Source organism: Streptomyces morookaense, assembly GCF_013030945.1.
In the GTDB taxonomy this organism is placed as follows: domain Bacteria; phylum Actinomycetota; class Actinomycetes; order Streptomycetales; family Streptomycetaceae; genus Streptomyces; species Streptomyces morookaensis.
Window position 1 is genome coordinate 1 of the sequence record NZ_JABBXF010000089.1, and the last position, 50,119, is coordinate 50,119.

The 50,119-nt window shown below is 70.7% G+C and carries 38 protein-coding genes, 2 tRNA genes and 1 pseudogene; 10 read left to right on the forward strand and 31 right to left on the reverse strand.

Annotation, left to right across the window (positions count from 1 at the left end; genetic code table 11):
* The 12 genes and pseudogenes from HG542_RS29030 to folC form a co-directional block, all read right to left on the reverse strand.
* Positions 1 to 984, reverse strand: a pseudogene (locus HG542_RS29030) (hypothetical protein); the annotation flags it as partial.
* 223 nt (positions 985 to 1,207) lie between these two features.
* Complete coding sequence (locus HG542_RS29035; RefSeq protein ID WP_171086602.1) at positions 1,208 to 1,987, reverse strand: TIGR03936 family radical SAM-associated protein; 780 nt, start codon at positions 1,985 to 1,987, stop codon at positions 1,208 to 1,210.
* Positions 1,988 to 2,225: 238 nt separating this feature from the next.
* Positions 2,226 to 4,148 carry a TIGR03960 family B12-binding radical SAM protein gene (locus tag HG542_RS29040; protein WP_171086668.1) on the reverse strand — a complete coding sequence of 641 codons (1,923 nt, stop codon included), beginning with the start codon at positions 4,146 to 4,148 and terminating at the stop codon, positions 2,226 to 2,228.
* Positions 4,149 to 4,219: 71 nt separating this feature from the next.
* Positions 4,220 to 5,740: a CYTH and CHAD domain-containing protein gene (locus HG542_RS29045; RefSeq protein ID WP_171086604.1), complete on the reverse strand. Its 1,521-nt coding sequence runs from the start codon at positions 5,738 to 5,740 to the stop codon at positions 4,220 to 4,222.
* A gap of 51 nt (positions 5,741 to 5,791) precedes the next feature.
* A complete protein-coding gene (gene rodA / locus HG542_RS29050) occupies positions 5,792 to 6,988 on the reverse strand; it encodes a rod shape-determining protein RodA (RefSeq protein WP_227723563.1) in 1,197 nt (398 codons plus the stop codon).
* A complete protein-coding gene (gene mrdA / locus HG542_RS29055) occupies positions 6,985 to 9,195 on the reverse strand; it encodes a penicillin-binding protein 2 (protein ID WP_171086673.1) in 2,211 nt (736 codons plus the stop codon). The genes rodA and mrdA overlap by 4 nt, the downstream gene beginning before the upstream one ends.
* 833 nt (positions 9,196 to 10,028) lie before the next feature.
* A complete protein-coding gene (gene mreD / locus HG542_RS29060) occupies positions 10,029 to 10,781 on the reverse strand; it encodes a rod shape-determining protein MreD (RefSeq protein WP_171086606.1) in 753 nt (250 codons plus the stop codon).
* A 2-nt stretch (positions 10,782 to 10,783) separates the two neighbouring features.
* Positions 10,784 to 11,728, reverse strand: a complete 945-nt coding sequence (gene mreC / locus HG542_RS29065; RefSeq protein ID WP_171086608.1) for a rod shape-determining protein MreC — start codon at positions 11,726 to 11,728, stop codon at positions 10,784 to 10,786.
* Positions 11,729 to 11,890: 162 nt separating this feature from the next.
* Complete coding sequence (locus tag HG542_RS29070) at positions 11,891 to 12,910, reverse strand: rod shape-determining protein (RefSeq protein ID WP_004950903.1); 1,020 nt, start codon at positions 12,908 to 12,910, stop codon at positions 11,891 to 11,893.
* Between the two features lie 296 nt (positions 12,911 to 13,206).
* Complete coding sequence (ndk, locus tag HG542_RS29075) at positions 13,207 to 13,620, reverse strand: nucleoside-diphosphate kinase (protein WP_171086611.1); 414 nt, start codon at positions 13,618 to 13,620, stop codon at positions 13,207 to 13,209.
* 231 nt (positions 13,621 to 13,851) lie between these two features.
* Positions 13,852 to 14,208: a DUF4233 domain-containing protein gene (locus tag HG542_RS29080; protein ID WP_171086612.1), complete on the reverse strand. Its 357-nt coding sequence runs from the start codon at positions 14,206 to 14,208 to the stop codon at positions 13,852 to 13,854.
* Between the two features lies 1 nt (position 14,209).
* A complete protein-coding gene (folC, locus tag HG542_RS29085; protein ID WP_171086614.1) occupies positions 14,210 to 15,748 on the reverse strand; it encodes a bifunctional tetrahydrofolate synthase/dihydrofolate synthase in 1,539 nt (512 codons plus the stop codon).
* Positions 15,749 to 15,849: 101 nt separating this feature from the next.
* Here folC and HG542_RS29090 point away from each other — a divergent pair, with 101 nt between their 5' ends.
* The 5 genes from HG542_RS29090 (at position 15,850) to HG542_RS29110 (ending at position 21,820) form a co-directional block, all read left to right on the forward strand.
* Positions 15,850 to 17,007 (forward strand): PAS domain-containing sensor histidine kinase, encoded by a 1,158-nt coding sequence (locus HG542_RS29090; protein WP_171086616.1) that lies wholly within the window; start codon positions 15,850 to 15,852, stop codon positions 17,005 to 17,007.
* Positions 17,004 to 17,690 (forward strand): response regulator transcription factor, encoded by a 687-nt coding sequence (locus tag HG542_RS29095; protein ID WP_171086619.1) that lies wholly within the window; start codon positions 17,004 to 17,006, stop codon positions 17,688 to 17,690. The genes HG542_RS29090 and HG542_RS29095 overlap by 4 nt, the downstream gene beginning before the upstream one ends.
* 225 nt (positions 17,691 to 17,915) lie before the next feature.
* Positions 17,916 to 19,043 carry a non-hydrolyzing UDP-N-acetylglucosamine 2-epimerase gene (gene wecB, locus HG542_RS29100; protein WP_171086620.1) on the forward strand — a complete coding sequence of 376 codons (1,128 nt, stop codon included), beginning with the start codon at positions 17,916 to 17,918 and terminating at the stop codon, positions 19,041 to 19,043.
* Between the two features lie 57 nt (positions 19,044 to 19,100).
* Entirely contained in the window at positions 19,101 to 20,465 is a 1,365-nt protein-coding gene (locus HG542_RS29105) for an XrtP-associated glycosyltransferase (protein WP_171086622.1), read from the forward strand.
* A 173-nt stretch (positions 20,466 to 20,638) separates the two neighbouring features.
* Complete coding sequence (locus tag HG542_RS29110; protein WP_171086674.1) at positions 20,639 to 21,820, forward strand: putative hexosyltransferase; 1,182 nt, start codon at positions 20,639 to 20,641, stop codon at positions 21,818 to 21,820.
* Positions 21,821 to 21,962: 142 nt separating this feature from the next.
* Here the strand turns inward: HG542_RS29110 and HG542_RS29115 are convergent, their stop codons facing one another.
* On the reverse strand, positions 21,963 to 24,584 hold the full coding sequence (locus tag HG542_RS29115; protein WP_171086629.1) for a valine--tRNA ligase: 2,622 nt from the start codon (positions 24,582 to 24,584) through the stop codon (positions 21,963 to 21,965).
* A 217-nt stretch (positions 24,585 to 24,801) separates the two neighbouring features.
* Here HG542_RS29115 and HG542_RS29120 point away from each other — a divergent pair, with 217 nt between their 5' ends.
* Both HG542_RS29120 and HG542_RS29125 read left to right on the forward strand, forming a co-directional pair.
* A complete protein-coding gene (locus HG542_RS29120) occupies positions 24,802 to 25,650 on the forward strand; it encodes a hypothetical protein (RefSeq protein WP_171086631.1) in 849 nt (282 codons plus the stop codon).
* A gap of 122 nt (positions 25,651 to 25,772) precedes the next feature.
* On the forward strand, positions 25,773 to 26,771 hold the full coding sequence (locus HG542_RS29125) for a hypothetical protein (protein ID WP_171086633.1): 999 nt from the start codon (positions 25,773 to 25,775) through the stop codon (positions 26,769 to 26,771).
* 62 nt (positions 26,772 to 26,833) lie between these two features.
* Here HG542_RS29125 and clpX read toward each other — a convergent pair whose 3' ends face one another.
* The 5 genes from clpX to HG542_RS29150 form a co-directional block, all read right to left on the reverse strand.
* Positions 26,834 to 28,123: an ATP-dependent Clp protease ATP-binding subunit ClpX gene (gene clpX / locus HG542_RS29130; protein WP_171086635.1), complete on the reverse strand. Its 1,290-nt coding sequence runs from the start codon at positions 28,121 to 28,123 to the stop codon at positions 26,834 to 26,836.
* Between the two features lie 162 nt (positions 28,124 to 28,285).
* A complete protein-coding gene (locus HG542_RS29135) occupies positions 28,286 to 28,966 on the reverse strand; it encodes an ATP-dependent Clp protease proteolytic subunit (protein WP_304414302.1) in 681 nt (226 codons plus the stop codon).
* Between the two features lie 55 nt (positions 28,967 to 29,021).
* Complete coding sequence (locus tag HG542_RS29140; RefSeq protein ID WP_171086676.1) at positions 29,022 to 29,627, reverse strand: ATP-dependent Clp protease proteolytic subunit; 606 nt, start codon at positions 29,625 to 29,627, stop codon at positions 29,022 to 29,024.
* Between the two features lie 300 nt (positions 29,628 to 29,927).
* Positions 29,928 to 31,286 carry a trigger factor gene (gene tig / locus HG542_RS29145; protein WP_171086639.1) on the reverse strand — a complete coding sequence of 453 codons (1,359 nt, stop codon included), beginning with the start codon at positions 31,284 to 31,286 and terminating at the stop codon, positions 29,928 to 29,930.
* Between the two features lie 136 nt (positions 31,287 to 31,422).
* Positions 31,423 to 31,499: transfer RNA gene (locus tag HG542_RS29150), tRNA-Pro, on the reverse strand.
* Between the two features lie 153 nt (positions 31,500 to 31,652).
* On the opposite strand from HG542_RS29150, the gene HG542_RS29155 reads away from it, so the two are divergent.
* Positions 31,653 to 31,723 (forward strand) — tRNA-Gly (locus tag HG542_RS29155).
* 66 nt (positions 31,724 to 31,789) lie between these two features.
* Here the strand turns inward: HG542_RS29155 and HG542_RS29160 are convergent.
* Positions 31,790 to 31,984 (reverse strand): hypothetical protein, encoded by a 195-nt coding sequence (locus HG542_RS29160; protein WP_171086641.1) that lies wholly within the window; start codon positions 31,982 to 31,984, stop codon positions 31,790 to 31,792.
* Between the two features lie 201 nt (positions 31,985 to 32,185).
* On the opposite strand from HG542_RS29160, the gene HG542_RS29165 reads away from it, so the two are divergent.
* The gene (locus HG542_RS29165) at positions 32,186 to 33,247 is read left to right on the forward strand and encodes an acyltransferase family protein (protein WP_171086643.1); all 1,062 of its coding nucleotides are present in this window, start codon (positions 32,186 to 32,188) and stop codon (positions 33,245 to 33,247) included.
* Positions 33,248 to 33,268: 21 nt separating this feature from the next.
* Here HG542_RS29165 and HG542_RS29170 read toward each other — a convergent pair whose 3' ends face one another.
* From HG542_RS29170 to HG542_RS29195, 6 genes are all read right to left on the reverse strand, one after another.
* On the reverse strand, positions 33,269 to 34,693 hold the full coding sequence (locus HG542_RS29170; RefSeq protein ID WP_171086645.1) for a DUF6177 family protein: 1,425 nt from the start codon (positions 34,691 to 34,693) through the stop codon (positions 33,269 to 33,271).
* Positions 34,693 to 38,697 (reverse strand): type VII secretion protein EccCa, encoded by a 4,005-nt coding sequence (gene eccCa / locus HG542_RS29175; RefSeq protein ID WP_171086647.1) that lies wholly within the window; start codon positions 38,695 to 38,697, stop codon positions 34,693 to 34,695. The genes HG542_RS29170 and eccCa overlap by 1 nt, the downstream gene beginning before the upstream one ends.
* A complete protein-coding gene (locus HG542_RS29180; RefSeq protein ID WP_171086649.1) occupies positions 38,694 to 39,839 on the reverse strand; it encodes a hypothetical protein in 1,146 nt (381 codons plus the stop codon). The genes eccCa and HG542_RS29180 overlap by 4 nt, the downstream gene beginning before the upstream one ends.
* Before the next feature lie 9 nt (positions 39,840 to 39,848).
* On the reverse strand, positions 39,849 to 41,183 hold the full coding sequence (gene eccD / locus HG542_RS29185; protein WP_176607108.1) for a type VII secretion integral membrane protein EccD: 1,335 nt from the start codon (positions 41,181 to 41,183) through the stop codon (positions 39,849 to 39,851).
* Positions 41,184 to 41,226: 43 nt separating this feature from the next.
* Positions 41,227 to 41,580, reverse strand: coding sequence for a hypothetical protein (locus HG542_RS29190; RefSeq protein WP_171086680.1), 354 nt, complete (start codon positions 41,578 to 41,580; stop codon positions 41,227 to 41,229).
* Positions 41,581 to 41,786: 206 nt separating this feature from the next.
* Positions 41,787 to 42,155, reverse strand: a complete 369-nt coding sequence (locus tag HG542_RS29195; protein WP_171086651.1) for a hypothetical protein — start codon at positions 42,153 to 42,155, stop codon at positions 41,787 to 41,789.
* A gap of 129 nt (positions 42,156 to 42,284) precedes the next feature.
* On the opposite strand from HG542_RS29195, the gene HG542_RS29200 reads away from it, so the two are divergent.
* Complete coding sequence (locus HG542_RS29200) at positions 42,285 to 42,971, forward strand: TetR/AcrR family transcriptional regulator (protein WP_171086653.1); 687 nt, start codon at positions 42,285 to 42,287, stop codon at positions 42,969 to 42,971.
* Between the two features lie 104 nt (positions 42,972 to 43,075).
* Here HG542_RS29200 and HG542_RS29205 read toward each other — a convergent pair whose 3' ends face one another.
* The 6 genes from HG542_RS29205 to HG542_RS29230 form a co-directional block, all read right to left on the reverse strand.
* Entirely contained in the window at positions 43,076 to 43,630 is a 555-nt protein-coding gene (locus HG542_RS29205; protein ID WP_171086656.1) for a Repetin, read from the reverse strand.
* A 137-nt stretch (positions 43,631 to 43,767) separates the two neighbouring features.
* Positions 43,768 to 44,907, reverse strand: a complete 1,140-nt coding sequence (locus HG542_RS29210; protein WP_171086658.1) for a DUF4132 domain-containing protein — start codon at positions 44,905 to 44,907, stop codon at positions 43,768 to 43,770.
* Between the two features lie 318 nt (positions 44,908 to 45,225).
* Positions 45,226 to 45,675 (reverse strand): hypothetical protein, encoded by a 450-nt coding sequence (locus HG542_RS29215; protein ID WP_171086660.1) that lies wholly within the window; start codon positions 45,673 to 45,675, stop codon positions 45,226 to 45,228.
* Positions 45,676 to 46,828: 1,153 nt separating this feature from the next.
* Complete coding sequence (locus HG542_RS29220) at positions 46,829 to 47,191, reverse strand: toxin-antitoxin system YwqK family antitoxin (protein ID WP_171086662.1); 363 nt, start codon at positions 47,189 to 47,191, stop codon at positions 46,829 to 46,831.
* Positions 47,192 to 47,196: 5 nt separating this feature from the next.
* Positions 47,197 to 49,671: a YwqJ-related putative deaminase gene (locus HG542_RS35860; protein WP_171086664.1), complete on the reverse strand. Its 2,475-nt coding sequence runs from the start codon at positions 49,669 to 49,671 to the stop codon at positions 47,197 to 47,199.
* Positions 49,668 to 50,048, reverse strand: a complete 381-nt coding sequence (locus HG542_RS29230) for a DUF6507 family protein (RefSeq protein WP_171086666.1) — start codon at positions 50,046 to 50,048, stop codon at positions 49,668 to 49,670. Before HG542_RS29230 ends, HG542_RS35860 begins: the two co-directional genes overlap by 4 nt.
* Positions 50,049 to 50,119 lie beyond the last annotated feature (71 nt).

Sequence of the window (50,119 nt, forward strand, 5' to 3'; positions counted from 1 at the left end):
GCCACGGACAGGCGCGGCGACGGGGGCCTCGACGACGGCCTCCTCCTGCTCCTCGACGGCCGGCTCGACGACCTCGGCCTGCACGGCGGCGGCCTCGGCACCCCGCGGGGCGCCGGCCGGCGCAGTGGCCCGGCGACGCGGGCGGCCCGCGGAGACGGACACGGCGGCGGGCTCGGCGACGACCTCGACCGGGGCCTCGGCCCCGACCTCGGCAACGACCTGCTCGGCGGCCTCGGACGCACCGGCCGGAGCAGTCGCCCGACGAGTGGCACGACGGCGCGTACGGGCGGGGGCCTCGGCGGCCTCGGCCTCCACGGCCTCCTCGGCACCCTGCGGGGCACCGGCCGGAGCGGTCGCCCGGCGCGTGGCCCGACGCCGCGGACGGGCGGGGGTCTCTTCGGCGGGCTCGGCAACGGGCTCGGCCGGGGCCTCTGCCACGGGCTCGGCAACAACCTGCTCGGCAGCCTCCGGCGCACCGGCCGGAGCGGTCGCCCGGCGGGTCGCCCGGCGCCGCGGACGGGCAGGGGTCTCTTCGGCAGACTCGGCCGTCACGGCCTCGACAGCCTCGGCCTCGGTCTCGGCCGGAGCAGCGGCCTTGCGCGTCGCACGACGGCGCGTACGGGCAGGCTCGGCGGCCTCGGCGGCCGGCTCGGCAGCAGCCGCACGGCGGCGCGTGCGAGCGGGCTTCTCCTCGGAAGCCGCAGAAGCCTCGGAGGCCTCAGCGGCCTCGGCGACTGCCGGCTCCGCCTCGGCGGTCTTGCGCGTCGTCCGCCGGCGCGTACGCGCCGGCTTCTCCTCCGCGGAGTCCGCGGGATCGGCCGCGGGGTCGGCGGCGGACGCCGTCGGCGCCCCGGCCGGCCGCGAGGCCACCCGGCGGCGCCGCGGGGGCAGCGTGTCGCTCGGCGACGCGGACGTCGTATCGGTAGCGGCGGCCTGGGCGCTGGAAGCGCCACCGGCCTCGGTGGGCTCAATGGATTCGAGCATGCGGGCGGTTCTCCCGTCACGCTCCCGGGCGCCGCGCCTGTTCCGGCCCGCCGGCCCGCGTGATGAGCGCGGAACCGCCGTCCGGGGCGCGGTCGCCGCACGGGAGCTGTCGTCTCGCTCGCCGGGGCCGAGTCTCGTCGGCACCGGCGAAAGTCTCCTGGTCAGTGCGCCTGCCGGACCGGGTGGCTCCCTGGTGGATCGGCGGCGCGTTCGACGGCCGTCCTTACGCGGAACCTTCCGGCACCTGCTGCGCGGCGCTCGGTCCGGCGGCCGTGGGTGGGGCGGCCGGGGCGGCGTCGCGGTCGGGCGCGAGCGGATCGGTCACCGTGCCGGACTCCTCATCGAGCAGCCCCTGCGCCAGCCTGGTCACCGCTGCGGGGACCGGCGGCGCCAGGTCGGCCACAGCGCGGAGACCGGACAGGACGTCGTCGGGTCGTACGGCGGGTGTCGCATGCCGAACAACCAGCCGCAGTATCGCACAGGCACCGTCACCGGGCCTATCGGCCGGAGCTTCGAGCGCCTCGAGTCGGGTCACCGCAGCACGGGCGTCGAAGGTCCGCAACCCGTTTTTGGTGCGCCGCTGGACCTCCACGCTCTCCGCCGCGAGGAAGGCCTCCACGGCGCGCCCGGCCTCGGCCGGCTCGACGCCGTCGAGCCGCAGTTCCCACACCGAGGCCTGCAGCCGGTCGGCGAAGGCGGAGGTGCGGGCCTCCACCGCGTCGACGATGTCGAGCCCGTCGGGCAGCGACTCGTCGAGCAGCTCGCGCAGGCGGGCGGGTTCGCGCACCTCGGCGAGCTGGATCTCCAGATACTCGGCCTCGCTGCCGGTACCCGTCGGGGCGGCGTTGGCGTACGACACCTTCGGGTGCGGGGTGAAGCCGGCCGAGTACGCCATGGGCACCTCGGCCCGGCGCAGCGCCCGCTCGAAGGCGCGCTGGAAGTCGCGGTGGCTGGTGAACCGGAGGCGGCCGCGCTTGGTGTAGCGCAGGCGGATGCGCTGCACCGCGGGTGCGGGCGGCGGGCCTTCGGGCTGTCGCTTGCCCAGTGTCTTCAGTCCTTCGTGAGTTGCGGTCGTACTGCTACCTAGAGTACGGGCTCGGCATGGCACCGGCCCCCGGCGGGTGCTTCCGCTGGGGGCCGGGCTGCATCGCGGGGCGGGTGGTACTTCACCACGGTCAGTGGCAGGAGCTTCGGCTCACCTCCGCGTCGGCGGAGACTGCCCCACGAGCCATCACGTTACGTTACTTGACCGACAACGGCAGCAACTTCTTGCCGGTCGGACCGATCTGGATCTCGGTCTGCATCTGCGGGCACACGCCACAGTCGAAGCAGGGGGTCCAGCGGCAGTCGTCGACCTCGGTCTCGTCGAGCGCGTCCTGCCAGTCCTCCCAGAGCCAGTCCTTGTCGAGACCGGAGTCCAGGTGGTCCCAGGGCAGGACCTCCTCGTACGTGCGCTCGCGGGTCGTGTACCAGTCGACGTCCACCCCCTGCGGGGGCAGCGTCTTCGCGGCGCACTCCATCCAGCGGTCGTACGAGAAGTGCTCGCGCCAGCCGTCGAAGCGGCCGCCCGACTCGTAGACGGCGCGGATGACCGCGCCGAGGCGGCGGTCGCCGCGGGAGAGCAGGCCCTCGACGATGCCGGGCTTGCCGTCGTGGTAGCGGAAGCCGATCGAGCGGCCGTACTTCTTGTCGCCGCGGATCTTGTCGCGCAGCTTCTCCAGGCGCGCGTCGGTCTCCTCGGCGGACAGCTGCGGCGCCCACTGGAACGGGGTGTGCGGCTTGGGCACGAAGCCGCCGATCGACACCGTGCAGCGGATGTCGTTGGACTTCGAGACCTCACGGCCCTTCTGGATGACGTTCATCGCCATGTCGGCGATCTGCAGCACGTCCTCGTCGGTCTCCGTCGGCAGGCCGCACATGAAGTACAGCTTCACCTGGCGCCAGCCGTTGCCGTACGCGGTCGCGACGGTCCGGATGAGGTCCTCTTCCGAGACCATCTTGTTGATGACCTTGCGCATGCGCTCGGAGCCGCCCTCGGGGGCGAAGGTCAGACCGGAGCGGCGGCCGTTGCGGGTCAGCTCGTTGGCGAGGTCGACGTTGAAGGCGTCCACGCGGGTCGACGGCAGGGAGAGGCCGATCTTGTCTTCCTCGTACCGGTCGGCCAGACCCTTGGCGATGTCGCCGATCTCGGTGTGGTCGGCCGAGGACAGCGACAGCAGGCCGACCTCCTCGAAGCCGGTCGCCTTGAGGCCCTTGTCGACCATCTCGCCGATGCCGGTGATGCTGCGCTCGCGCACCGGGCGGGTGATCATGCCGGCCTGGCAGAAGCGGCAGCCGCGGGTGCAGCCGCGGAAGATCTCGACGGACATCCGCTCGTGGACGGTCTCGGCGAGCGGGACGAGCGGCTGCTTCGGGTAGGGCCACTCGTCCAGGTCCATGACGGTGTGCTTGGACACACGCCACGGCACGCCGGAGCGGTTGGGCACGACGCGGCCGATACGGCCGTCGGCCAGGTACTCCACGTCGTAGAAGCGGGGGACGTACACGCCGCCCGTCCGCGCGAGACGGAACAGCAGCTCGTCGCGGCCGCCCGGGCGGCCCTCGCTCTTCCAGGCCCGGATGATCTCGGTGATCTCCAGGACGGCCTGCTCGCCGTCGCCGATGACGGCGCAGTCGATGAAGTCGGCGATCGGCTCGGGGTTGAACGCGGCGTGGCCGCCCGCCAGCACGATCGGGTCGTCGAGGCCGCGGTCCTTGGCCTCCAGCGGAATGCCGGAGAGGTCCAGGGCCGTGAGCATGTTCGTGTAGCCGAGCTCGGTCGAGAAGCTCAGGCCGAAGACGTCGAAGGCCTTGACCGGCCGGTGCGCGTCCACGGTGAACTGCGGCACGTCGTGCTCGCGCATCAGCGCTTCGAGGTCCGGCCACACGCTGTAGGTGCGCTCGGCGAGGACGCCCTCGCGCTCGTTGAGGACCTCGTAAAGAATCATGACGCCCTGGTTGGGCAGTCCGACCTCGTAGGCGTCGGGGTACATGAGCGCCCAGCGCACGTCGCACTCGTCCCAGGGCTTGACGGTGGAGTTGAGCTCTCCGCCGACGTACTGGATGGGCTTCTGGACGTGCGGAAGAAGCGCTTCCAGGCGCGGGAAGACCGACTCGACAGGCATCGCGATGTCTCTCATGAGCGGACAGGGGTGACCCTCAAGAGTAACGCGCCGCAGAAGTCGCCCCTGACGCGTCAGGCGAGCCCCGCCCGCCACCGCTTGTCCGACGCCTCGGCCCACAGGTCGGGCAGCTCGCGCTCGTCCTGCGCGGCCTGCTGCTCCTCGCGGCCGTACAGCAGCCCGAACGTGAACGTCGGCTCCCCGGCCTCCTGTGCCTCACCCGCTATCTCGCGCAGGGCGCCCCGGGCCATCACGCTGTCCTGGTGGTCGCCCAGGAGCGTCTGGACGGACTTCATCTGCCGCGCGAAGCGCCGGGCCGCTCCGCCCAGCGCCGGGGTGGCCGCCTCGGCGGCGTAGCGGGCGCGCTTGGCGGCCTTGCGGGCGTCGTGCAGGGCGGTGTCGCGGCCGGGCCCGGGACCCGTGGCGAGGGCCGCGTCGATGCGGGCTGCCAGCCGGCCGTAGTCGCCGAGGACGGCCTTGGCCAGGACGGGGCGTGCCGGGCGTGCGGCGGCCGGGCGCAGCGGCGGGTCGGCGAGGAGGGCGTCGAGCGCGTCGAGCAGGGCGAGGTAGCGCTTGCTGTCGAGCACCTCGGCCACCCGGCGCCGCGAGCCGGCGCGGCGGCCGCCGGACCAGGCGCGCAGCCGGGCGCGGACGGGACCGCGGACGAGGGCGCGCGGCACTTCGTCGAGGCGCTGCCGCAGCCGTTCGGTGAGGACTTCGCGGTCGCGGTCGGCGCCCAGTTCGGCGGCGAGCCACCGGAGTTCCCCGCCGAGCGGGTCCGTGGCCCGCCGGTCGAGGATTTTGCGGTACGAGCGGAAGGCGCCGCGCAGCCGCCTCGTCGCGACCCGCATCTGGTGGACGGCGTCCTCGGTGCCACGGCGGGCGCCGGGGTCCAGGGCGACGACGGCTTCGACCTGTTCGCGCAGGTAGTCCAGGACGTGGTCGCCGGCGGAGGTGCTGTCCCTGCCGGGCCTGTGCTCCGCGGCCGCCGGCCCGGTGCCGAGGGCGCGGGAGAGTTTGGAGGGGGCCTTCGAGCGGCGCAACCCGGCTTTGCGCAGGCGGGGTTCGAGCGCGTCGAAGAGGGCGGGGCCGGTGCCCTCGGCCAGCTCGACCTCGTATTCGGTCCACTCGGTGGTGGTCTCGCGATCCCGGAGCCGGACGGCGCGCACGCGGTCCTCGGTCGCCTCGGCGAGCAGCGTGCCGTGCTCGTCCAGCAGGTGCAGCACCCGGCGGCGGCTGGTGATGCGGACGAGCGGGGTGAGGGCCGAGTCGCGGGTGCGGGAGCGGACGAGCGCGGCGAGGGTGCGGGGGACGCGGGCGGAGAGGGGGGCGCGGATCTCGTCGCGGACCCCCTCGGCTACGGGGAGCTTGAGGTGCCAGCCCGCGTCGCTGCCGCCGGTGCGGCGGCGGAGGGTGATGCCCGCCGCGAGGAGCCGGCAGTCGGCGGTGTCGTAGTAGACGGCGTCCAGCTCCTGCGTGCCCCGGTCGGCGACGGTGCCGACGGGCGCGGCCCCGCCCAGGTCGGGGAACCGGGCCGGGCCCGTGTCGTCTCCGGCTTCGTACTTCCGCTCGATCTCTCGCACGGTGTCCGCCATAACGCGAAATCTAGTGCTCCGGAAGCCCGAACGGCAGTCCTCGTGGGTCCCCTATGCCGTCACCGGCCGCTGCGTCCGGATCGACTGGAGCAGGCCGACGGCGATCCAGGCGGCGAACATGGAGGAGCCGCCGTAGGAGACGAAGGGCAGCGGCAGGCCCGTCACGGGCATGATGCCGAGCGTCATGCCGATGTTCTCGAAGCTCTGGAAGGCGAACCAGGCGACGATCCCGGCGGCCACGATCGACCCGTAGAGGTCCCCGGCCTCGCGGGCGATCCGGCAGGCGCGCCAGAGCACGACACCGAGGAGCAGGATGACGGCGCCCGCGCCGATGAAGCCGAGCTCCTCCCCCGCCACGGTGAAGATGAAGTCGGTCTGCTGCTCGGGGACGAACCGGCCGGTCGTCTGGGAGCCGTGGAAGAGGCCGGAGCCGGTCAGGCCGCCCGAACCGATGGCGATCCGGGCCTGGTTGGTGTTGTAGCCGACGCCGGTGGGGTCGAGGGCGGGGTTGGCGAAGGCGGCGAAACGATTGATCTGGTAGGTGTCCAGGATCCCGAGCTGCCAGACGAGGAGACAGCCCGCGACGCCCGCGCCGAGCAGGCCGGCGAGCCAGCGCCGGGAGGCGCCGGAGGCGAGCAGCACGGCGAGCACGATCACCACGAGGACCATCACGGAGCCCAGGTCGGGCATCAGCAGGATGACCAGCGTGGGCAGGGCGGCCACGCCCAGCGCCCGGAGGACGGTGCGGCCGTCGGGGCGGCGCTGTTCGCCGGCGTCCACCTTGGCGGCCAGCAGCATCGCCATGCCCAGCGCGATGGTGATCTTGGTGAACTCGGAGGGCTGGACGGAGAATCCGCCGCCGAGCTGGATCCAGGACCGGGCGCCGTTGATGGTGGCGCCGAGCGGGGTGAGCACGGCGGCGGTGCAGAGCACCGAGATCGCGTAGAGCAGCGGGACGGCGCCGCGCAGCCGGTGGTGGCCGAGCCGGACGACGCCGAAGGCGAGGGCGAGCCCGATGCCGGTGTTGAGGATGTTGCGGAGCAGGAAGTACGAGGGGTCGCCGTGGGTGAGCTCGGTGCGGCCGCGGGTGGCGGAGTAGACGAGCAGGGTGCTGAGGCCGGAGAGGGCGAGGGCGGCGAGCAGCATCACCCAGTCCAGGCGGCGCAGGACCGAGTCGCGGGCGGTGAGCCGGGACCAGACGCCGCGACCGGATACGGGCCTGACCGGCGGGTGGCCCAGGAGGGTCACCGGTCCTCCTCTCTTCTGGCGGGCGAGGCGGGCGAGACGGACGGCCCGTCGGACGGGGCCGGGGAGCCGGAGGCCGGGGCGCCGGAAGAGGACGCGGAGGGCGACGGCGAGGGCGCGTCGATGTGCTGCGCCTCGATGCTGCCGTCCTTCTCGATCTTCGGGAGCCGGGCCTCGGGGTGCGGCAGGAGCGCCTTCTTCTCGTCGACCTTGCCCTGCCCGTCGACCCCGTAGAGGGCGTTGTAGATGTTGCGCACGGCGGGCCCGGAGGCGCCGGAGCCGGTGCCGCCCTGGGAGATCGTCATCACGACCGTGTAGTCGGAGGTGTAGGTGGCGAACCAGGAGGTGGTCTGCTTGCCGTAGACCTCGGCGGTGCCGGTCTTGGCGTGCATGGGGATCTGGTTCTGCGGCCAGCCCTGGAACCGCCAGGCCGCGGTGCCCTGGGTGGCCACGCCCGCGAGCGCGCCGTCGATCTGGTCGCGCAGCTTGGCGTCGAAGGGCAGCCGGCCGTGCGAGGTGGGCTTGATCTCGCGGACGTGCTTGCCGTCGGGGCTGACGATGGCCTTGCCGACGGTGGGGTTGTAGAGGGTGCCGCCGTTGCTGATGGCCGCGTAGATGGTGGCCATCTGGATGGGGGTGACGAGCGTGTCGCCCTGCCCGATCGAGTAGTTGACGGAGTCACCGGCGCGCATCCGCATGCCGGACTCGCAGTTCTCCTTGGCGATCTTCCCCGCGTAACTGTCGTCGTTCTTGCCCTGCTTGCACCAGGACTCCTGATTGGCCTCCCAGTACCGCTTCTTCCACTCGCGGTCCGGGACCCGGCCGCGGACCTCGCCCGGCAGGTCGATGCCGGTCTCCTTGCCCAGGCCGAACCGGTGGGCGGTCTTGTAGAACCAGTCCGCCGGGTGCTTGGGGTTGTTGCCGCCGTCCTTCTGCCACTGGCGGTAGGCCAGGTCGTAGAAGACGGTGTCGCAGGAGACCTCCAGGGCCTGGCCGAGGTCGATGGGGCCGTAGCCCTTGGACTCGTAGTTCTGGAAGACCTGGTTGCCGATGCTGTACGAGCTGGAGCAGTTGTAGTGGTCGGTGAAGGGGTTGCCGGCGGCGACGGCGGCGGTCGTGGAGATCACCTTGAAGATGGAGCCGGGGGCCGCCTGACCCTGGATGGCCCGGTTGAGCAGCGGGTAGTCGGAGTCCGGCCCGGTGAGCGCCTTGTAGTCCTTGGCGGAGATGCCGCCGACCCAGACGTTGGGGTCGTAGGTGGGGTTGGAGGCCATGGCGACCACGCGCCCGGTCTTCGACTCCATGACGATGACGGCACCGGCGTCGGCCTTGTAGGTGGTGCCGGTGTTGCGGTCGGTCTCCTTGCGGGCGTCCTTCATCGCCTGGTCCAGCTCGCGTTCCGCTATGGCCTGGACGCGGGCGTCGATGCTGGTGACGACGTTGGCGCCGGGCACGGCCTTGTCGCTCCTGGCCTTGCCGATGACGCGGCCGAGGTTGTCGACCTCGTAGCGGGTGACCCCGGCCTTGCCGCGCAGCTGGGAGTCGTACTGCCGCTCCAGGCCCGAGCGGCCGACCTGGTCGGAGCTCATCAGCGGGGTGCCGCTCTTCTTGGCCTCCTTGACCTCGTCGTCGGTGACGGGCGAGAGGTAGCCGAGGACCTGGGCCGTGTTGGAGCCGCCGGGGCCGCTGTAGCGGCGCACGGCGGTGGGTTCGGCGGTGATGCCGGGGAAGTCCTCGGCGCGCTCGCGGATCTGCAGGGCCTGCTGGGTGGTGGCCTGGTCGGTGACCGGGATGGGCTGGTACGGGGAACCGGCCCAGCAGGGCTTGGGCGTCTTGGCGTCGCACAGCCGGACCTTGGCGGCGACGTCCTCGGTCGGCATGCCCAGCACCCCGGCGAGGCGGGCGAGGACGGCCCTGCCCTTGTCCTTCATCCGCATCAGGTCGGTGCGGTTGGCGGAGACGACCAGGCGGGTCTCGTTGTCGGCGAGCGGCACGCCGCGGGCGTCGAGGATCGAGCCGCGGGTGGCGGGGGCGACGACCTGCTGGATGTGGTTGTTGGCGGCCTCGGCGGTGTACTGGTCCCCGTTGCGGATCTGCAGGTACCAGAGGCGGCCGCCGAGCGTGAGCAGCAGCGAGACGACGAGGATCTGAAGGATGATCAGCCGGATCGTGACCCGCGAAGCCCGCCCGCTCTCCGGCACCTTGGGCAGCTTGCTCACAGTGTCCCCTTGTTCGCTTCTCCGCCCGCGCGGCACAGAGGTGCGGGCATCACTGTCGACTGCAGCCCGGCGGCCGCACGTGCGTCGCTCACCGAGTCCCCTTGTTCGCTTCTCCGCCCGCGCGGCGCAGAGGTGCGGGCATCACCGTCGACCGCGGCCCGGCGGCCGCACGTGCGTCGCTCACCGAGTCCCCTTGTTCGCTTCTCCGCCCGCGCGGCGCAGAGGTGCGGGCATCACCGTCGACCGCGGCCCGGCGGCCGCACGTGCGTCGCTCACCGAGTCCCCTTGTTCGCTTCTCCGCCCGCGCGGCGCAGAGGTGCGGGCATCACCGTCGACCGCGGCCCGGCGGCCGCACGTGCGTCGCTCACCGAGTCCCCTTGTTCGCTTCTCCGCCCGCGCGGCGCAGAGGTGCGGGCATCACCGTCGACCGCGGCCCGGCGGCCGCACGTGCGTCGCTCACCGAGTCCCCTTGTTCGCTTCTCCGCCCGCGCGGCGCAGAGGTGCGGGCATCACCGTCGACCGCGGCCCGGCGGCCGCACGTGCGTCGCTCACCGAGTCCCCTTGTTCGCTTCTCCGCCCGCGCGGCGCAGAGGTGCGGGCATCACCGTCGACCGCGGCCCGGCGGCCGCACGTGCGTCGCTCACCGAGTCCCCTTGTTCGCTTCTCCGCCCGCGCGGCGCAGAGGTGCGGGCATCACCGTCGACCGCGGCCCGGCGGCCGCACGTGCGTCGCTCACCGAGTCCCCTTGTTCGCTTCTCCGCCCGCGCGGCACAGAGGTGCGGGCATCACCGTCGACTGCGGCCCGGCGGCCGCGCGTGCGTCGCTCACAGCCGCTTGACCCCCTTCATCCCCTTCACTCCCTTGATCCCCTTGACCCGCCCCGGTTTGCGCACCGAGGTCAGCATGCCGCCGCTGCGCCTGCCGCCGAGGCTGCCGCCCCGGCCGCCGCGGAAGGCGCTGCGCAGTCCGCCGCGGAAGCCGCCGGTGGAGACCCGGAAGCTGCCTCCGGACATCCGCCCGTATCCGCCGTCGGTCGCGGTCGCGGTGACGGGCGTGCCGTCACCGGTGAGCGCGTCGCCCGCGGTGCGCCGGGCCAGCGCCATGATCACCGGCACGGTGAAGGGGGCGAGGAGCAGGTCGTAGAGCGCGGCGGTGAACACCAGCCCGGTCAGGCCCACATGGCGGGCGGCGGTGTCCCCGACGAGGGCGCCGACGCCCGCGTAGAGCAGGGTGGAGACGACGGCCGCGCCCGCCACGACGACCATCGGCAGGGTGGCCGAACGGAGCTGTCCGCTCTCGGGCTTGGCGAGGCCGACGAGGTAGCCGACGACGCACAGCACGAGGGCGTAGCGGCCGGTGGCGTGGTCGGCGGGCGGCGCGAGGTCGGCGAGCAGGCCGGCGCCGAAGCCGACGAGGGCGCCGGCGGTGTGCCCGTAGACCAGGCCGAGCCCGACGACGACGAGGAGCAGCAGGTCGGGGACGGCTCCGGGCAGATGCAGCCGGGCGAAGACGCTCACCTGCACGACGAGCGCCACCATCACGAGCACCGTCGAGAGCAGGATCCGGTTGAGACGCATCGTCAGTCCTGGGGTCGGTCGCTCGGGGAGGCGGAGGGTGCGGGGGAAGCCGTGACGGTCACGGTGGGGGCGGGCTTGGGGGCTTCCGGCTTGGGCGGCAGGACGCTGTCGCGCGGGTCCTGGCGGGGCGGCTGGACGACGACGCCGACGAGGTCGAGCTTGCTGAAGCCGACGAAGGGGCGCACCTGGAGGGTGCGGGTCAGGCCGCCGCCGGAGGGCTCGACGCGGACGACCTCGCCGACGGGGACGCCGGGGACGAAGGGCCTGTCCCTGCTGGAGCCGAAGGTCACCAGGCGGTCGCCGCGGTGCACGGAGGCCTTGCCGTTGAGGAGTTCGACGCGCAGGGTGCTGTCGCCCTGGCCGTTGGCGAAGCCGAGTTCGCCGCTCTTCTCCATGCGGGTGCCGACGGTGAACTTGGGGTCGCTGGCGAGCAGCACGGTGGAGGTGGTGGGGGCGACGGTGGTGACACGGCCGACGAGGCCGTCGCCGTTGATGACGGTCATGTCGCGCCGGACGCCGTCGTTGCTGCCGATGTCGATGGTGACGGTCCAGGAGAAGCCCTGGGCCGCTCCTATGGCGATGACCTGGGCGCCCTTGATGCCGTACTGGCCGGCGCCCGCGGTCTTCAGCAGGCGGTCGAGGTCGCGGAGCCGGCCCTTGTTGCGGTCGTCGCCGGCGAGCCGCTGCTTGAGGGCGGTGTTCTCGCGCTCCAGGGCGGTGATGCGGCGGCTGCGGTCGCCTGAGTCCCGCACGGCGGCGAGGGCGTTGCCGACGGGGTCTACGGCGGCGGCGACCCCCTTCTCCACGGGGCCGAAGGCGGAGGCGGCGGCATGCCGGGCACCGTCGAGCGGGGACTGCTCACCGCCGCGGATGTCCACCGTGATCAGCGCGAACGCGATCGCGATCAACAGCACCAGCAGCAGCCGGCTCTCTCGTGTGTCCCTCACGTGCGGCGGCGTGCCCTTCTCGTCGGACCGTTCCGCTACGCGCACGGACGGTCATCGGAAGCGTTCTGCCTGTATATCAGGTTGTTTCCCGGCGGCGGAGGTGCGCCGGGCGCCGCGGTGACCGCCACCCGCCGCCGGACGGGCGGCGGGCGGACCCCTGCGTCACCGCCGGGGCTGGGCGTCCAGGACCTGCTGCAGTGCCTCGAACTCCTCGACGCACTTGCCGGAGCCGAGGGCGACCGAGTCCAGCGGGTCCTCCGCGATGTGGATCGGCATGCCCGTCTCGCGACGCAGCCGCTCGTCCAGGCCGCGCAGCAGGGCACCTCCGCCGGTAAGAACGATGCCGCGGTCCATGACGTCACCCGACAGCTCGGGCGGGCACTTGTCGAGCGTGGTCTTGACGGCGTCGACGATGGAGTTGACCGGCTCCTCGATGGCCTTGCGGACCTCGGCCGCCGAGATCACCACGGTCTTGGGCAGGCCGCTGACCAGGTCGCGGCCGCGGATCTCGGTGTGCTCGTCCTGCTCGAGGTCGTACGCCGAGCCGATGGTGATCTTGATCTGCTCGGCGGTGCGCTCGCCGAGGAGGAGGCTGTACTCCTTCTTGATGTGCTGGATGATCGCGTTGTCCAGCTCGTCGCCCGCGACCCGGATGGACTGGGCCGTGACGATGCCGCCGAGCGAGATGACCGCGACCTCGGTGGTGCCGCCGCCGATGTCGACGACCATGTTGCCGGTGGCCTCGTGGACGGGCAGGCCCGAGCCGATCGCCGCGGCCATCGGCTCCTCGATGATGTGCACCTGGCGGGCGCCGGCCTGGGTGGAGGCCTCGATCACGGCCCGGCGCTCGACCCCGGTGATGCCGGAGGGCACACAGACCACCACACGCGGACGGGCCATCCAGCGACGCTTGTGGATCTTGAGGATGAAATAGCGGAGCATCCGCTCGGTGATCTCGAAGTCGGCGATCACGCCGTCCTTGAGCGGACGGACGGCGACGATGTTCCCCGGGGTGCGGCCGATCATCTTCTTGGCCTCGGCGCCCACTGCGAGGATGCCGCCGGTGTTGGTGTTGATGGCGACGACAGACGGCTCGTTGAGGACGATCCCGCGGCCTCTGACGTACACCAGCGTGTTGGCGGTCCCGAGGTCGACAGCCATGTCACGGCCGATGAACGACATATTGTTCCCCATGAGGATACGTCTGGCCTTCCCAACTGGAGCGATTGCTTACTTGAGGTCGGCAGGTGGTGCGCTGCGGGCGCGGGAGCACTTCATCGTAGTCTCGCGCGGCGGTGGGGCGCGGCGCGAGGGTTCCTCCGCCATTGTCGGCAGAACACAAGCCCGCCCCCGTAATGGTGACGTCGTGTCGGAGTGAGAGGTTCCCTCGTTCGCTCCGCATATGCCAGGGGGCGACCGAGAATTAATCGGTCGCCCCTGATCAGAATGGGTACATCTCTGATCGGCCTGATCAGCTATCAGACGAGGCCGGGAAAGAAAATCTTGATTTCCCGCTCCGCGGACTCCTCGGAGTCCGAGGCGTGGATGAGGTTCTCGCGGGTGATGGTGCCGAAGTCGCCACGGATCGAGCCGGGGGCCGCCGCGATCGGGTCCGTCGGGCCGGCCAGGGCGCGGACGCCCTCGATCACGCGCTCGCCCTCGACGACCATGGCCACGACCGGACCGGAGGACATGAAGCCCATCAGCGGCTCGTAGAAGTCGCGGCCCTCGTGCTCGGCGTAGTGCTGCTCCAGAGTGGCGCGGTCGAGGGTGCGCAGCTCCAGCGCGCCGATCGTCCAGCCCGCCTTGCGCTCGATCCGGCCGATGATCTCGCCGATCAGGCCACGCCGGACGGCGTCGGGCTTGAGGAGGACGAGGGTGCGCTGGCTCATGGGGCGGCTCCTTGCGATCAGGTGTGGTTGCCGCAGAGGGTACAGGGGTACCCGGCACCGTCGGTACCGGGTCCCTGACGGGGTCGCCGGCCGGATCCCTGCGCTGGTCGGGCCGTGGGCAGCTGCGGGCCCGTCCATGGCCGGTCGCGCAGTTCCCCGCGCCCCTTCGGGGCGCGGTATCTGCGGTCGCAGTGCAACTGCGGGCCGTTCGGGGCGCGGGCCGACCGCAGGTCACGCCGTCTCCGGCGCCGCCTCCTCGCTCATGCGCGCGAAGCGCGCCTTCGCCTCGTCGATCTTGCGGCCGAAATGGACCGAGCACCACCACAGGCCGGCGAAGACGATGCCGAGGATGAACATCACCGGGACCACGAAACCGCTCGCGATCAATGCGGCCTGCAGGGCCCAGCCCAGCTGTATCCCGCCGGGCCGGGTGATCATTCCGCAGAGCAGCACGCTCAGCACCATCGTGGTCCCGCAGACCGCCCAGACCGTGGCCATGGACAGGCCCGGGTCCTTCATGGCCACCAGGCCGGCGAATCCGATGACGAAGAATTCACCGATCAGAGTGCTCGCGCACAGCGTCCGCATCTCACTTCCTTCCCAGGAGCAGCCGGGCCTCGCCGACCGTCATCACCGAGCCGGTCACCAGCACACCGGCGCCCGCGTACTCGTCCTCCTCCTCGGCGAGGGTGATCGCCGCCTCCAGGGCGTCGTCCAGGCGCGGCTCGACCTGCACCCGCTCGGCGCCGAAGACCTCCACCGCTATGGCGGCGAGCTCGTCGGCGTCCATGGCGCGCTGGGTGGAGTTGCAGGTGATGACGACCTCGGCGAAGACCGGCTCGAAGGCCTCCAGAAGGCCGCGCACGTCCTTGTCCGCGCTGGCGGCGACCACTCCGATGAGGCGGCTGAAGCCGAATGCCTCGCCCACCGCCTCGGCGGCTGCACGGGCACCCGCGGGGTTGTGCGCGGCGTCCAGCACCACGGTGGGGCTGCGGCGCACCACTTCGAGCCGGCCCGGCGAGGTGACCGAGGCGAAGGCCCGGCGCACGGTGTCGAGGTCGAGCGTGCGGGCGTGCTCCGAGCCGATGCCGAAGAACGCCTCGACCGCGGCCAGCGCGACGGCGGCGTTGTGCGCCTGGTGCGCACCGTAGAGCGGGAGGAAGACCTCCGGGTAGTCCCCGCCGAGGCCGCGCAGCGTCAGCAGCTGACCGCCGACGGCGACCTCGCGGCCGGTGACGCCGAACTCCATGCCCTCGCGGGCCACCGTGGCGTCGACCTCGACCGCGCGCTTGAGGAGCACCTGCGCCGCGTCCACCGGCTGCTGGGCGAGCACCACCGTGGCGTCGGGCTTGATGATCCCGCCCTTCTCCTGGGCGATCTCACCGGGCGTGGTGCCGAGCCGGTCGGTGTGGTCGAGGGCGATCGGGGTGACGACGGCGACCGTGCCGTCCACGACGTTCGTCGCGTCCCACGAGCCGCCCATGCCGACCTCGACGACCGCCACGTCCACCGGGGCGTCGGCGAAGGCCGCGTAGGCCATGCCGGTGAGCACCTCGAAGAAGGAGAGGCGGTGCTCCTCGCGCTCGTCGACCATCTGGATGTACGGCTGGATGTCGCGGTACGTCTCGATGAAACGCTCGGCCGCGATCGGTGCGCCGTCCAGGCTGATGCGCTCGGTCACGGACTGGACGTGCGGGCTGGTGTAGCGGCCGGTGCGCAGGTCGAAGGCGGCCAGCAGGGCCTCGATCATGCGGGCGGTGCTGGTCTTGCCGTTGGTGCCGGTGATGTGGATCGAGGGGTAGGCGCGCTGCGGCTGGCCCAGGATGTCCATCAGCATCTCGATGCGCGACAGCGAGGGGTCGAGCTTGGTCTCGCCCCAGCGCCCCGCCAGCTCGGCCTCCACCTCGCGCAGCGCCCGGTCCACCTCCGGGTCCTCCGGGCGGGCCGGAACGGCGTCGCCCTGCGGGGGCCCTGACATGGTGCGCAGGGTGCGGCTGCCGGCCTCGATCACGGCCAGGTCGGGGTCGCGGTTCGTCTCGGCTTCCACGATTTCGGCAAACTCGCCGGCTTCGCCGGAGTTGCCGGATTCGTGATCACCGGTCTCGTCGTTCAGGGGGCGCTCGCTCACGCCGACCAGTCTACGGAGCCGCACCGACAGACCCGGCAAGGGCCGTTCCCGGAGCCGTCCAAGCGGAGCGGAGTACTCCGGAATGCCCTAGGTTTTTGTCCGTGGATGAGGAGAAAAGTCCACGCGGCTGCGCCCCGCACGGCTGCGAACACCGGGACCGCCTGCAGGCGGTCCTGGAAGCGCTGCCCTCCGGAGCGCTCCTGCAGAGCCCGGAGGACGAGGTGCTGGCCGTCAACCGGCAGCTCGTCGAGATGTTCGACCTGGAGGGCAGGGCCGACCTCTCCGCCGGCGCTTCCATGCGGCCGCTCGTCCCCCTCGTCCGGGCCTTCTTCACCGCCGACTTCTCCGGCCCGCGCACCCCCGGCGAGATCCTCGCCCGCCGGCACGTCCACCGGGCCGCCGAGATCCCCCTCGTCGACGGACGCATCGTCCGCCGCCAGGTCGAGCCGCTGCGCAAGGGCGGGGAGTACCTCGGCGCGATGTGGCTTTTCACGGACATCACGGAGCTCAAACGCCGCGAGCACGACGCCGAGCGCGACAACGCCGAGCTCACCGAGCTGGCCCGGCAGCGCAACTCCTTCACCGCCGCCGCCTCGCACGAGCTGCGCACCCCGCTCTCCTCCATCCTCAGCTTCTGCGACCTGCTGCGGGACCCGAACTTCGGCGAGCTCTCCGACGAGCAGTCCGCGCTGCTCGACGCCGTCCACCGCAACGCCGACCGGATGCAGCGCGTCATCGCCGACCTGCTGCTCACCACCCGGATGCGGGCCACCGGACCGGAGCTGGAGTTCGGGCCCGTCGACGTGCCCGCGATGCTGCAGGACGCGGTCCTGGACCACATGGCCCGGAGCACGCGCAGCGCCTCCCCCGTCTTCACCGTCCTGGACTGCACGCCCGGCCCCGTCCTGCGCGGCGACCGGCACCGGCTCCAGCACGTGCTGGGCAACCTGCTGGAGAACGCGGCCAAATTCACCCCGCCCGGCGGCCGGATCACCGTCACGGCGGCACCGCACGGCGACCACTGGCGGATCGAGGTCGCCGACACCGGCATCGGCATCCCCGAGGCCTCCCGCGAGGAGATCTTCAACGGCTTCGCCCGGGCGGCCAACGCCCGGAGCGGCGACTACCCGGGCACCGGGCTGGGCCTGGCGATCAGCCGGACGGTCGTGGAGCAGCACGGCGGCACGCTGACCGCCGGGGGCCGCGAGGGCGAGGGCGCGGTCTTCACCATCCGGCTGCCCGCCGGGGGGCCGGAATGACCCGGGTGCTCGTCGTCGAGGACGACCCCGACCTCGCGCTCGCGCTGCGCACCCTCCTGACGCGAGCCGGGTACGAGGTCCTCCATGCCGACAACGGGCGCGAGGGGCTGCGCCTGCTCTTCGCCGAGCGGCCCGCGCTGCTGCTCCTCGACATCGGCCTGCCCGAGCTCGACGGCTGGCAGGTGCTGGAGCGCACCCGGGACATGAGCGACCTGCCCGTCCTGCTGCTGACCGCCCGGGGCGCCGAGAGCGACCGGGTGCGCGGTCTGCGGGCCGGGGCGGACGACTACCTGCCGAAGCCGTTCGGCAACGACGAGCTGCTGGCCCGGGTCGAGGCGCTGCTGCGGCGCAGCGCGCCCGCCGCCGGCTGGGCCGGCGACTCCTTCGGCGAGGACGGGCTGCGGCTGGTGCCGGAACGCCGTTCGGCGGTGTGGCAGGGCCAGGAGGCGCGGCTCAGCGACATCGAATACCGGCTGCTGCAACTGCTCGTCCGCAACCGGGGGCGGGTGATCACGACGGACCAGCTGCTGGACCGGGTCTGGGACGACCCGGAGGGGACGGGGCGGGAGCGGGTGAAGTTCGCCGTGATGCGGTTGCGGCGCAAGTTGCGCCAGGCGGCCGGGGATGAGGCCGCTGATCCGCTGGAGGCGGTTCGGGGGCTGGGGTACCGGTACCGGGGGTGACCTCCGGGGGCTTCGCCCCCCTGGGCCCGGTTGTTCTGGTGCGGGTCCGTCGTGGCTGGTCGCGCCCACGCGGCGGAGCCGCATGACGTAACAGCCCCGCGCCCCTTACGGGGCGCGGGAAATCCAATCGCTACCGTCCCGCAACCGAAGCTCATCCGCCCCCGCAACCGTCGCCCCGCAGGCTCTGGAGCTGTCACCGCCCCCGTCAGCCCCAGGAGCTCCCGTATGTCCCTGCCGCGCCGCAGCATCGCCATCGTCCTCGGCACCCGTCCCGAGCTCGTCAAGCTCACCGACCTGTGCCGGCTCCTGGGACCCGCCGCCCACCTGATCCACACCGGGCAGCACTACGACGAGGCGCTGTCGGGCCGCTTCCTCACCGAGCTCGGGCTGCCCGAGCCCACCTTCCTCACCGGTGTCGGCGGGCAGCCGCGCGCCGTGCAGATATCCGCCGCGCTCGGCCAGCTCGACGAGCTGTTCACCGCCGAGCCGCCGCTCGCCGTCGTCGTCCAGGGCGACACCAACGCCTCCCTGGCCGGCGCGCTGGCCGCCAACGCCCACGGCATCCCCCTGCTGCACGTCGAGGCCGGGCTGCGCAGCCACGACCGCAACATGCCCGAGGAGCACAACCGCGTCCTCATCGACCGCATCGCCGACGTGCTGTGCGCCGCCACCGAGGACAACCGCGCCAACCTGCTCGCCGAGGGCATCGACGACGCGCGCATCGCCGTCACCGGCAACACCGTCGTCGAGGCCGTGCACGGCCAGCTGCCCGCCGCCGCCGACCGCGCCGCCCTGCTGGCGCAGCACGGGCTGACCGCCGACGCATACGTCCTGGCGACCGTCCACCGCCCCGAGAACACCGACTCCGCCGCCGCCCTGCGCGCCATCCTCACCGAACTCGGCGCCCTGGCCACCGCCGAACGTCCGGTCGTGCTGCCGCTGCACCCGCGCACCCGGGCCCGTATCGAGGCCGCGGGGCTGACCGACCTGCTCGCCCCGCTCACGGTGAGCGCCCCGCTGGGCTACTCCGAATTCCTCGCCCTGGCCCGGCACTCCGCGCTGCTGGTGTCCGACTCCGGCGGCATCCAGGAGGAGTGCACGGTGCTGGGCCGCCCCCTGGTCGTCGTGCGCCGCTCGACCGAACGGCCCGAGGCCATGGCCGACTTCGCCGACCTGGTCGAGCCGGGGCCGGCGATCGGCGAAGCCGCACGCCGCCGTCTTGCCGAGGGTCCCGAGGGCCTTCAGCGGCTGGCCGCTCTGCCGAGCCCCTTCGGGGACGGCACCGCGTCCGAGCGGATCGTCGCACTGCTGACGACGGTCACCGCCCCGCAGCAGCTGGCCGCCGCCGCGTAACAGCCGCGCCGACCACGCCCGTTCGCGCCCCCGAAACGTCCCGGAGCTCCACCCCGCATGTTCTCCAGCCCCTTCCTGCTCGCGTTCCCCTTCTTCCTCCTCCTCTGCTTCCTCCTCTACTGGGCCGGTGCCCGCCACGCCTACCTGCGGCGGCCCGAGGCCGAGCCCGGCAACGCCGACGCCTTCGACTGGCACTTCTTCGTCCCCTGCCGGGACGAGGAGGCGGTCGTCGGGACTACCGTCGGCCGGCTGCGCGCCGACCACCCCCGCGCGCACGTCTGGGTCATCGACGACGACAGCGACGACCGCACCGGCGCCATCGTCGCCGAGCTCGCCGAGGAGGACCGCCGCGTCCACCTCGTGCGCCGCCACCGCCCCAACGCCCGCCAGGGCAAGGGCGCGGCGCTCAACGCCGCGTACGACGAGCTGAACCAGTTCCTGTCGAAGCACACCGACCGCGAGCGCGTCGTCGTGTGCGTCATCGACGCCGACGGCCAGCTCGACCCGAACGCCCTGGACATCGTCAGCGGCCCGGCCGGCTTCGGCGACCCCGAGACCGGCGGCGTGCAGGTCAGCGTCCGGATGCGCAACGCCGGCGACCCGCGACCGCTGCCGGACCGCGGCCGCGTGCGCAACGCCTTCGCCCGGCTCCTGGTCCGTATGCAGGACATGGAGTTCTCCGTCTCCAACGCCGGCATGCAGCTGCTGCGCGGCCGCACCGGCTCCGTCGGCCTCGGCGGCAACGGCCAGTTCACCCGCCTCGCCTCGCTGGACCGCATCGCCGCCGCCGAGCGGCGCCCCTGGCAGCGCGGCGCCCTGCTGGAGGACTACGAGCTCGGCCTGCACATGATCCTCACCGGCGACCGGATATCCCACATAGCCGACACCTGGGTCTCCCAGGAGGGCCTGCCGCACGGCCGCCGCTTCCTCACCCAGCGCACCCGCTGGGCCCAGGGCAATCTGCAGTGCGTCCGCTACGCGCCGCGCATCGTCTCCTCCCGCCACTACGGCGGCAAGGGCGTCCTGGAGACGCTCTACACCTTCCTCCAGCCGGTCGCCCACCTGGTCACGCTCGCGCTCTGCGCCGTCATGTTCGCCCTCCTCGGCCTGACCGCCGCCGAGGACGGACCCGGCGCGGCGTTCGGCGGCATGCTGGCGCTGTGGCCGCTGGTGCTCGCCCTGGCCGTGGTCTCGATCATGCCGTTCGTCCTGTGGGGCCCGGTCTACCGCCGGGACCGCGCGCCCGACGCCTCGTTCCCGGCCGCCCTGCTGTGGGGCCTGGCGCTGTGGCTGTACGCGTACCACCTCTTCCCCGCCTCCGCCCGCGGCTTCGTACGGATGCTGCGCGGCCGCAACGGCTGGGCGAAGACGCGGCGCAACGCCGAGACGATCGAGTCGGGCCCGGTCGCCATCGAGGCCTGAGACACCCGAGACGCCTGAGATGCCTGAGACGCCTGAGAAGTACGTCACTTCCGCAACTCCAGAGGCAACCTTCACCCCCGTTCCGCCATCTGACCGCCGGTGATATTCATGCCCGGAACCGGTTCCGGGTGGCGGAACGGAGCGTTGTGCGCACCCGACAACTCAGCAACCGCATGCACTTGTTGCTGCTGACTGCGTGGACCGTGCTGTGGTTCGCCGTGGTGGAGCCCAACGGCGGCTTCTCCTGGCACTATCTGCGCACGGGCGGCGAGCTGATCTACAACGGGGCCGACGGCACGGGCGGACTCAACCTCTACGCCCACCACCCCGAGCTCCAGATGGGCCCGATCAGCTTCCTGGTCGCGGGGTTGTTCAACCCCTTCTCGGAGCACGCAGGCCAGTTCCTCGCCGCCGCGCTGATGTCCGTCCTCGGCCTGGTGATCGTGGTACTGGCCGGGCGCAGTGCCGCCATCCACTTCCTCGGCACCGGCACCAACCACCAGCGGCTGCGGCAGCGCGTGCTGATCGCCGGCGCGGCGTTCATCCCCATGTGGATCGAGGTCTCGGTCCGCTTCGGGCACCTCGACGACGTACTCGCCCTGTTCTTCACGGCGTTGGCCGTCTGGTTCCTGACGCGCTGCAACGCCGCCGCCGTCGGCGCCTGCCTCGCCCTGGCGATGGACTCCAAGCCGACGGCGCTGGCCTTCCTGCCGCTGATCCTCGCCCTGCCGCGGGAACGCTGGATGCGGGCGGTGCTGTGGTGCGTGGGACTGGTGGCCGTGATGTGGCTGCCGTTCTTCATCATGGACCCGCACTCCTTCGCCGCCGCGAAGTTCACCATCCCCAACAACCCCGCGTCCGCGCTGCGTTGGCTGGGCGCCAACGACCCCGAGACCCCCAACTGGGCCCGCCCCGCACAGGCAGCACTGGGCCTCGCACTGGGCGCGATCGCGGTGTGGCGGGGCCGCTGGGCGGCGGTCGTGCTGCTGGGCGCCAACGCCCGGATCGTCCTCGACCCCAGCGTCTACACCTACTACACGGCATCGGTCCTGCTCGGCACCCTGCTGTGGGACGTGTGCGGGCAGCGACGCCTGGTGCCGTGGTGGAGCTGGATCGCGCTGATCGTGCTCTACGGCAGCGTGTTCATCGTGCCGGACGACTCGGCACGCGGATTCATCCGCCTGGTCTTCGTCGCGGTCTCCACGCTGTACGTACTGTTCGCGCCGGTCCGCGACCGCCGCGAGCGCAACAAGGACAGGCCCCTCAACCGAGTGGAGGAGGAGCCTGTGCAGGGCCCGTGGGGCCCCATGTGGGACCCGGGCCGAACGAGGCCGTGGGACTCACGGCGCGGATAAGGGAAGCCCCGCGCCCCGTCAGGGGCGCGGGGCTTTTACGACCGCGGACGGCCCGCGCCCCGTAAGGGGCGCTGGGGGTACCCCCAGCGGTAGCTGGGGGAGGAACTGCGCGACCAGCCACAGCCGGCCCGCAGCCGACCGACTAGCCCTGCGGCAGAGCCGCGAGCTGGCCGCTGATCCGCTCGATATCGGCCTCCGCGGCAGCAAGCCGCTTCTGGATCTTCTCCTTGACCGCCTCCGGCGCCTTGGCGAGGAACGCCTCGTTGCCGAGCTTGGCCGTGGCCTGAGCCTTCTCCTTCTCGGCGGCAGCAAGATCCTTGGCGAGCCGCTTCCGCTCCGCCTCGAAGTCGATGACACCGGAAAGGTCGAGCGCAACGGTGGCCCCGGCCACCGGCAGCGTCGCCGTCGCCTGGAAACCGTCCCCGGCCGGCTGCAAGCGCAACAGCTGACGGATCGCACCCTCGTGCGCGGCGAGCGCCGTGCCGGACAGCTCCAGCCGCGCCGGAACCTTCTGGCCCGGCTGCAGCCCCTGGTCCGAGCGGAAGCGCCGCACCTCGGTGATGACCCGCTGCAGCTCCTCGATCTCCCGCTCGGCGCCGGCGTCGCGGAAGCCGCTGTCGGCCGGCCACTCGGCGACGACGACCGACTCCTTGCCGGTGAGCGCGGTCCACAGCGTCTCGGTGACGAACGGGACGACCGGGTGCAGCAGGCGCAGCGTGACGTCCAGGACCTCGCCGAGGACCCGGGCCGAGACCTTGGCCGGCTCGCCGCCGCCCATGAAGGTGGTCTTGGACAGCTCGACGTACCAGTCGAAGACCTCGTCCCACGCGAAGTGGAAGAGCGCGTCCGTGAGCTTCGCGAACTGGTAGTCGTCGTAGTACGCGTCGACCTCGGCGACCACGGAGTTGAGCCGCGAGAGGATCCAGCGGTCCGTCGCCGACATCTGCTCGGCGGGCGGCAGTTCACCCTCGACGGTGGCGCCGTTCATCAGCGCGAACCGCGTCGCGTTCCACACCTTGTTGGCGAAGTTGCGCGAGCCCTGGACCCAGTCCTCGCCGATCGGCACGTCCACACCGGGGTTGGCGCCGCGGGCGAGCGTGAAGCGGACGGCGTCGGAGCCGTACTTGTCCATCCAGTCCAGCGGGTTGACCGCGTTGCCGAAGGACTTCGACATCTTCTTGCCGAACTGGTCGCGGACCATGCCGTGCAGGGCGATGGTGTGGAACGGCGGGGTGCCGTCCATCGCGTAGAGGCCGAACATCATCATCCGGACGACCCAGAAGAAGAGGATGTCGTAGCCGGTGACGAGGACGGAGTTCGGGTAGAACTTCTCGACGCTCTCGGTCCGCTCGGGCCAGCCGAGCGTGGAGAACGGCCACAGGCCGGAGGAGAACCAGGTGTCCAGGACGTCGGTCTCCTGGTGCCAGCCCTCGCCCGTCGGCGGCTGCTCGTCCGGGCCGACGCAGACCATCTCGCCGTCCGGGCCGTACCAGACCGGGATGCGGTGGCCCCACCACAGCTGGCGCGAGATGCACCAGTCGTGCAGGTTGTCGACCCACTCGAAGTAGCGCTTCTCCATCTCCTGCGGGTGGATCTTGACCTCGCCCCCGCGTACGGCGTCGGCGGCGGCCTTGGCCAGCGGAGCGGTCTTGACCCACCACTGCATGGACTGACGCGGCTCGAGCGTCGTCTTGCAGCGCGAGCAGTGGCCCACGGAGTGGGTGTACGGGCGCTTCTCGGCGACGATCCGGCCCTCGGCGCGCAGGGCGCCGACGATGGCGGAGCGGGCCTCGAAGCGGTCCAGGCCGAGGAAGGGGCCGTGGACGGTGATGACGCCGTGCTCGTCGAGGACGGTCAGCGACGGCAGGTCGTGCCGGCGGCCGATCTCGAAGTCGTTCGGGTCGTGGGCCGGGGTGACCTTGACGGCACCCGTGCCGAACTCGGGGTCGACGTGCTCGTCGGCGACGACCGGGATGCGCCGGCCGGTCAGCGGCAGCTCGATCTCGGTGCCGACGAGGTGCTTGTAGCGCTCGTCCTCGGGGTGGACGGCGACGGCGGTGTCACCGAGCATCGTCTCGGCGCGGGTCGTCGCGACGACGATGGACGCGTCCCCCTCGCCGTAGGTGATCGAGACGAGCTCGCCGTCGTCGTCCTGGTACTCCACCTCGATGTCGGAGATGGCGGTGAGGCAGCGCGGGCACCAGTTGATGATGCGCTCGGCGCGGTAGATCAGCTCGTCGTCGTAGAGCTTCTTGAAGATCGTCTGGACGGCCTTGGAGAGGCCCTCGTCCATGGTGAAGCGCTCGCGCGACCAGGCGACACCATCACCGAGGCGGCGCATCTGACCGGAGATCTGGCCGCCGGACTCCGCCTTCCACTGCCAGACGCGCTCGACGAACGCCTCGCGGCCGAGGTCGTGCCGGGACTTGCCCTCCTTGGCCAGCTCGCGCTCGACCACGTTCTGCGTGGCGATGCCGGCGTGGTCCATGCCGGGCTGCCACAGCACCTCGTAGCCCTGCATGCGCTTGCGGCGGGTCAGCGCGTCGATCAGCGTGTGCTCGAACGCGTGCCCGAGGTGCAGGGAGCCGGTGACGTTCGGCGGCGGGATGACGATCGTGTACGGCTCTTTGTCGCTCTGCGCGTCGGCCTCGAAGTAGCCCCGCTCTACCCAGCGCTCGTACAGCGGCCCCTCTACTTCGGCCGGCGCGTACTGGGTCGGCAGTTCGGGGACGCTGTGCGGATGCTGCTGAGTGTTATCGGTCACGGGGGAATTCTACGGGGCGGGGGGCGCGGCCCACGAACCCGTTTACCCCCCGGCGGGGGCCCTCGATCGCCCATCGGCGAGGATGACGGGGCCTTGACCTGGCCACGTCACATACAGGTCGGAACCGCCGCGAAGGGGACGCAGAGTCACGATGAGCTTCAACCAGCCGGGCCCGTACGGACCGCCGCAGCCGCCGCAGCCGCCATACGGATCTCAGGTGCCTCAGGGGCCCAACCCGTACGCGCAGGCACCGCAGGCACCGCAGGCGCCGCAGCCGCCCATGCCCCCGATGCCGCCGGCCATGCCCTTCCAGGCCCAGCAACCGCAGGGCAAGGGCAAGACCGCCGCCATCGTCGCGACCGCGGTGGTTCTGGTCGCCGCCATCGCGGGCGGCGGCTGGATGCTCCTGAAGGGCGGCGACGACAAGAAGCCTGCGAAGGCGGCGGCGTCCTCCGCCGCCAAACCGGCCGCCCCCTCCGCCGCCCCGTCGTCCGCCGCTCCCACGGGCAAGCGCTACAAGCTCGTCGCGCCGGACAAGGTGGCGGACACATACGCCAAGGACGCGTCCGCGAGCGGGGACGGCTTCGACTCCGCCGACCTGGAGGACCTCAAGACGCTGGGGGTCGTCAACCCGCAGAATGTCAGCGCCACTTACAAGGCCGGCGACGAAAGCACGCAGAAGGTCGTCAAGTTCACCGGCGCGTGGGGCGAGGTGAAGAACCCCGAGACGGTCGTGGACGGCCTGTTCCACGCCATGGCCGCCTCGGCGGGCAAGGAGAAGGACGGCACCAACACCTCGGTCGAGGGCACCCCGCAGAAGGTGACGCCCGCCGGGCTCGACGACGGCGCCGTGCTCAAGTGCCAGAACATGGTGATGAGCGGCCCGGTCTTCGCCGGCCACACCCTCAAGACGCCCATGTGCATCTGGGCCGACCACAGCACCGTCGGCACCGTCATCCACATGGATGCGTCCGCGATACGGACGGGCATGACCCCGAGCGCCGACGAAGCGGGCGCCTTCGCGGCGGGAATCCGTCATGACATGCGGGTGGAAATCACGAACTGACCCCCGGACTGTTCCAGAACCGTTGCCGCCCCGACGTAAGGCCGGAATAAGCCATCGGGAAGGATGGCGCAGAACTGTCGCGTGAGAGCCCTGCGTCGAGCCGAAGAGTCGAAGAGGAAACAATGAGCTACAACCAGCCGGGTCCGTACGGCCAGCCCCCGCAGCCGCCCCAGGGGCCCAACCCGTACGGCCAGGGCGGCGCCCCCGGCCAGCCCGGCTACGGCTACCCGCAGCAGGCCCCGCCGCCGCAGTCCCCCTACGCCGCCCCGCCGGTCCAGCCCCCCTACGGCGCCCCGCAGCAGCCCCAGCAGGGCGGCTGGGGCCAGCCCCCGCAGCCTCCGCAGGCGCCGCAGCAGGGCGGTTGGGGCCAGCCGGGCATGCCGGGCGGCTACCCGCCCCCGCCCGCGAAGAGCGGCGGCGCCGGCAAGGGCATCGCGATCGCGGTGGGCGCGCTGGTTGTTGTGGGCGCGGTCGTGGGCGGGATCGTGTTCCTCTCGGGCGGCAGCAGCGGTGGCGGCAAGGTGAAGCCGTACACGATCGTCCTGCCGGATTCGCTGCTGGACGGGCAATACACGAAGGGCCCCACGCAGCCTGGCGCCCAGACCAGCCAGGACCTCACCAACAACGACAAGACCAAGGCCCTCGGCATCGACAACGGCACCGGTGTCTCAGGCCGTTACACCAACGGCCAGAAGCAGGTTCTATCGGTGGCCGGCGTCTACGGCGAGGTCCCCGACCCGGCGAAGACGGTCGACGCCATGCTCGCCCAGATGGACGAGAACGAGAAGAAGCTGGGCGCCCAGATCCACGCCACCTACGAGACGACCTCGCCTGCCACCGAGTACCACCCCAGTGGTTTCGACGGCGCGGTGATGAAGTGTCTGTCCAAGAAGGTCACCATCAATATGGGGACCATCAGCAGCAATGCCCAGTCCAGCACCTGCATTTGGGCCGACAGCAGCGCCGTCGGCGTCGTCACGCACGAGGTACCGAAGACCTCTGGAGGCCTCGGCGGCGGCATGGGTGCCAGCGGCATGGACGCCACCGGCGACGTCATGTCCCCCAAGGACCTCTCCGACGCAACGGCCAAGGTCCGCACCGCAGTCCGCAAGGACAAGTAACCCCGCACAGCAGCAAAGAGGGGGCGCCCGACCGGGCGCCCCCTCTTGACGTTTCTGCGTGACTACGCGCTCTTCTCGTGCCGCTCGTCCTTGCGCACGATGCGCGGCTCCCGCGGCACCAGCGTCGGGTTCACGTTCGAGTGGACGACGTCCTCGGTGATGACGACCCGTGCCACGTCCTTCCTGGACGGGACCTCGTACATCACGGACATCAGGACTTCCTCCATGATGGCCCGCAGACCGCGCGCGCCGGTCCCCCGCAGAATCGCCTGGTCCGCGATGGCTTCGAGCGCCGGGCGGTCGAAGTCCAGCTCGACACCGTCGAGTTCGAACAGGCGCTGGTACTGCTTCACCAGGGCGTTGCGCGGCTCCACCAGGATCTGGAGCAGGGCCTCGCGGTCCAGGTTGTGGACGGACGTGATGACCGGGAGCCGGCCGATGAACTCCGGGATCATCCCGAACTTCACCAGGTCCTCCGGCATGACCTCCTGGAACTGGTCGCTCGCCTCGATCTCGCGCTTGGAGCGGATCGTGGCGCCGAAGCCGATGCCCTTCGCGCCGGCCCGCGACTCGATGATCTTCTCCAGACCGGAGAAGGCGCCGCCCACGATGAACAGGACGTTCGTCGTGTCGATCTGGATGAACTCCTGGTGCGGGTGCTTGCGGCCGCCCTGGGGCGGGACGGAGGCCGTCGTGCCCTCCAGGATCTTCAGCAGGGCCTGCTGGACGCCCTCGCCCGACACGTCCCGTGTGATCGACGGATTTTCGCTCTTACGGGCGACCTTGTCGATCTCGTCGATGTAGATGATGCCGGTCTCGGCCTTCTTGACGTCGTAGTCGGCGGCCTGGATCAGCTTCAGGAGGATGTTCTCGACGTCCTCGCCGACGTAGCCGGCCTCCGTCAGGGCCGTGGCGTCGGCGATGGCGAAGGGGACGTTGAGCATACGGGCCAGCGTCTGCGCGAGCAGCGTCTTGCCGGAGCCCGTGGGGCCGAGCAGCAGGATGTTGGACTTGGCCAGTTCGATGCCGTCGTCGCGGTTGTGGCCGCCGGTCTCGCCGGCCTGGACCCGCTTGTAGTGGTTGTACACGGCGACGGAAAGGGCCTTCTTGGCGGCCTCCTGGCCCACCACGTAGCCCTCGAGGAACTCGTAGATCTCACGGGGCTTGGGGAGTTCCTCCCAGCGCACCTCGGAGGTCTCCGCGAGCTCTTCCTCGATGATCTCGTTGCAGAGGTCGATGCACTCGTCGCAGATGTAGACACCAGGACCCGCGATGAGCTTCTTCACCTGCTTCTGGCTCTTGCCGCAGAACGAGCACTTGAGCAGATCGCCGCCGTCACCGATGCGTGCCACGAGGTGCTTCCCCTTCGCCTGGGATCCGCCCAGTTCCGCGGACCCGAGTGCTTGCCTATCGACGGTACCTTGCCGGGCCCCCCGTGCGGGCCCCCCTTGGACCTACTCGGCCAAGGGGGGTACCGGCGGCACAGTGCCCGGGAGAAGGCCCGGGCCGGTCTCTCAGACCGCCACGGACGACTTGCGCGTGGTGACGATCTGGTCGACCAGACCGTACGCCAGCGCGTCCTCCGCGGTGAGGATCTTGTCGCGCTCGATGTCGTCGCGGATCTTCTCGAGGGGCTGGGTGGAGTGCTTGGCGAGCATCTCCTCCAGCTGCGTGCGCATGCGCATGATCTCGTTCGCCGCAATCTCCAGGTCGGAGAGCTGCTCACGGCCCGTCTGGCTGGACGGCTGGTGGATCAGGACGCGCGCATTGGGCAGCGCCATGCGCTTGCCGGGGGTGCCGGCGGCCAGCAGGATCGCGGCGGCGGAGGCGGCCTGGCCCATGCAGACCGTCTGGATGTCCGGCTTCACGAACTGCATCGTGTCGTAGATGGCCGTCAGGGCCGTGAACGAGCCGCCGGGGCTGTTGATGTAGATCGAGATGTCCCGGTCCGGGTCCATCGACTCCAGGCACAGCAGCTGCGCCATGACGTCGTTGGCGGAGGCGTCGTCGATCTGCACGCCCAGGAAGATCACGCGCTCCTCGAAGAGCTTCGCGTACGGGTCGTACTCGCGGACGCCCTGCGAGGTGCGCTCGACGAAGCGCGGGACGACGTAACGGGCCTCGGCCTGGGGACCGGTGTAGAGGCCGCTGGCGGAGGCCAGGTGGGACGAGATGTTCATGCGGGTGTTCACCATCCTGATGGCGGTCGGTGGGCTGGGAGGTGGCTTTCCGGCGGTACTTGCGAGGCCGTCAGGCCCCGGTGCCGCCGCCGCCCGGAACGCCGGAGGCGTGCGTGATGATCTCGTCGATGATCCCGTACTCCTTGGCCTCCTCGGCCGTGAACCAGCGGTCGCGGTCACCGTCGCGGATGATCGTCTCCACGGACTGGCCGGTGTGGAGCGCCGTGATCTCGGCCATGCGCTTCTTGGTGCGCAGCAGCTGCTCGGCCTGGATCTTGATGTCCGAGGCCGTGCCGCCGAGGCCCGCGGAGCCCTGGTGCATGAGGATGTCGGTGTTCGGGAGGGCGAAGCGCTTGCCCGGGGTGCCGCCGGTCAGCAGGAACTGGCCCATGGAGGCCGCGAGGCCCATGCCGATCGTGACCACGTCGTTCGGGATGTACTGCATGGTGTCGTAGACCGCCATGCCGGCCGTCACCGAGCCGCCGGGGCTGTTGATGTAGAGGTAGATGTCCTTGCTCGGGTCGGCTGCCAGGAGGAGCATCTGCGCGGTGATCTTGTTCGCGATCTCGTCGTCGACCTGCTGGCCGAGGAAGATGATCCGCTCCCCGAGCAGCCGGTTGTAGACCTGGTCGCCGAGGCCACCACCGATGGCGATCTCACCGGCGGCGGAAGGCATCAGATTCGTCACGTATCCACCTGCTCGTCTCTGACGGCAACGGGCCGTCTCCGCGTCTTCTCTGAGGACCGGGACCGGCGCGGCCGGGCTGTCCCCGGTGCGCTGCCAGAGTCTCCCCTGCCCTCGTATCTACGGACCCTAACGCGCTGGTCGGCAGGCGCCATCCCGCATCCGTAACTGTTCGCTCTGAGCGCAGGTTCCCCCAGGGGTCCGGGAAGCGCGACGGGCCCGGGCCGCCGCCCCTTGCGGGGAAGCGGTCCGGGCCCGTACGGAGCGCGGTGCGGGGCTCCGGGCGGAGGATCAGGCCTCGGTGCCCTCGACGGCCTCGGCCGCGGCCTCGGTCTCGTCCTCGTCCTCCAGGTCGACGACGTTGCCCTCGGTGTCCTTGACCGTGGCGGCCTCGACGACGGTGGCCAGCGCCTTGCCGCGGGCGACCTCGCCGACGAGCATCGGCACCTGGCCGCCCTCGACAACCGCCTGGGCGAACTGGTCGGGGCTCATGCCGGAGGACTGGGCGCGGCGCATGAGGTGCTCGGTGAGCTCCTCCTGGTCGACGCCGACCTCCTCCTTGCTGACGATCTCGTCGAGGACGAACTGGGTCTTGATGCCCTTCTCGGCCTGCTCCTTGAGCTCGGCGTCGAACTCCTCGGCGGACTTGCCCTGGATCTCCAGGTACTTGTCCAGGGTCAGGCCCATCTGGCCGAGCTGGTGGTGCTCCAGGTTGTGCTTGCGGGTCTTGATCTCGTCCTCGAGAAGCTTCTCGGGCATCGGGACCTCGACCAGCTTCAGGAGCTCCTCGAGCACCTTCTCCTGGGCCTGGGTGGCCTGGTCGAACTTCTTCATGCGGGCGAGGCGCTTGCGGCTGTCGGCCTTGAGCTCGTCCAGCGTGTCGAACTCGCTCGCCAGCTGCGCGAAGTCGTCGTCCAGCGCGGGCAGTTCACGGGACTTCACCGCGGTGACGTCGACCTTGACCTCGGCCTCCTTGCCCTCGGCGGAGCCGCCCTTGAGCTCGGAGGTGAAGGTCGCGGTGCCGCCGGCCTCGAGACCGGTGACGGCCTCGTCGATGCCGTCCAGCAGCTGGCCGGAACCGATGGTGTAGTCGATGCCCTTGGCGACGCCGTCCTCCAGGACCTCGCCGTCGACCTTGGCCTCGAGGTCCACGGTGACGATGTCGCCCTCGGCGGCGGCGCGCTCGACGGGGGCGGTGGTGGCGAAGCGCTCACGCAGCTGCTCGACGGACTTCTCGACGTCCTCGTCGGTCACCTCGGCGACGTCGACGGTGACCTCGATGCCCGAGTAGTCCGGGATCTCCAGCGCGGGGCGGATGTCCACCTCGGCGGTGAAGGCCAGCAGCTCGTTGTCCTTGAGCTCGGTGATGTCGACCTCGGGCTGGCCCAGCGGGCTCAGCTCGGCCTCGTTGACCGCCTCGGTGTAGAACTTCGGAAGCGCGTCGTTGACGGCCTCCTCCAGCACAGCGCCACGGCCGAAGCGCTGGTCGATCACGCGGGCGGGGATCTTGCCCTTGCGGAAGCCCTTCACCGTGACCTGCTGGTTGATCTTCTTGTACGCCGCGTCGAGGCTGGCCTTGAGCTCCTCGAAGGGCACCTCGACAGTGAGCCGAACCCGGGTCGGGTTCAGGGTCTCCACGGCGCTCTTCACGGTTCGGTCTCCTTGGGGCTGACTGCTTGGGTTTCAGCTGATGATGTTCAGCGGATCGCGCGCGGTAGAGAAGACACACAGACGCGCAGCTTGCATAGTAACCGCAAGCAGGATGAGCCCCACAATGTGATCTTGCTGGTCGGGGTGGCCGGATTCGAACCGACGACCTTCCGCTCCCAAAGCGGACGCGCTACCAAGCTGCGCCACACCCCGTAAGTGCGAGACGTAGGGTACATCGCCGCGGGGGTGCGGGGGACGCGGAATTCGGGGGGCGCGGAGGGCGAGGAGGGGTGGCGTGCGGCGCACCGCTCCGACCCGCTACGATGCACACCGTGCCGCGCAGCCTTCACGGGCTTTCCGGCGCGCGCGGGCGTAGCTCAATGGTAGAGCCCCAGTCTTCCAAACTGGCTACGCGGGTTCGATTCCCGTCGCCCGCTCCGACAACGCCTCCGGCTCCGGCCGGGGGCGTTCTTCATGTGCGGCGCGTGCGCCCCGGAACGCGCTCAGAACCGGATGCCGTTTATCGTCTGCGCGATCGAGTCCAGGAACCGGTGGATCGACGGGGCCATGCCCGTGGAGGCGAGGAAGAAGCCGAAGAGGATCGCAACGATCGCGGGGCCTGTCTTGATGTTGTTGGCACGGATCATCACCACCAGGACGATCGCCAGGAGCAGCACCACGGACAGTGAAATCGCCACAGCAGATCACACCTTCGGTCGGGGACTGACCACCATCGTGCCACCAACTCGCCGGGGGGAAAGATGGCGTGACGATTCCTCGGGGTACAACCAGGGGCTTCTCAGGGAACCCCCAGGTCCGAATCGTCTGGTACGGACCTGATCCGCCGGGTATCTCCCGGCGGTTTACCGGCCTCGGCCCGCGCGGCTAGGGTTCCTCGAATGTCCCCCACCGCCACCTCCCGCCCGGTGGCCACCGCACCTCCCCTCCCCTCCCCCGCCCCCTCGGCCCGCGACCCCTTCTTCGACAACGCGAAGTACCTCGCGATCGTGCTGGTCGCCGTCGGGCATGCCTGGGAGCCGCTCACCCACACGAGCCGGACGGCCCTGGCGCTCTACCTGACGGTGTTCACGTTCCACATGCCGGCCTTCATCCTCATGTCCGGCTATTTCTCCCGGGGTTTCGACTTCACTCCCGCGAAGATCAAGCGACTGGTCACCGGGGTCGCCGTGCCGTATCTGGTCTTCCAGACCGGTTACATCCTCTTCCAGCACTGGGCGGAGGACGACGCCCCGCCGGACCCGTTCACGCTGACCAACCCCTGGTACCTGAACTGGTTCCTGGCCGCGCTGTTCGTGTGGCGGCTGACGACGCCGGTGTGGCAGGTGCTGCGCTGGCCGGTGCCGATTGCGTTCGCAATTTCCATCGGTGCGATGGTCGCGCCGCACACCGGGCCGGACTTCGACCTGATGCGGGTGCTGCAGTTCCTGCCCTTCTTCGTGATCGGGCTGCGGATGAAGCCGGAGCACTTCGCCCTCGTGCAGAAGCGGTGGGTGCGGATCGCGGCGGTGCCGGTGTTCGCGTGCGCGATCACGGTGGCCTGGTTCCTCGCGCCCCGGATCGACTCGGGCTGGTTCTACCGGAACGACGCCGTCCAGGACCTGCACCAACCGCTGTGGACGGCCCCGGTGATGGGCCTGGCACTCTTCGGATGCGCCGCCGTGCTGACGGCGGGCTTCTTCGCCTGGGTGCCGCGGAGGAGGACATGGTTCACGGCACTGGGCGCCGGGACGATCTCCGGGTTCCTGCTGCACGGGTTCGTGATCAAGATGTCGCGGTGGTGGGGCTGGTACGACGCCGCCGCGTGGGTGCGGCAGCCGGTGGGCATGGTCGTGGTGACCGCGCTGGCCGTGATCATGATCACGGTGCTGTGCACGGCCCCCGTGCGACGGGTGTTGCGCTTCGCGCTGGAGCCGCGCATGGAGTGGGCGTTCAGGCGGTAGCGCCCCTTACGGGGCGCCCACTTACGCGGCCTCGACCCCCTTCAGGTGCCGCATCAGCGCCTCCAGCGCCGTCCACCCCTCCACCGTCTCCCCGTCGCCCAGCGGGTAGTAGAAGCCCGGGCGCGCCTCCGCGCCCAGCTTCACCGGGGCCTCGGCCAGCGGCGTGCGCCCGGCCCGGGCCACGCCCATTTCACGGACCTCCCCCGCGCCCAGTGCGAACGCGAACGGCACCGGCGGCCGTTCGAAGCACGGCGGCACCGCGAGGTCGCGCCGCGCCTCCCGCAGGTGGCACAGCATCGAGCGCAGCCCGTACCGCGTCGCCAGCTCCTCCGCGAGCCCGGGCACCGCGTCCAGCGGCGGCTTCTCGCCGGCCCCGTAGCCGACGGTCAGCGTGATGTCCTCCTCCACGCCGTCCGGCGTGCGCACGACCCGCAGCGTGGCGACGGCCGGCCGCTCCGGGCTGCCGACGACCACGGTCCACGTCGGCTGCGGCGCCCGCTCGTACGCGAGGTCCGTCAACTGGCGCCGCGACCACGGCAGGTTGGCCGGTTCGGCCGTGCCCCAGCCCGCCGGGAGTTCGCCGGTCAGCGCCTGCCAGGCGGCCTCCAGCGCGCCGCCGAGCACGAGGTGGGCCTCGGGCTGGTGCAGGGTCCGGAAGGACACCGACACCTGGCGCTCGTCCGTGCGCTGCACATCGGTGAAGGCGGGCGCCACCGCCGTCTCGCCGTTCTCGTCCGTCGCCGCGAGGAACATGCCGTCCTGCCACCGCAGGACAGCGCCCGACAGGCCGTCGTAGTAGCCGACCTTCTCGTCCTGGACGACCCAGCGCGACGGCATCGCCGTCGACATCAACGACCGAGTCGGCAGCGACAGCCGGCAGTGGCCCGGCGTGACGATCTGCAGGCCGCGGTCGCTCTCCAGCGTGGCGCGCAGGGCCTCGGACAGCCAGCTCGTCATGGCGATGACCGGCCGGTCCTGGAGGATCACGGCGACGTGCTCCGTCAGCACGTCGACGGCCGGCTGTGCGGCCGCCTGCGCGGGTACGGCGCTGATGCCGGACGTGTCGACGGGCTTCGCCGGGTCGGCCGTGCCCGGCGCGTCCTGCGGCCACACGCTGCCGCCCAGCAGCATCTGCAGCCGGGCGGCGAAGGTGCCCGCCAGTTCCGCCGCCTGCGGCACGGCAGTTGACGCACGTGCCTCGGTCCACCACACAGGACCGTCACCCGGAACGTCCGTACCCAGCAGCCGGGCCGCCTCGCCCGGCACCTGCAGCAGCAGCGGGGCCTCGATGGAGACCAGCGGCCGCCCCTCCGCGTCGCAGAGCTGGACCACGGCACCGTCCCCGGCCGCCTGCACCCGCAGGTCGGGGCCGCCGGAGAGCAGACCGGCCAGGACACTCCAGGCATCCGGCATCCGCTCGGTCAGTGCGATCACATCTTTGGTCATCAGCTGTTTCCCCCGTTGTCCCCGTTGTCTTCTGCGGCAAGCGCCGTCTGGATCAGCCGCGTTGCCTCGCCCCGGCGGACGAGCGTGCCCCGGCCGGGCGGCTGCGCCCCGGCGTACACGCCCGGGAAGAGCTGGCCCTCCTGCCGGTCGCCGGTCATCACGACCGCCGCCGTACCGCTCTCCCGGAGCGTCATCAGGAACGGCTCGTACAGCGCCCGCGACGCACCGGCCACGCGCCGCGTGACCACGAAGTGCAGGCCGATGTCCTGGGCGGAGGGGATGAACGGCAGGAAGGGCGCGAGCGGTTGCTGTCCCGCGGTGGTGAGGATGTCGTAGTCGTCGATGAGGATGACGATGCGCGGCCCGGAGTACCAGGTGCCGGACGCGAGGGCGTCCTGGGCGGCCAGGTCGTCCGGCATGCGCTTCTCCAACTCGGTGGCGATGCCGGTGGCGAGGGCACCGCAGAGCTTGGAATTGTGCGCGTAGCCGCCGCGGTACTCCTCGGGCACCAGCTTGCGCAGGCCGCGCCGCGGGTCCATGACCGCGAACACGATCTCCTCGTCGGAATAGCGCTCCATGAGCCCCTGGGCGATCAGACGCAACAGGTTCGTCTTGCCGCATTCGCTGTCGCCCAGGACGATCAGGTGCTGGTCGCGCTTGAACAGGTCGAGCAGGACGGGCGCGAGGGCCGTCTGGTCCAGGCCGATGGGCACCCGGTTGGGCTCGGCCGTCACCTGCGGCAGCGAGGCGGCCGGGATCCGGGCGGGCAGCACGCGGACGCGCTGGGCGCCGTCGCCGGACCAGGACGAGCGGATGACCATGGCGGCCTGCTCGACGGCCGGACCGATCTCGGAGGTCGACGCGAGGCCGTCGATGCGCGGCAGCGCGGTCTGGGCGAACAGCTTGCCGTCGGTCAGGACGCGGCCGGGCTCGTCCGCGGCGATGGTCTCCGCGAGCTTGCGGTCGATGCTGGAGTCGCCCGGGTCGTTGAGCCGCAGCTCCATGCGCGTACCGAACATCGCCTGCGTGGCGATGCGCACGTCGTTCCAGCGCAGCATGCCGGCGACGACGTGGATGCCGTAGCCGCCGCCGCGCTTGAGCAGGTCGGTGACGGCGTCCTCGATCATCTCGAAGTCGTCGCGCAGGGCGCCGAATCCGTCGATGACGAGCACGATCTCGGTGGACGACAGCTCGGGCAGGCGGCCCTCGGCGCGCATCTCGCGCAGCCGCTCGACGGAGTCGATGCCGTGCTCGCGGAAGAGCTCCTCGCGCGCGGCGAGCATGCCGCGCACCTCTTCGACGGTGCGGGCGGCGCGTTCGCGGTCGGCGCGCCCGGCGATGCCGCCGACGTGCGGCAGCCCGGCGAGCGCGGCGAGGCCGCCGCCGACCAGGTCGAGCCCGTAGATGCCGGCCTCGCGCGGCGTGTGCGTCATGGCCAGCGACAGCGCGAGGGTGCGCAGCAGCGTCGTCTTGCCGGACTGCGGGCCGCCGATGACGGCGGCGTGGCCGCCCGCGACGGTGAGGTCGAGGGTCCACTGGCCCTGCCACTGCCGGGCCGGGTCGTCGAGCAGGCCGAGCGGCACCTTCATCGCGCCCGGCCGGACGGCGAGTTGCATGCCGCGGCTGCCCGCCTGGACGGGTCCGGCGGAGGTGTCGAGCGCGATGGCGGAGGGCAGCGGCGGCAGCCAGATGGAGCGCGTGGGCGCGGCGGCGTCGCGCAGCTGGTCGACCATGACGGACATGACGCTGGGGCCCGGGTTGCGGGTGCGCATGGCCGGTTCGGCGTCGCCGGAGCCGTCCTCGGGGCCTTCGAGCGTGTTGAAGGCCGGGTACGGCAGGGCCAGCGGCGCGGCATCCTCCACGTCGCGCAGAGCCGGACCCTTGTAAGGGCCGGACACGAAGCCGGCCTTGAAGCGCTCGTAGGCGCTGGTGTCGACCTTCAGGTAGCCGAAGCCCGGGATGGGCGGCAGATGGAAGGCGTCGGTGGTGTCCAGGACGGTGCGCGACTCGTCGGCCGAGAACGTGCGCAGGCCCAGCCGGTACGACAGGTAGGTGTCCAGGCCCTTGAGCTTGCCGCCCTCGATGCGCTGGCTGGAGAGCAGCAGGTGCACGCCGATGGAGCGGCCGATGCGGCCGATGGACAGGAAGAGGTCGATGAAGTCCGGCTTGGCGGTGAGCAGTTCGCCGAACTCGTCGATGACGACGAACAGGTGCGGCAGCGGCTCCAGGTCGGGCCGGGTCTCGCGCAGTGCCGCGTAGTGGCCGATGTCGGCGACGTTCCCGGCGTCCTTGAGCACCTGCTGGCGGCGCTGCACCTCGCCCGCCAGCGACGAGTGGACGCGCTCGACGAGGCCGGCCTGGTTCTCCAGGTTGGTGATGACACCGGCGACGTGCGGCAGTCCGGCGAACGGCGCGAAGGTGGCACCGCCCTTGTAGTCGACGAGGACCATCGCCAGATCCTCCGGCGGATGGCTCGCCACGAGCGCGAGGACGAGCGTGCGCAGCAGCTCGCTCTTGCCCGAGCCGGTCGCGCCGACGCACAGGCCGTGCGGGCCCATGCCGAGCTCGGAGGACTCCTTGAGGTCGAGCAGGACCGGCTGGTGGCCGTCCCCTATGCCGATCGGCACGCGCAGGAAGGCGCGTTCGCCGCGCGGCTGCCACAGGGCGGTCACATCGAGCTGCGCCGGATCGTCGATGCCGAGCATCTCCGTGAAGCCGACCGGACCCGACAGAGGTGCGTCCACAAGTGACTCGGCGGACAGCCGCAACGGGGCGATCAGCCGGGCGAGCCCCTCGGCACCGGCCGCGGTGGCCGGGTCGGCGGTGCCCTCGACCACGACGGGCTCCGGCGTGCGCAGATCCTCCACATGCACCTGGTCGCCGTCGACGGTGATGCGCAGGGAGACGTGACCGGGCTCCTGGACGCGCTCGGCGACCAGGTGCAGCACGGTGACACCCATCTCGGCCAGGCCCACCGCCTCGTCGGGACACGGCAGTTCGCGGGCGTCCGACCCGTACTCGTCGCTCACGACGAGCAGCCGGCTCTGCATCTGAAGCGCGTCCTTGCCGGCAAGGCCGCGGCGCACCTCGGCCGCGTAGGAGGCACGCTCGCGCAGATCACGGTTGATCAGCCGGGCGAGCCGGCCGAGTTCGGGGGCGAGGCGCCGGGCGGCGACGGGCCCGTCGTGCTCCTCGGGGTCCAAAGTGTGCGGCAGCCACTTCACCCACTCCCAGTCGTCCGCCATCCGGTCGCCGGGAGCGGCGAGGGCGAGCGCGACGTCGTCGGGCGCGTGCGCAACGGCCGTCTGGCACAGGAGTGCACGCACGACACGCAGCACACTCTCCCTGTCGCCACCGACGATGCTGACGTTGCCCGCGCGGTCCAGCGGGACGGTCAGCGGCAGGTCGGTGGCCGTGCTGAAACGGGCCTTGAGGGCACCGGCCTCGTTGAGCATGAACCGGTCGGGCGGGGTGAGCACGCTGCTGCCCTGCTGCCCGACGGTCAGCGGGCGTGCCGGCATCCGGCCGGTGCCGATGCGCACGCGCAGGAAGTCCTCGTCCGCACGCCGCCGTTCCCACAGCCGCGCCGGGTCGCGCACGACGTCGTAGAGCGCCTCCGGCGCCGGGTCGAGCACACGGGCGGCCTCGCGGCGCTCCCGCTCCTCGGCACCCAGCTCCTCGCGGAGCTCCTCCAGGTACTCCAGGTAGCGCTCGCGCTGCGCGCGCCGGGTGCGCTGCGCCTTGCCGCGCTGCGACAGCAGCATGCCGACCGAGCCGATGACGGTGACGACCAGCACGATGGCACCGAGCCCGGCGAACTGGCTGTTGCGCACAACCGTCATCATCACGACGGAACTCATCACGCCCGCAATGGGCATGAGGGTGTGCAGGGCACCGCCGGTCTTGCCCTCGGGCAGGTTGGGCGGCGGCTCGATGGTGCGCGCGTCCGGGACGACCAGGGGGCGCGTGGTGCGGGCGGGGCGGTGGACTATGCGCGTGGTCATCGGGTGCTTCGCCTGCTCATGGCTCGGGAGAGGACGTCGGCGGCGAGTTCGGTGGCGGCCTCGCGGGTGGCCTGGCCCAGCAGTTCGGTGCGGATGGGCCCGCCCGCGGCGAGGTGCCGGTCGTACGGGAGCGTCAGCACCTTGACGCCGTCCAGCTGGAGGTGGCCGCTCGCCGCGGCCACGTCGAGCGTCATGTGCGGGGAGGACGCGGCGAGGACCACGACGGTCTTCGCCATCAGCTGCGGGCGCCCGAGGGACGCCATCCACTCCAGCACCGCACGGGTGCTGGTGACGCCCTCGGCGGTGGCCGGGGTGACGAGCACCCGCGCCTGCGCGGCGACCAGGGCGGTACGGGCCAGCTCGCTGGGCAGCGTCTCGGAGTCGACGACGGTGATGCCGAAGTAGCGGCGCAGCGCGACCATGACGGAGCGGTACTCGTCCAGCTCCAGCCGGCTGCCCACCCGGCCCTGGCTGCCGGGCAGCAGCCAGCCGCCGCGCTCGGGCAGTTGGACGAGATAGCCGACGACGTCCGTCAGCTGCATCGACGGCTCGATGATCCGCGCGAGGTCCGCGGTCGTCCAGCGCACCTTGGTCGCGCCGAGACGCGCGGGCAGCGTGCCGAGCGCGGCGTCGGCCTCCAGCATCAGGACGGGGTCCTGCCGGTAGTGCGCGTACGTGCGCCCGAGCAGCGCGGTGACGGTGGTCTTGCCGGCGCCGCCGCGGATGCTGGTGACGACGATCTGCCGCCCGGTGGTCAGCGGCTGCTGCAACGCCTGCGCGACGCGGGTCGCGTCCTCCACCTCACGGGTCGCCGAGGAGCCGACGAGGCGGCGCAGGGAGCGGCTGGTGCGCTTGGCGGCCGAATCCCCGCTGAGCGGCTTGCCCTTGAGGAGTTCCTCGGGGAGCTCGATCTCGGTGGTGACGGGGGTGGGGAGGGGACGCAGGGGAGCGGGACGGTAGGGGGCGGGCTCCGGGGCCGGGGCCGCCGCCCGGGGCGGGACGGCGTCGGCGGGCTCGGCGGGTTTGTCGGCCTCCGCCTCCTGCTTGCCCGCCAACTCGTCGAGCTCTCCGGTCAGATTGCGCAGATTGCGCAGCAGATCACCCTGCCAGTCGCTGCTCTGGCCTTGCTGGTCCTGGGACATGCGGCTCTCCTAGAACTGGTGCAGCAGGCGTACGTACACGCCGAACACCCCGACCGCGAGCGGGAAGAGGGCGATCACGCCGAAGGTCTCGACGAGGTCGACGGCGCGGCGCAGCCGGACGCGTACGTGCTCGGGCGGCTGGACGGCGAGGACGCCGAGCGGTACGACCGCGGCGAGCGCGAGCACGGCGAGCGGGCCGTAGGGGGTGCCGTGGGAGTGGCCGGTGTGGGCGCCGTGGCCGATCCAGAGGACGGCGAGCCGGACGAGCAGCACCAGGGCCGCGGTCATGAGCGCCACGACCTCGGCCACCAGCGGGAACGCCCGCGAGCGGGAGAGCAGTACGACGGCGAGCACGGCGGTCAGGCCGACCGTCCAGGGCGACGGGTCGCCGACGGCGAGGATGCCGCCCGCGGTGGCGGACGCGGCGACGACGACCGTGGCGAGGACCAGTCCGCGGTGCGTTGCGGCGAGGGCGGTCTCGACCTCGTGGCGGCTGACGGAGGCGCCGCCGGAGCGGCGGTCGTCCAGCCCGGTGAGGCCGGCGGCCATCAGCGCGAGGCGGGGCAGCAGTCCGAGGACGACGACGGAGACGACGGCGAGGACCGAGCCGACACGGGCGGCGTCGCTCTGGAAGGCGGCAACGGCCTCCCATACGGCGGTCGTTGTGACGACGGCGGCCGCACCGACGAGCCCGCCGCGGCCGAGCGGCGAGAACAGCCCGAGCAGCGCGAGGGTGACGGTGAGCGCGGCCGCGGTCGCGGCGAGGCGCGCGGGCCCGTTCCAGGCGTGCGCGTCGGCGGCGGTCCAGGCGGCGAGCACGCCGAGGGTGCCGCCGGCCAGCATGAGGATGGTGCCGAGGTCGCGTCGCCCGGCCTTGCCGACGACGGCGCCGACGACGGCCATGAGCGCGGCAACTCCTGCGATCCCGGCGGGCACGGCGGCGGAGCCGAGGCTGGTGCGGGCGAGCACGCCGGCGACGAGGGCGAGGAGGACGGTGGCGGCACCGGCGGTCCACTGCCGGGCCTCGGGACGCCAGCGCCAGGCGCGTACGTCCAGATCCTCGGCCAGCTCGTCGGTGACGTCGTGCACGACGGGCGCGGAGGGTGCGTCGTGCGACCGGACGAGCCGGAGGATCGCACCGTCCGGCACACCGGCCTCGGCGAGGCTGCCGTCCTGGGGCAGGACGGCCCCGTCGGCGGTCACCAGGTGCCGGGCTGCGGGCCGTTCGGCGACCCGGTCGTCGAGCAGCCGCAGGACGTCCGGGAGAAGCCTCCCGATGGGTTCGTCCGCGGGCAAAACAAGATCCACCCGGCGTCGTTCGCCGACGAGAGTGATCCTGCTCAATTCCGTACGCTGTTTTGCCCCCACGTTCACGCGGCAGAACCTATCACTGGGCCGACTCCGTCACTTTGTGCGCTTTGTGCGTTGCTTTGGGGGTGGGGGCCGATGACGACTCGGGTGCGGGCGTGGGCGTAGGCGTCACGGGCGCATACCGCTGCTGTTGCTGCTGCTGTTGCTGCTTCTGCTGTTCTTTCTGCTTGGCGAGGGTGTGCTGAATGAACGACCACCCGACGCATCCGGCGCACAGCACCGCAGCAATGGCAATTCCGGCAAATACCTTGCCGAGCTTCTCGTCCGCGGAGCGGCGGGCCCGCTGGGCCCCGTAGAGCAGCGCATCCCGCATACGGCGGCGCCGCACGGACACCGACTCCAGCAGCTGACTGTCGTAATCCTTCGCCATCATTCCCCGTCTTGCCCGATGCACCGGGCCTGCCGCGCTTGCTTCGCGATCCGGCAACCACCCCCACGGTGGCAGCCCGGTCCGGTTCTGGACCGGCGCCGGGAGTTTGTTCAGCTTAGCCCGTGGGTCCGACAGGGCGGGTCGGGGAGGTCCCCGGCGGAATATCCGTTACGCACGCATTACTTGATCACCGCAATTTTCACGGTTCACGGCGACAAAGGCGGGACCTGGGCGGCGCGGGCCTCGTTGTGGATGGCCAGGCACTCGTCCATCGCCGCCCGCCAGGCGGGGTCGTCCCCGTCGAGGGTGTTCGCGGCATCGAGCGCGGCGTGATACCGGGCGGCCATCGCCGGACGGCGCTCGATCTCGATCTCCGTGGCCCATTTGGTGAGAAAGACACGGATCGGGTGGAACGAGGCGTGCCGCGTGGCGAGGGTGAACGCCTGGTCCCGGTCGGCCTGGTACTCGGGCAGCCGCGACGGGTCCAGCCGCGCGAGGGCGGTGCGCAGCGCGGGAAAGGTGGTGGCGGGCCGCGGGATGAGGTCTCCCGGCTCGTCGGCGTACGGACCGCTCATGCAGCGGGAGCCTCCTCCTGCGTCCGGCTGTTGCTGAGTATTGCCAGCCCGCAAGGGTACGGAGTTCTGCCGGGAATTACGGGGCGATCGATGGCCAACGGTTGGCAACTCGGCGGGTACGGTCGGATCATGGACATACCGCACGGCCTGCCGGCCGCCATCGGGACCACTGCGCGCCGCATCCTCGCGGAACGGGGCGCCGGCGGGCTGACCTTGGAAGCCGTGGCTCGCGAACACGGTCTGGCTCTCGCCGACGTCACCTCCGCCTTCCCCCACCGGGACGACCTGCTGACTGCACTGCTCATCGAGGCCTACGACGAGTCGGGCGCCGCGATGGAACGGGCCGACCAGGCGGCCCGCGACGCCGGCGCATCGGCAGGAGCCCGCCTCCTCGCGGCCGCCCGCGCCCTGCGGCAGTGGTCGGTCGCCAACCCGGCCGAATTCGCGCTGGTCTACGGTTCGCCCGTGCCGGGCTACCACGCGCCGGAGGACACGGTGCCGCCCGCCTCGCGCACCCCCGCCGTGCTGGCCGGCATCCTGCGGTCCGCCCTCGAGGCCGGCGAACTCACCGCGCCCCGGCGGGCGGTGCCGGGCCCGCCGCTGATCCGCCCGGAGGCGGCGGCGCTGTTCGGCAACGTGCCGGAGGCGCCGTACGAGGACCTCGTCGAGCGCGGCATCGTGCTGTGGAGCAACCTGATCGGGCTGCTGGTGTTCGAGGTCTTCAGCCGCACCCACGACAGCGTGACGGACCAGGCCGCCTTCTTCGACTTCGCCATCGCGGTGACGGCGGAGGGCGTGGGGCTCACGGTGTCCTAGCAGCAGGTCTGCCGACGCACGTCTGGCGCACATCTTCAATCCTCCCCTGTGGGACTGAAGATGTGCGCCGGATGTGCACCGGCAGCCGAACCTGTGACGAACCTCTAGAGCCTGGGCTCCCAAGGAACGACGGTGAAGTCGCCGCTCTCCACCTTCTCGAACGGTGCGGAACTCACGCACTTGGGCAGGTTGTCGGTGTCCCGCGGACTGCCCGTGGCCGCCCAGCTGTAGCCGAGGCGGTCGCCGTGCCGGCCTCTGTCGTCGACGGTGAAGCCGACCCGCTTGCCCACGGCACCGTCCAGGTCGGACTTGGTGATGACGCCCGTGGCCACGGCCACCTTGCCGCCCGTGACCAGACAGTCGATCCGCCCCTCGGCCGAGGCACCCTTGCCGTGCAGGTAGTGGCTGAACCGGAAGGTGCCGTGGGCCTTGTCCGGGGCCATCAGGTCCTTGGCGTCCAGGTGTGCGTCGAAGGTGAAGTGGATGTCGTCCCCGGCGGAGCGGTACAGCTTGCCGGTGCCGGTGAGCGAGGCGGCTTCCCGCTGCGGCCGTTGGTGCCCGCCGGCGGCGTCGTCGGCGGCAACTGCGGTGCCGGCGGCGGCTGTGGCGATGAGCAGTGCGGCGCCGAGGGCGGCCACGCGGGTGCGGTTGCGGGGCATGGCGGATCCTTCCGTTCATTGGCGATGGGCGAGGGCCGGGGACGTCCGTCCGGCCGTGCTCCACACTCCCGCGCCGCACACCCCCGGCACATCGCGCCGCGGACTGATCACCGCTCAGCCGCACGGCGGGCCACTGGTCAACCCTGGGGAGGACGCCGGCACGACCGCAGCCGAACACGCGCGGTGGACGGTATCCCTCCACTCCGGACTGCCGTGTCGAGAGGCCGGTACCCGCACCCGTCGGACACCTCGTACTCCCACTCCAGCTCCGGTGACCGCGTGAGCACCCCGGTGATGGGATGGTCGCGGTAGTACCGGACCCAGTCCGGCCAGAGCCAGGTGCGGCCCTCACCGGCGAGGGCGGCGAGCCGGAGCCGTTCGGCGGCGAGGGTGGCCTCGATGCGCTGGGCGTGACGCCGCAGGTAGTCGACACTGTCGGCGCGGGCCGGGGTCTTGTAGCCGCTGGGCGAACGGAACGGTGCCGTGGTGCGCGTGGCGGTGCCGACCTCGTCGATCCAGTCGACGGTCACCTGCCCGGTGCCGTGCACGGTGACGACTGCGTCGAGCGCGGCGTTCCACCACAGCGCCCCGCGCCCGATCCACCCGACCGTCAACGTCCCGTCGGCCTCCAACCCATGGCGGGGCACGGTACGTTCGGCCACCTCATGGGCCGGCACGCCGAGACGGGCCGCAGCCTTCTTGATGGACTTGACCAGCACCTTCTGCGGGGGCCGGGAGGGGCTGACCCAATAATGCAGGGCCCACAACTCCTCCATCGCGGCCGGCCCGCGCAGTTCACCGAGGGCGGTGAACGCGGCACCGGAGAGCCGGTCGTCCACGCGGTAGTAGGTGTCCATGGCCTGAGCGTTCTTCCGCGCGACGAGGGCGAGGTCGGCGGCCAGGCTGCTGTCCCCGCCGACCCACCCGGCGGCGAGGAGGACCCCGACCGCGAGACTACGGGCGGGAGACGGCGGCTTGCCCTGCCCGAGCTCCCGGATCACGTGCTCGGGGTCGGCCATCCCGTGAAAGGAGCCGCCGTGAGCCAACTCCCGAACCGCAAACTGCACGATGTCTGCGGCACCTTCCGCCTTGAGCAGAGCCTTGGTGCGACGCTTCCAGGCGGTGTCGACCTTGTAGCGGTAGTCCCAGAACTGGGTGGCGGTGCCCAAGTGCAGGACGAGGTCGGCCAGTTCAGGAGACAGCCCGGTGAAGCGGCTCCGGATACGGTTGGACCAGTCGTTGCCGGGGTCGAGCAGGTTGGCTACGGGATCACTCATGGGGACGATCCTGCCAAGGGGGACTGACAGTGGGTGGGCCTGGCAACCGGCAGGGCAGGATCACGGTCGGCCCGCTGTTGTGAAGCCGGCGCTTCCGACAGCGGAAATCTCGAATCCTCGGGATCGGAATTCGAGATTTCCGCTGCCGGAGGAGCCAGCTCCACACCCGGGGCCCGGCGAGGGCGCGTTGCGGGACCGTCATCCTCGGGACCGTCGACGCCGAACCTTGGCGCAGCACTCGTAGAACCACTCCGAGGTCAGCCGATGGCGCTTGACCACCAAGGGGTGGACAGGGTCCGACGGTTCCAGCGTGCCGCGCTACTTCAGTTTGTACTCGCACGGCTTGCCGGACTTTCCGTCCTGGTTGTCCGCGACCTTCTTGCCGTCGACCTTGATGACGCACGAAGCCGCTCGGAGCATGCCGTCGTCGCCCTGCGTCGAACCCGGTACAAGGGTCACCAAGTGCCCGACCCTGTGCTCCGCGCCGACCACTGTCACCTTGGCCGTCTTCTGCCAGGGGAGGGAGACTTCCTCCCCCTTGTTCGTGTCCAGGTCGTAGTAGACCTGGGTCTTCCCGGTCCCCTGCACCTCGAGGGTCACTTCGTGAGTGACTTCGCCGTCACCTGCGTCACCCTTCGGCTCCACGCTGGACTTGGCGGTGGCGTCGCTCTTGGCAGAGCCCTTGTCGCCGCTCCCGCCGCCGCTACTGCATCCTGTCAGCAGAGCGGCAGTTGCGATCAGCGCTATTGCGGTGAATTTCTTGCGCACGGGTCCCCCACGTCGATCATTTCAAGGCAGGCAGTGATCATAGTGGGGCAACGGCGCCCGGTGGCCAGTCGGCCCGGCACTCGCCGGCGCCCGACGCCGTCACTCTTGCAAGACATTGTTTTCCGGCACCGGACAGCGACCCGGGACTGGGCACTCGACCTGTCGACTACGACCACACAAACAGCAGGTCAGGAGCAGACCCACCCTGAACCCAGGCAATAGCCTGGTGACCTTGTTCAGCAACATGGCGCGTTCCACGCCTTTGACGTCAGTGAACTTGTATCGGGCCAACTCGCTGCTCTCGTCGACCTTTTCAACCTCGGCGTAGAGATCCACAGTTGTCACCGCCCCATGTCAGCCGGGAACGCATCCAACTGTTCAATCAGCTCCGCGTCGGCACACACGGACGGATCGACACGCTCCGCAATGTCGATGAACGGCCACCTGTCACTGCCGCCGAGCCACTCCGCTCACACGGCTGCACGACGAAGGTACTCGCGCATGAGCAGGGCTCGCGAGGCGGCATTCCTGTCGCCCGCGGCGTAGTCTGCCCAGTCGATTGCCAGCAGTCGCTCCATCACCGCTTCCTGTGTCACAAACCAACGCCCCACAAGACGCGCAGCGTTGGCTCGTGACACCGGAAGCACAATCGGGCGGCGCTTCCCAGCATCAGGGAGCCTGGGGACACCGATGACCCGCTGAGAGCCAATTGCGGATTACTCGCCTCGCCCGGCCTTTTCGGCGACATACTCCTCGCGGATCTCGGCATAAATGGCATCCAAGCAGGCCTTGTAGTCTGCCGCCCGCTCCGGGGTGCCGTCCTCTTCGGGGTCGTCGACCCTGAATTTGGCACAGCATTCATAGAACCATTCTGATGCAAGTCGTTGTCGCTTGACCGCCAGGGGATGGACAGGGGCCGACACTTCGCGGTTATTAACCTAAATTCCCGACAGGTAGCTACGATTCACGGGCCATCTCAGGCCGCTCGGAGCATGCCGTTGGAGTCCTGCATCGAGCGACAGTTGCCATCGATGCCGCTATCCCGGCGAACCGAAGAGGGGACATGTCACCAATCGGCGACCATTTGAAGTCCGAGCAGGAGCAGCACCCAAGAACCACCTGGGCACCGCTCCCCGGTCAAGCCTGCCGGCGCTCAGGCATCACTGTCGCGCCAAGTCCGTGTCGGGTTCCCCTGGACATCCCACTTATACTCTTCCTTCAGCCTCTTTCCGTCCTCGCTGAAAACCTGCCTTGAGGCAAGAGTGCCATTGGGGTGCCATTCCAGATATTCACCCGAAACAAACCCCATACGCATGACGCCCTCACTCCGCTTGGTCCCGTCCGGGAACCATTCAAGTGTCGGACCGTCTTGGATCCCCTCGGTGTAACCATCAAGGCTGATCAAGGCTTCACCCTGGTACTCGGCCACCTCGCCGGTGAACAGCTTCCCTTGATAAAGGAGACGCTGCGAGGCATCCATGTCTACGGCTGGGTCATCGATGTCGATGCGCTGCACTGCTATCACCCTGGGATCCAGTTGTCGTCAGTCGGCGGGTCGTCCGTGTAGCGCCCATGGCTACTCGGCACTTCTTCGATCATATGGCCGCAGTTCGCACAGTACGGCGCACGCCGTCCCGGCGCACCCGTGACCTTGTCCGGAAGATACGGGAACTCGACCGACGCTCGCATTTCAGCGAGCGCTTCCTTGCCGTCGGGAAGCCCCTTGCTATGCCGCTCCCAGAGCAGTTCATTGACGGCCTTGACTTCAGCATGCCCGAGCGGATGGTCACGGTGCGGCGGGTTGTCTGCAATCTGCTCGTAGCGCTCCCGAAGAGTCGGGTGAAGCTGGTCCAAAGGAATGATGTTGGCCGCTTTCCCGTTGATCCCCTCAATAACCGACCCGGTCCGCAGATCCATGACGACGCCGACACACGCTCCCGTCTGCTTTCTGGGGAATGTTCCGGCCTCCTTTGCATCACGGTATGCCGCACCTCGTGACTGCGAAAGGTCGTCCAAGTAATCCGCAACAGGGCGCCCGTTGACCTGGGTGACCAGGCCATCGGTGCGCTTTACTCGTGGATCGCCTTCGGGGAAGCGATCCATGACCTTCTCCCCTGGGCCCGGCGGAGGCAACTCTTCCAGACCAGTGGAACCGCTCGGAAGGTCTGAGCCATCAGCGTTGTGGGTGCTGTGATCGACATTCTCATGAGCGCCGTTCGATGTGGGATGCCCCGAGCCTCCCTCGTGGTGAGGATGCGTGCCGCCATCACCATGAGAGTCACCCGAGGGCGTGTCGTGCTCGCCGGCGTGGTGCGACGGGTTGTCATCCGCGTGACGGGGCCCATCGTGGCCGTGCGCAGTGGGCCCGTGATCGTAATGGCCTCCATGGCTTCCCGTGTTGTGGCCGCCCGTCCTGCTCGGGGCGTCGTGACCGGAGTGAGTCGACGTACTGTGGCCATCGCCATGCACGTTCGGCGTGTGTGAAGCACTCCCGGAGTAGCCCGCAGAATCGCCGGCGCGGCTGCCCGTATGCGAGGCAGCACCATCGGCGGTTCCGCCTCCCGCGTGAGCGGAAGCCTGGGGGTGCGAAGCGCCCACGCCGGCAGGCACGCGGTGATCGGACGGGCTGGTTTCGTGAACGTTGGGGAGGTCGGCCTTGTGGGGTTCCTTGACGGCAGGCGGTTCGGCCGGCTTGCCGTGTTCGTCGAGGATCTTTCCGTCCTCGGTGATGACGCGGAGCTGACCCTCGTGGTTGGTGTAGTGGAAGCCCTTGGGAAGGTCAGCCAGCGCACCCGAGGGCTTCGATGCACCGTCCAGGAAGTCGCCGACCTTTCCGGTGTGAGTTTCCTTCAGGGATTTCAGGAGATCGCCGACCTGGACCTTCGCGTATTTGGCCGCTCCACCGATGTAGGTCATCGGGTCCACGAGCTGGCCGGCCCGGCCGAGGGCGCCCGCCACCTTGGCTGCCTTGCCGCCGGCTTCCCCCGCCTTGCCCAAGTTGCCGAGTTCGCCGGCCTTGCCGAGCTTGAGCAGGGGTCCTGCGCCGAGGGTGAGGCCGTTGAACACGACGGTGCCGATGGCGCGTCCCGGGTTCCTCTTCCACTGGTCCCAGGCGACCAGGGACTTGCCGAACTCTCTTGCCGCCTTCCTTGCACGATCGCTGTCCGGGTCCGGCTTGTCCGGCAGACCCATGGCGTTCATGGCCAGTTCGAACGGCCTGACCGTGTACAGGCCGATACCGGTGACGACGTCACCGATACCGCTCCACGTCTTCGCGAAGGTGTCCCAGTCGAAGAAGTTGACCATGTGGCCAAGCCCCTTCAGGGTGTCCAGGATCCCGTCCTTGAAGAAGCCTGTCACGAGGCCACCCACGAAGTGGGTTCCGTGATGCCAGAGCCACTTCACGCCCGTGTACTCGCGCGCATCGGCCGTTCCCCACGGCGTCTTGTCGGCCTTGGCCGCATCGTCCGCACTGAAGCCGTACATGCCCGGCTTGTGGGAGCCGTCGTCCGGCACCCAACGGGTGTTGCCGACAAGGGCGCTGATCTTGTCCGCGGTCGAGCGCTCCGCTTCCTGGAATTCGCCCCAGACGCGGCCCACCTCGTGCACGAGGTGGGCATTCTCCTTCTGCTTCTTGGCGTCACGCTGCCAGTGTTTGTCATCCGCCACCGACTTGGCGAAGGCCTCGGCTTCGCGCCGGAGTTCGTCCATGCGCTTGGCCAGCGGGCGCCCGGTGTGGGCGAAGTCGGACAGCGCGCCGCCGACCGTCTCCAGCTTCGACGCGAAGTGGTCCGCCCCCTCGCGCACCGGCACGGTGGTGTGCAACAACGGGCCCTTCTCCGGCGCCTCGTAGACCGGGTCCAGGCCCTGGAAGGTGCTGTGAATGTCACTGCCGGTCGAGCGGATGCTGGACGCAGTCTTCTTCAGCGCCGCGGCATCCTTCTCCAACTGGTCGAAGTTGCCCGTGTAGTGCGGAATCTTCTCGGGCTCGATCACTTTTGGTCCTCGCCCTTCAGCTCCTTGGGCGTGGGCGCCTGGGCCGCCGCGCTCTGCGCGTTCTGCGCCATCTCCAGAGCGCCGTTCTCATAGCAGCGCGTGGCCTCCGCCGCACCCCGTATGGACTTGGCCGAGCGGACTATCAGGAACCTCAGATCGTCCTGCGTGTTCTTGCCGAACTCGCCCAGCGCTCCGGCCACCGGACCGAAGGCACCGCCCTTGGGAGCCTCACCCTGGATCATCGTGCCGGCCCACTTCGCCGCGCTCTCCATGGTGGTGGCGTAGGCCTGCAGCTCTTCCCCGAGCTTCTCGGCCTTGTCACGCGTGTTGCCCAGCACCACGCGGACGGCGTCCGGCTTGATGTCCCACCCAGGCATGATGTGCTCTCCCCCTCCACGCCCCTACAAGGTTCTTGCCCCGCTCAGCCGATGCCGTCGACGGCGGCCTT

Bases quoted from the DNA above. Each gene is read 5' to 3' on its own strand.
- HG542_RS29210 (WP_171086658.1), bottom strand. From the start codon at position 44,907: ATGAGTGATCCCGTAGCCAACCTGCTCGACCCCGGCAACGACTGGTCC.
- wecB (WP_171086620.1), top strand. From the start codon at position 17,916: ATGTCCCTGCCGCGCCGCAGCATCGCCATCGTCCTCGGCACCCGTCCC.
- HG542_RS29180 (WP_171086649.1), bottom strand. From the start codon at position 39,839: ATGTCCCAGGACCAGCAAGGCCAGAGCAGCGACTGGCAGGGTGATCTG.
- HG542_RS29045 (WP_171086604.1), bottom strand. From the start codon at position 5,740: ATGGCGGACACCGTGCGAGAGATCGAGCGGAAGTACGAAGCCGGAGAC.
- ndk (WP_171086611.1), bottom strand. From the start codon at position 13,620: ATGAGCCAGCGCACCCTCGTCCTCCTCAAGCCCGACGCCGTCCGGCGT.
- HG542_RS29165 (WP_171086643.1), top strand. From the start codon at position 32,186: ATGTCCCCCACCGCCACCTCCCGCCCGGTGGCCACCGCACCTCCCCTC.
- HG542_RS29200 (WP_171086653.1), top strand. From the start codon at position 42,285: ATGGACATACCGCACGGCCTGCCGGCCGCCATCGGGACCACTGCGCGC.
- HG542_RS29095 (WP_171086619.1), top strand. From the start codon at position 17,004: ATGACCCGGGTGCTCGTCGTCGAGGACGACCCCGACCTCGCGCTCGCG.
- HG542_RS29230 (WP_171086666.1), bottom strand. From the start codon at position 50,048: ATGCCTGGGTGGGACATCAAGCCGGACGCCGTCCGCGTGGTGCTGGGC.
- mreD (WP_171086606.1), bottom strand. From the start codon at position 10,781: ATGCGTCTCAACCGGATCCTGCTCTCGACGGTGCTCGTGATGGTGGCG.
- HG542_RS29135 (WP_304414302.1), bottom strand. From the start codon at position 28,966: ATGGTGAACACCCGCATGAACATCTCGTCCCACCTGGCCTCCGCCAGC.
- HG542_RS29110 (WP_171086674.1), top strand. From the start codon at position 20,639: ATGCACTTGTTGCTGCTGACTGCGTGGACCGTGCTGTGGTTCGCCGTG.
- HG542_RS29040 (WP_171086668.1), bottom strand. From the start codon at position 4,148: ATGCCTGTCGAGTCGGTCTTCCCGCGCCTGGAAGCGCTTCTTCCGCAC.
- HG542_RS29070 (WP_004950903.1), bottom strand. From the start codon at position 12,910: ATGTCGTTCATCGGCCGTGACATGGCTGTCGACCTCGGGACCGCCAAC.
- HG542_RS29125 (WP_171086633.1), top strand. From the start codon at position 25,773: ATGAGCTACAACCAGCCGGGTCCGTACGGCCAGCCCCCGCAGCCGCCC.
- HG542_RS29190 (WP_171086680.1), bottom strand. From the start codon at position 41,580: ATGGCGAAGGATTACGACAGTCAGCTGCTGGAGTCGGTGTCCGTGCGG.
- HG542_RS29105 (WP_171086622.1), top strand. From the start codon at position 19,101: ATGTTCTCCAGCCCCTTCCTGCTCGCGTTCCCCTTCTTCCTCCTCCTC.
- HG542_RS29205 (WP_171086656.1), bottom strand. From the start codon at position 43,630: ATGCCCCGCAACCGCACCCGCGTGGCCGCCCTCGGCGCCGCACTGCTC.
- eccCa (WP_171086647.1), bottom strand. From the start codon at position 38,697: ATGACCACGCGCATAGTCCACCGCCCCGCCCGCACCACGCGCCCCCTG.
- HG542_RS29195 (WP_171086651.1), bottom strand. From the start codon at position 42,155: ATGAGCGGTCCGTACGCCGACGAGCCGGGAGACCTCATCCCGCGGCCC.
- HG542_RS29140 (WP_171086676.1), bottom strand. From the start codon at position 29,627: ATGCCTTCCGCCGCCGGTGAGATCGCCATCGGTGGTGGCCTCGGCGAC.
- HG542_RS29170 (WP_171086645.1), bottom strand. From the start codon at position 34,693: ATGACCAAAGATGTGATCGCACTGACCGAGCGGATGCCGGATGCCTGG.
- HG542_RS29080 (WP_171086612.1), bottom strand. From the start codon at position 14,208: ATGCGGACGCTGTGCGCGAGCACTCTGATCGGTGAATTCTTCGTCATC.